This is a genomic window from Bradyrhizobium sp. NBAIM08, assembly GCF_020193935.1.
Classification (GTDB): Bacteria; Pseudomonadota; Alphaproteobacteria; order Rhizobiales; family Xanthobacteraceae; genus Bradyrhizobium; species Bradyrhizobium yuanmingense.
This window is the reverse complement of record NZ_JADYVR010000003.1, coordinates 336,704-394,374: the sequence shown is the minus strand read 5'-3', so window position 1 is coordinate 394,374 and position 57,671 is coordinate 336,704. Positions and strand designations below refer to the sequence as shown.

46 protein-coding genes (2 of these 46 running past the window's edge) are annotated in these 57,671 nt (G+C 64.8%); 29 read left to right on the top strand and 17 right to left on the bottom strand.

The features are described from left to right. The 3 genes in view from I6F37_RS12720 to I6F37_RS12710 are tightly spaced (each overlapping or abutting the next) and all read left to right on the top strand, a layout consistent with a single transcriptional unit that may run on beyond the window. On the top strand, positions 1 to 258 hold the end of the coding sequence (locus I6F37_RS12720; protein ID WP_225151348.1) for an FAD-dependent oxidoreductase. The gene continues 1,542 nt to the left of window position 1, outside the view; only the last 258 of its 1,800 coding nucleotides appear in the window; its start codon lies beyond the left edge, outside the window; it ends in the stop codon at positions 256 to 258. After that, entirely contained in the window at positions 228 to 2,075 is a 1,848-nt protein-coding gene (locus I6F37_RS12715; protein WP_225151346.1) for a 2-oxoacid:acceptor oxidoreductase subunit alpha, read from the top strand. The genes I6F37_RS12720 and I6F37_RS12715 overlap by 31 nt, the downstream gene beginning before the upstream one ends. Further along, complete coding sequence (locus tag I6F37_RS12710) at positions 2,072 to 3,127, top strand: 2-oxoacid:ferredoxin oxidoreductase subunit beta (RefSeq protein WP_225112120.1); 1,056 nt, start codon at positions 2,072 to 2,074, stop codon at positions 3,125 to 3,127. The genes I6F37_RS12715 and I6F37_RS12710 overlap by 4 nt, the downstream gene beginning before the upstream one ends. Here I6F37_RS12710 and I6F37_RS12705 read toward each other — a convergent pair whose 3' ends face one another. Together I6F37_RS12705 and I6F37_RS12700 are read right to left on the bottom strand one after the other, a co-directional pair. Then, positions 3,128 to 3,574, bottom strand: coding sequence for a DUF4399 domain-containing protein (locus I6F37_RS12705; RefSeq protein ID WP_036007306.1), 447 nt, complete (start codon positions 3,572 to 3,574; stop codon positions 3,128 to 3,130). It lies immediately after the preceding gene. Between the two features lie 17 nt (positions 3,575 to 3,591). After that, positions 3,592 to 5,124, bottom strand: a complete 1,533-nt coding sequence (locus I6F37_RS12700; RefSeq protein WP_036007304.1) for an SUMF1/EgtB/PvdO family nonheme iron enzyme — start codon at positions 5,122 to 5,124, stop codon at positions 3,592 to 3,594. Between the two features lie 321 nt (positions 5,125 to 5,445). Here I6F37_RS12700 and I6F37_RS12695 point away from each other — a divergent pair, with 321 nt between their 5' ends. The 6 genes from I6F37_RS12695 to I6F37_RS12670 all read left to right on the top strand — a co-directional run bounded on the left by I6F37_RS12695 (position 5,446) and on the right by I6F37_RS12670 (position 8,220). Then, positions 5,446 to 6,066: a hypothetical protein gene (locus I6F37_RS12695; protein ID WP_036007302.1), complete on the top strand. Its 621-nt coding sequence runs from the start codon at positions 5,446 to 5,448 to the stop codon at positions 6,064 to 6,066. Positions 6,067 to 6,105: 39 nt separating this feature from the next. Further along, positions 6,106 to 6,555 (top strand): DsrE family protein, encoded by a 450-nt coding sequence (locus I6F37_RS12690; RefSeq protein WP_036007299.1) that lies wholly within the window; start codon positions 6,106 to 6,108, stop codon positions 6,553 to 6,555. Positions 6,556 to 6,776: 221 nt separating this feature from the next. After that, on the top strand, positions 6,777 to 7,100 hold the full coding sequence (locus I6F37_RS12685; RefSeq protein WP_036007297.1) for a helix-turn-helix transcriptional regulator: 324 nt from the start codon (positions 6,777 to 6,779) through the stop codon (positions 7,098 to 7,100). Further along, positions 7,097 to 7,525, top strand: coding sequence for an SRPBCC domain-containing protein (locus tag I6F37_RS12680; protein ID WP_036007293.1), 429 nt, complete (start codon positions 7,097 to 7,099; stop codon positions 7,523 to 7,525). The genes I6F37_RS12685 and I6F37_RS12680 overlap by 4 nt, the downstream gene beginning before the upstream one ends. 39 nt (positions 7,526 to 7,564) lie before the next feature. Beyond that, complete coding sequence (locus I6F37_RS12675; protein ID WP_036007290.1) at positions 7,565 to 7,768, top strand: hypothetical protein; 204 nt, start codon at positions 7,565 to 7,567, stop codon at positions 7,766 to 7,768. Between the two features lie 11 nt (positions 7,769 to 7,779). Beyond that, the gene (locus I6F37_RS12670; protein WP_036007329.1) at positions 7,780 to 8,220 is read left to right on the top strand and encodes a DUF1801 domain-containing protein; all 441 of its coding nucleotides are present in this window, start codon (positions 7,780 to 7,782) and stop codon (positions 8,218 to 8,220) included. Between the two features lie 212 nt (positions 8,221 to 8,432). On the opposite strand, the gene I6F37_RS12665 is transcribed toward I6F37_RS12670, so the two are convergent. Genes I6F37_RS12665 through I6F37_RS12655 form a run of 3 tightly spaced genes read right to left on the bottom strand, consistent with a single transcriptional unit; the run spans position 8,433 to position 13,219 of the window. After that, complete coding sequence (locus tag I6F37_RS12665; protein WP_036007288.1) at positions 8,433 to 9,971, bottom strand: SpoVR family protein; 1,539 nt, start codon at positions 9,969 to 9,971, stop codon at positions 8,433 to 8,435. Next, positions 9,968 to 11,245, bottom strand: a complete 1,278-nt coding sequence (locus tag I6F37_RS12660; RefSeq protein WP_193374965.1) for a YeaH/YhbH family protein — start codon at positions 11,243 to 11,245, stop codon at positions 9,968 to 9,970. The genes I6F37_RS12665 and I6F37_RS12660 overlap by 4 nt, the downstream gene beginning before the upstream one ends. A 30-nt stretch (positions 11,246 to 11,275) precedes the next feature. After that, the gene (locus I6F37_RS12655) at positions 11,276 to 13,219 is read right to left on the bottom strand and encodes a PrkA family serine protein kinase (RefSeq protein WP_036007284.1); all 1,944 of its coding nucleotides are present in this window, start codon (positions 13,217 to 13,219) and stop codon (positions 11,276 to 11,278) included. 854 nt (positions 13,220 to 14,073) lie between these two features. Between I6F37_RS12655 and I6F37_RS12650 the strand changes: the two genes are divergently transcribed. Genes I6F37_RS12650 through I6F37_RS12620 form a run of 7 tightly spaced genes read left to right on the top strand, consistent with a single transcriptional unit; the run spans position 14,074 to position 22,266 of the window. Then, positions 14,074 to 16,923, top strand: a complete 2,850-nt coding sequence (locus I6F37_RS12650; RefSeq protein WP_036007282.1) for a bifunctional transaldolase/phosoglucose isomerase — start codon at positions 14,074 to 14,076, stop codon at positions 16,921 to 16,923. 14 nt (positions 16,924 to 16,937) lie between these two features. Beyond that, entirely contained in the window at positions 16,938 to 17,936 is a 999-nt protein-coding gene (gene gnd, locus I6F37_RS12645) for a phosphogluconate dehydrogenase (NAD(+)-dependent, decarboxylating) (protein WP_036007326.1), read from the top strand. Positions 17,937 to 17,965: 29 nt separating this feature from the next. Continuing rightward, entirely contained in the window at positions 17,966 to 19,477 is a 1,512-nt protein-coding gene (gene zwf / locus I6F37_RS12640) for a glucose-6-phosphate dehydrogenase (RefSeq protein ID WP_036007281.1), read from the top strand. Further along, positions 19,477 to 20,226 carry a 6-phosphogluconolactonase gene (gene pgl, locus I6F37_RS12635; RefSeq protein WP_036007279.1) on the top strand — a complete coding sequence of 250 codons (750 nt, stop codon included), beginning with the start codon at positions 19,477 to 19,479 and terminating at the stop codon, positions 20,224 to 20,226. The genes zwf and pgl overlap by 1 nt, the downstream gene beginning before the upstream one ends. Continuing rightward, entirely contained in the window at positions 20,213 to 20,755 is a 543-nt protein-coding gene (locus I6F37_RS12630; RefSeq protein WP_036007277.1) for a gluconokinase, read from the top strand. The genes pgl and I6F37_RS12630 overlap by 14 nt, the downstream gene beginning before the upstream one ends. Then, a complete protein-coding gene (locus I6F37_RS12625; protein WP_036007275.1) occupies positions 20,752 to 21,564 on the top strand; it encodes a Cof-type HAD-IIB family hydrolase in 813 nt (270 codons plus the stop codon). Before I6F37_RS12630 ends, I6F37_RS12625 begins: the two co-directional genes overlap by 4 nt. Positions 21,565 to 21,588: 24 nt before the next feature. After that, positions 21,589 to 22,266: a phytanoyl-CoA dioxygenase family protein gene (locus I6F37_RS12620; protein WP_036007272.1), complete on the top strand. Its 678-nt coding sequence runs from the start codon at positions 21,589 to 21,591 to the stop codon at positions 22,264 to 22,266. A gap of 202 nt (positions 22,267 to 22,468) precedes the next feature. On the opposite strand, the gene I6F37_RS12615 is transcribed toward I6F37_RS12620, so the two are convergent. Continuing rightward, positions 22,469 to 24,271: a glycoside hydrolase family 15 protein gene (locus I6F37_RS12615; RefSeq protein WP_225139150.1), complete on the bottom strand. Its 1,803-nt coding sequence runs from the start codon at positions 24,269 to 24,271 to the stop codon at positions 22,469 to 22,471. A gap of 30 nt (positions 24,272 to 24,301) precedes the next feature. Continuing rightward, the gene (gene malQ, locus I6F37_RS12610) at positions 24,302 to 26,263 is read right to left on the bottom strand and encodes a 4-alpha-glucanotransferase (RefSeq protein WP_225151344.1); all 1,962 of its coding nucleotides are present in this window, start codon (positions 26,261 to 26,263) and stop codon (positions 24,302 to 24,304) included. Between the two features lie 204 nt (positions 26,264 to 26,467). On the opposite strand from malQ, the gene I6F37_RS12605 reads away from it, so the two are divergent. The 6 genes from I6F37_RS12605 to treY are packed head-to-tail and all read left to right on the top strand — an operon-like array spanning position 26,468 to position 40,468. Beyond that, the gene (locus tag I6F37_RS12605; protein WP_036027301.1) at positions 26,468 to 28,414 is read left to right on the top strand and encodes a maltotransferase domain-containing protein; all 1,947 of its coding nucleotides are present in this window, start codon (positions 26,468 to 26,470) and stop codon (positions 28,412 to 28,414) included. Between the two features lie 11 nt (positions 28,415 to 28,425). Beyond that, complete coding sequence (gene treS, locus I6F37_RS12600) at positions 28,426 to 31,719, top strand: maltose alpha-D-glucosyltransferase (RefSeq protein WP_036027304.1); 3,294 nt, start codon at positions 28,426 to 28,428, stop codon at positions 31,717 to 31,719. Beyond that, on the top strand, positions 31,712 to 33,850 hold the full coding sequence (gene glgB, locus I6F37_RS12595; RefSeq protein WP_036007258.1) for a 1,4-alpha-glucan branching protein GlgB: 2,139 nt from the start codon (positions 31,712 to 31,714) through the stop codon (positions 33,848 to 33,850). Before treS ends, glgB begins: the two co-directional genes overlap by 8 nt. A gap of 3 nt (positions 33,851 to 33,853) precedes the next feature. Next, the gene (glgX, locus tag I6F37_RS12590) at positions 33,854 to 35,932 is read left to right on the top strand and encodes a glycogen debranching protein GlgX (RefSeq protein ID WP_225151343.1); all 2,079 of its coding nucleotides are present in this window, start codon (positions 33,854 to 33,856) and stop codon (positions 35,930 to 35,932) included. Beyond that, a complete protein-coding gene (gene treZ / locus I6F37_RS12585; RefSeq protein ID WP_036027309.1) occupies positions 35,929 to 37,680 on the top strand; it encodes a malto-oligosyltrehalose trehalohydrolase in 1,752 nt (583 codons plus the stop codon). Before glgX ends, treZ begins: the two co-directional genes overlap by 4 nt. A 1-nt stretch (position 37,681) precedes the next feature. After that, positions 37,682 to 40,468, top strand: a complete 2,787-nt coding sequence (treY, locus tag I6F37_RS12580; RefSeq protein ID WP_225151341.1) for a malto-oligosyltrehalose synthase — start codon at positions 37,682 to 37,684, stop codon at positions 40,466 to 40,468. A gap of 2 nt (positions 40,469 to 40,470) precedes the next feature. Here the strand turns inward: treY and I6F37_RS12575 are convergent, their stop codons facing one another. Further along, entirely contained in the window at positions 40,471 to 40,788 is a 318-nt protein-coding gene (locus I6F37_RS12575) for a polyhydroxyalkanoic acid system family protein (protein WP_036007246.1), read from the bottom strand. Positions 40,789 to 40,968: 180 nt separating this feature from the next. Here I6F37_RS12575 and I6F37_RS12570 point away from each other — a divergent pair, with 180 nt between their 5' ends. Continuing rightward, positions 40,969 to 41,133, top strand: coding sequence for a DUF3309 family protein (locus I6F37_RS12570; protein WP_009798696.1), 165 nt, complete (start codon positions 40,969 to 40,971; stop codon positions 41,131 to 41,133). 131 nt (positions 41,134 to 41,264) lie between these two features. Here the strand turns inward: I6F37_RS12570 and ligD are convergent, their stop codons facing one another. After that, entirely contained in the window at positions 41,265 to 43,940 is a 2,676-nt protein-coding gene (ligD, locus tag I6F37_RS12565; RefSeq protein WP_225151339.1) for a DNA ligase D, read from the bottom strand. 118 nt (positions 43,941 to 44,058) lie between these two features. Between ligD and I6F37_RS12560 the strand changes: the two genes are divergently transcribed. After that, complete coding sequence (locus I6F37_RS12560) at positions 44,059 to 44,943, top strand: Ku protein (protein ID WP_036027319.1); 885 nt, start codon at positions 44,059 to 44,061, stop codon at positions 44,941 to 44,943. Between the two features lie 120 nt (positions 44,944 to 45,063). Here the strand turns inward: I6F37_RS12560 and I6F37_RS12555 are convergent, their stop codons facing one another. The 7 genes from I6F37_RS12555 to I6F37_RS12525 all read right to left on the bottom strand — a co-directional run bounded on the left by I6F37_RS12555 (position 45,064) and on the right by I6F37_RS12525 (position 53,454). Further along, a complete protein-coding gene (locus I6F37_RS12555) occupies positions 45,064 to 45,753 on the bottom strand; it encodes a response regulator transcription factor (protein WP_109144771.1) in 690 nt (229 codons plus the stop codon). Continuing rightward, complete coding sequence (locus tag I6F37_RS12550; RefSeq protein WP_225112101.1) at positions 45,750 to 48,473, bottom strand: sensor histidine kinase KdpD; 2,724 nt, start codon at positions 48,471 to 48,473, stop codon at positions 45,750 to 45,752. Before I6F37_RS12550 ends, I6F37_RS12555 begins: the two co-directional genes overlap by 4 nt. Positions 48,474 to 48,513: 40 nt before the next feature. Beyond that, positions 48,514 to 49,119, bottom strand: a complete 606-nt coding sequence (locus I6F37_RS12545; protein WP_225112100.1) for a K(+)-transporting ATPase subunit C — start codon at positions 49,117 to 49,119, stop codon at positions 48,514 to 48,516. A 109-nt stretch (positions 49,120 to 49,228) separates the two neighbouring features. Next, positions 49,229 to 51,346, bottom strand: a complete 2,118-nt coding sequence (gene kdpB / locus I6F37_RS12540; RefSeq protein ID WP_225112099.1) for a potassium-transporting ATPase subunit KdpB — start codon at positions 51,344 to 51,346, stop codon at positions 49,229 to 49,231. 23 nt (positions 51,347 to 51,369) lie between these two features. Continuing rightward, a complete protein-coding gene (kdpA, locus tag I6F37_RS12535) occupies positions 51,370 to 53,073 on the bottom strand; it encodes a potassium-transporting ATPase subunit KdpA (RefSeq protein WP_225112098.1) in 1,704 nt (567 codons plus the stop codon). Positions 53,074 to 53,185: 112 nt separating this feature from the next. Beyond that, the gene (locus I6F37_RS12530) at positions 53,186 to 53,275 is read right to left on the bottom strand and encodes a K(+)-transporting ATPase subunit F (protein WP_035698142.1); all 90 of its coding nucleotides are present in this window, start codon (positions 53,273 to 53,275) and stop codon (positions 53,186 to 53,188) included. Between the two features lie 11 nt (positions 53,276 to 53,286). Further along, positions 53,287 to 53,454, bottom strand: coding sequence for a hypothetical protein (locus tag I6F37_RS12525; protein ID WP_225112097.1), 168 nt, complete (start codon positions 53,452 to 53,454; stop codon positions 53,287 to 53,289). Positions 53,455 to 53,809: 355 nt separating this feature from the next. Here I6F37_RS12525 and I6F37_RS12520 point away from each other — a divergent pair, with 355 nt between their 5' ends. Further along, entirely contained in the window at positions 53,810 to 54,274 is a 465-nt protein-coding gene (locus I6F37_RS12520) for a hypothetical protein (RefSeq protein ID WP_225112096.1), read from the top strand. Between the two features lie 23 nt (positions 54,275 to 54,297). Further along, a complete protein-coding gene (locus I6F37_RS12515) occupies positions 54,298 to 54,489 on the top strand; it encodes a hypothetical protein (RefSeq protein WP_036007210.1) in 192 nt (63 codons plus the stop codon). 40 nt (positions 54,490 to 54,529) lie between these two features. Here I6F37_RS12515 and I6F37_RS12510 read toward each other — a convergent pair whose 3' ends face one another. Beyond that, positions 54,530 to 55,111: a TetR/AcrR family transcriptional regulator gene (locus I6F37_RS12510; protein WP_036007209.1), complete on the bottom strand. Its 582-nt coding sequence runs from the start codon at positions 55,109 to 55,111 to the stop codon at positions 54,530 to 54,532. Between the two features lie 85 nt (positions 55,112 to 55,196). On the opposite strand from I6F37_RS12510, the gene I6F37_RS12505 reads away from it, so the two are divergent. The 3 genes from I6F37_RS12505 to I6F37_RS12495 all read left to right on the top strand — a co-directional run. Beyond that, complete coding sequence (locus I6F37_RS12505) at positions 55,197 to 55,937, top strand: crotonase/enoyl-CoA hydratase family protein (RefSeq protein WP_225112095.1); 741 nt, start codon at positions 55,197 to 55,199, stop codon at positions 55,935 to 55,937. Positions 55,938 to 56,021: 84 nt separating this feature from the next. Further along, complete coding sequence (upp, locus tag I6F37_RS12500) at positions 56,022 to 56,657, top strand: uracil phosphoribosyltransferase (RefSeq protein ID WP_036007202.1); 636 nt, start codon at positions 56,022 to 56,024, stop codon at positions 56,655 to 56,657. Positions 56,658 to 56,690: 33 nt separating this feature from the next. Further along, positions 56,691 to 57,671, top strand: the 5' portion of a protein-coding gene (locus tag I6F37_RS12495) for an AMP-binding protein (protein WP_225151721.1). The gene runs 594 nt beyond the window's last position; the window shows 981 of its 1,575 coding nt (coding positions 1-981); it begins with the start codon at positions 56,691 to 56,693; the stop codon falls past the right edge of the window.

Genomic DNA, 57,671 nt, shown 5'->3' with positions numbered 1-57,671 from the left:
ATCACCTTCACCGCCAACGGCGAGGAAAGCGATCTGCGCCAGCGCCTGAAGGCGCCCTCCGCGCATCCGGACCAGGACCTCTACGTCTCCTCGGACCTGAAGACCGGGCGGGTGATGGTGAAGGACGAGGATGTCTGCCTGCATTGCGGGCTGTGCGCCGAGCGCTGTCCCACCGGCGCCTGGGACATGCAGAAATATTTCATCGAGATGACCCACGCAGGTTCGACATGTCCGACAAGAAGCCGATCAGCAGCGTAAACGACTTCGTCGTCCGCTTCGCCAACGTCAACGGCTCGGGCTCGGCCAGCGCCAACGAGATGTTCGCGCGCGCGATCCTGCGCCACGGCGTGCCTGTCAGCCCACGCAACATCTTCCCCTCCAACATCCAGGGCCTGCCGACCTGGTACGAGGTGCGCGTGACGGAAGCCGGCCATCTCGGCGCACGCGGCGGCGTCGACATGATGGTGGCGATGAATCCGCAGACCTGGGACAAGGACGTCGCCGGCATCGAGCCCGGCGGCTACCTGTTCTACGATTCCACCAAGCCGATGCCGTCGACCAAATTCCGCGACGACATCACAGTGATCGGCGTGCCGCTGACTGCGATCACCAACTCGACCTATACCGATCCGCGTCAGCGACAGCTGTTCAAGAACATCATCTATTTGGGCGCGCTCAGCGCGTTGCTCGACATGGACCCCAAGCTGATCGAGCAGCTGATCGGCGAGCAGTACAAAGGCAAGGAGAAGCTGCTCTCCTCCAACGTCCATGCGCTGCATCTCGGCCGCGACTGGGCGCTGCAGAACCTGAAATGTCCGATTGGGCTGCGCGTGAAGAAGTCCGACAAGGTCGGCGACCGCATCTTCATCGAGGGCAACAGCGCCGCCGCGCTCGGCGCGGTCTATGGTGGCGCCACCGTGTGTGCCTGGTATCCGATCACGCCGTCCTCGTCGGTGGCCGAGGCTTTCACCGCCCATTGCAAGAAGTACCGGCACGATCCTGAAACGGGCAAGGCGAAATACGCGATCGTGCAGGGCGAGGACGAGCTCGCGTCGATCGGCATCGTGATCGGCGCGTCCTGGAACGGCGCCCGCGCCTTCACGGCGACCTCCGGCCCCGGCATCTCACTGATGACGGAGTTCATCGGCCTCTCGTACTTTGCCGAGATTCCGGCCGTGATCATGAACATCCAGCGCGCCGGCCCCTCCACGGGCATGCCGACCCGCACCCAGCAATGCGACATCATCGCCTGCGCCTATGCCTCGCATGGCGACACCAAGCATGTGCTGCTGTTCCCCGAGGACCCGGCCGAGGCCTTCGAGTTCGCGGCCGCCGCCTTCGATCTCGCCGAGCGGCTGCAGACGACGATCTTCCTGATGCTCGATCTCGACATCGGCATGAACCACCGGCTCTGCCGCCCGCTGAAGTGGGACGATGCCAGGCAATATGACCGCGGCAAGGTGATGACGGAGGCGATGCTGGAGGAAGGCCGCGACTTCGGCCGCTATCTCGACGTCGACGGCGACGGCATTCCCTACCGCACCTATCCCGGCACGCATCCGACCAAGGGCTCCTACTTCACCCGCGGCACGTCGCGGGACCGCTATGCGCGCTACTCCGAGGAAGGCACGGTCTACGCCGACAACATGCAGCGCCTGATGCGCAAGTTCGAGACCGCGCAGGACCTGGTGCCGCGTCCGCTGCAGGCCAATGCGGAACGGCCGACCAAATATGGCGTGATATATTTCGGCTCGACCTCGCCGGCGATGGACGAGGCGATCGGCCTGCTGGAAGCGCGCGGGCATCAGCTCGACCGTCTGCGCATCCGCGCCTTCCCGTTCCATTCCAGCGTGGCCAGCTTCCTCGCCGAGCACGATTTCGTATACGTCGTCGAGCAGAACCGCGACAGCCAGCTGCGCCAGCTCATCGTCAACGAGAACGGCATCGATCCCGTCCGGCTGGTGCCGATCGTGCATTACGACGGCACGCCGATCACTGCTCGCTTCATCGCCAAGGCCATTGGCGACCACCAGGACCACCTCAAGGTGACCCCGCTCCGCAAGGCCGTTTCATGACTTACATCGCAAAACCGAAATTCCATCATCCAGGCCTGAAGAAGAACGCGCTCGGCTACACGCATCGGGACTACGAGGGCAAGATCTCGACGCTGTGCGCGGGCTGCGGCCACGATTCGATCACGGCCTCGATCATCGAAGCCTGCTACGAGCTCTCGATCGAGCCGCATCGGGTGGCGAAGATCTCCGGCATCGGCTGCTCGTCGAAGACGCCGGACTATTTCCTCGGCAATTCGCACGGCTTCAATTCCGTGCACGGCCGCATGCCATCCGTGCTGACAGGCGCCAACCTCGCCAACCGCGAGCTGATCTATCTCGGCGTCTCCGGCGATGGCGATTCCGCCTCGATCGGTTTCGGGCAGTTCGCGCATTCGATCCGGCGCGGCGTCAACATGACCTATATCGTCGAGAACAACGGCGTTTACGGCCTGACCAAGGGTCAGTTCTCGGCCACCGCCGACCGCGGCTCGAAGAGCAAGAAGGGCGTCACCAACACCGACAACGCCATCGACCTCGTCGCCATCGCGCTGCAGTTAGGGGCCACCTTCGTGGCGCGCTCGTTCTCCGGCGACAAGAGCCAGCTGGTGCCGCTGATCGCCGCCGCGATCGGCCACAAGGGCGCGTCCTTCATCGACGTGATCAGCCCCTGCATCGCCTTCAACAACCATGCCGGCTCGACCAAGAGCTTCGACTATGTCCGCGAGCACAATGACGCCGTGAACCGGCTCGACGTGCTGGTCGGCCGCGACCCGATTGCGGTGGACTACGCGCCCGGCACGGTGCAGGTGGTCGAGCAGCACGACGGCAGCAAGATCGCGCTGCGCAAGATCGATGCGGATTACGATCCGCACGACCGCCTGGGCGCCCAGACCTTCCTCGCAAGGCACGCCGCCAAGGGCCAGATCGTCACCGGTCTTCTGTACGTCGACCCTGAGGCCGAAGACCTGCACGAGCATCTCAACACGGTCGAGACGCCGCTCAACGCGCTGGAGGCGGACACGCTCTGCCCGGGCTCGGCGGTGCTGGACAAGATCAACGCCAGCCTGCGGTGATCATCTTCGCGCTGATGCCGCCGGCCTGACGCGTATCGTGATCTTCTCCGACACGACGGGTGGTTCGAACGGATAGTGCTTGGCGTCGCCAAGCACCAGTTGCAGCGTGTGCGTGCCCGGCGGAAGCTCGAGAAACGTTTCGGTTTGTCCCGCTCCGAAATGCAGATGGGACTTGTCCTGCGGAATCGGCTCCTTGGCATCGATGGGGTCTTTCACGTCGATCAACAGATGATGGTGGCCGGCATTGTGGTAGTCGTCGCCGGCATGCGTCACGCCCATGTTGCGCAGGCCGAAACGGACCCAAAACCCACCACGGATCTTCTGGCCGTCATACGGCGAGATGAAATAAAGCTTGGCGTCCTTTGGCGCAGTTTTGCCTTGCGGATAGGCCGCGCCGGGGAGCAATGCGATGGCGGCCGCGAGCGCGATACAGGAAACGATCTTCATCAAATTGACTCCAGTACCTACGGACTGAGCGCGATCCGGAATCCATGCGTGGGGTAACGGACGCCGGTGTCGTATCCACCGCGGTTTGACGGCCGCACATATCTCGAATCGTTCTTCCAGGAGCCTGAGCGCAGGACATGAGAGCCGCAGTCAGGGCTAGTCCACGCCGAGCCGTCGCTGGGCGCGCCCTGATACGTCCGGTGCCAGCAGTCTGCGACCCACTGATCGATGCCGCCGCCCATGTCGTAAAGCCCGAATGGATTGGGCTTGAAACTGCCGACCTTGGCCGGCTGCTCGGCCGCAAGTTCACCGCAATCCTTGCAGCCCGCCATGCCCGGCTGGAGCTTGTCGCCCCACCAATATTTGGTCTGTGTCCCGCCGCGTGCCGCATATTCCCATTCGGCTTCGCTGGGAAGCCGGTAGGGCTTCTTCGTCGCTTGCGCGAGCCAGGCGACATATTGCTGCGCATCGGTCCAGCTCACATTGCTGACCGGGGCATCGTCCTTGCCAGTGGCCGTGAATCCGCACGCCTTGGCGGCAGCGCATTCGTTCCACTCCTGCACCGTTACCGGATATTTTCCGATCGAGAACGGCTTGATCGTGACCTGGTGGACGGGACGCTCGGTCGGATCGTCGTTGCTTCCCATGGCGAAGCTGCCGCCGCGAATGGCGATCATTTCGGGCTCGCGCACCGGCGTTACCGACGGGCTGGGAGCCGGAGCCGGAGCCGGGGCGGAAGGCGACGAAGCCAATGACGGAGAGGGTTGCGGCGTCTGCTTCGCCGCCTCGCTCGGCAACGGCTGAGGAACCGGTGAGACGACCGGAGCGGTGGGCGGCGCGGCAGCCTGCTCGCCCATCCTGCCGGGCTGCGCCAGCAAATACCAGAGCACGCCAGTGGCCATCATCAGCACTGCGATGGCCAGCAAAAAGATCAGCGCGTTCTCACGCCGGCTTCTTGTCTTGCCGACCGCATCAGCGTCCGGCAGCACACGATACACGCGCACCGGATCGGTGATGTTCTTGACCTTGCGGTCGCCGAGCGACTCATAGCCGCATACGATCTTGTGTTTGATCTGCTCGTAGATCGCGCCGGATATGAAGACCTGCCCCGGCTCCGCGATGCCCTCGATACGCGTGGCGATGTTGACGCCGTCACCATAGATGTCGTCCGGCTCCACGATGACGTCACCGAGATTGACTCCGATCCGATATTCGAGCCGGGAATGCTTGGGAATGGAGGCGTTGCGGCCGACGAGATTCTGCTGGATGACGATGCTGCATCGAACGGCTTCCACGGGACTGTCGAATATGGCGATGAAGCCGTCGCCGGTCGTCTTCACCAGACTTCCATGGTGCTCGATGATGCTGGGCTGGATGATGTCGCGCTCGATCCGCTTGACGCGGGCATGCGTGCCTTCCTCGTCGGCCTGCATCAACCGGCTGTAGGAGACGATATCGCCGACGATGATCGCGGCGAGACGGCGAGGCATTCCGCTGTGCGGCGGCGGCTCGTCGGGATTTCCGGGTCTGAAGTTGCGAATTTCGCCCATGCAGGGGACTCCACAAACTTACAAGGCAGCCCCAGCCTACGACCGCCAAAGGCGATCGTCTGTGAAGGCTATCACATTGACGAACCGAGACAATGTCGCAGCGATTGCAGGCTTCAAGTTCCGAAGAGCCGCCCGCTTCACCGCTTGAACCTTCTCGAGCCCATCAGTGACTAAGGCGGAGCGTGAAGCGAGTTGCGCGAATCCGCACCGCGACCATCGCTCGAGCGGCTTGCGACGGTTGAACGCGGGTCACCAATTCTGCGTCTAACAGACAGCAGCTCTGTCCTGCTGCGACGAAATTGTCGTGTGCACGAGGCCTTTATGAAGCTCGTCATCCTTGCTGCCCTCACTTTTGCTGCGCTGACCAGCGTCGGCCGCGCCGAGGAAGTCGACGATATCCGCGAGGCCAGTAAGGCCGAGGCCGAGACCTTCAATACGCGGATGTATGTGAAGCCTCCCGGCGACAAGGCCTATGCCTGCTTCGTCCGCCGCTACGATGCCGACCATTTGGCGCGGCATCCGAAGCAGAAGGTCGCTTCGATGAAGCTGCTGGTCTCCGCGGAGTACGACAAGGAGGACAAGGAGCTGCACCATTCCTTCCGCCTTGGCTTCAGGTACCGTCACCGCAGCGGCGATTTCGACTCCAGCGGCTCGTGCAACCACGCCGTATTCACCAAGAGCGGCGACGAGGTGCGCCTCGGCTGCGGCGTCGACTGCGATGGCGGCGGCATCGGCGTTGCGCTCTCCAAGGACGACAAGTCCGCGATCGTCCGGCTCGAACGTGTCAGGGTCTGGCAGAACAACAAGCCGGACGATGACGCCGAGCATTCGCTGACCGCCGGCGCCGACGACAAGATTTTCCGGCTCGACCGGGCCGACAATCGCGAGTGCGCCTCGCTGGTGACCGACCGCAAGGAACTCGCGGCGCTGCGCCACAAATGATATGCCTGCGAAAATTCGGACTTCGTCGAGGAGATCGCCATGAACCGTCGGAACATCCTGTGGAGCGCCGTCTCGGCACTCGGTGCGGCGCTTGGCGTCTCCAGCGCGAAAGCCACCACCGCCACCGCGCCGTCGAACAAGCTCAAGGTGGCCTATCACCTCAGCGACGCCGAGAAGGTCCATTTCGTGCTCGGCAATATCCAGAACCACATCGACGGCGTCGGCGGCCCCGAGCACGTGACGATCGCGCTGGTGATCCACGGCCCGGCGCTGAAGGCGTTTCACTCGGCGCAGGCCAACCCCGACGTCAGCAAGCGCGTCGGTGACTTCTCAAAGGGCGGCGTCGAGCTCGCCGCCTGCGGCAACACGATGAAGGCGCAGAACGTGACGCTGAGCGAGCTGCTGCCGGGTTTCATCAACGCCGAGAAGGGCGGCGTGGTCCGGCTGGCCGAGCTGCAGTCGCAGGGGTATCTGTATTTGCGGCCGTAGCGTTTCGCGGGGCGCCTCCACATTCTCCGTCATTGCGAGGAGCCCTTGCGACGGAGCAATCCAGACTGTCTCCGAGGAGGGATTCTGGATTGCTTCGCTGCGCTCGCAATGACGGCGGAGGACGTTGCGCGAGCGACAGCCATTTCCCTCCAAGTCCACTTGACTCACCCATAACTCTACAGTTATGAGTTAATCCATAACTTCCTAGTTATGGATTCCTCATGTCCCCCACCCCCGACCTTCTGTTCAGAACGCTCGCCGATCCCACCCGGCGCGCGATCTTCGAGCGGCTGTGCCGTGAGGGGGAGCAGACGGTCGGGGCGCTGACGGCACGATCCGGCGTGTCGCAGCCGGCGGTGTCGAAACATCTTGGCGCCCTGAAACAGGCGGGCCTGGTTCGCGACCGGCACGAAGGACGGCAGACCCATTACAGCGCGCAGCCCGGTGCGCTCAATCCGCTGATCGACTGGACCGGCCAGATGGCCGGGTTCTGGCAGAAAAGGTTAGATGCCCTCGACGATCTCCTGAAGAGGATGGACCAATGAACGCCCCCGCCGAGACGCGCTCCGTCGTGATCGAGCGCGAATTTGCCTATCCCGCCGAGCGGCTCTGGCGCGCGCTGACGCAGCCGCATCTGATCGAGGAATGGCTGATGAAGAACGACTTCAAGCCGGTCGTCGGCCATCGCTTCAATCTGCGCGGCGAATGGGGCGGCGTGCTGGACTGCGAGGTGCTCACCATCGAGCCGCAGAGGACGCTGGCCTACACCTGGAATTTCTCGCATGAGGACGCCGCCTTCGACCTCAAGAGCATCGTCACCTTCACGCTGACGCCGACGAGCGCGGGCACGCATCTGCGCGTCGAGCAGGCGGGCTTCCGCCCGACGCAGAAACAGGCGTTCGGCGGCGCGCATGCCGGCTGGAAGCAGTTTTTGGCGAAGCTGGACGATTTGCTGGCGCGGGCGAGCTAGCTCCACCACCCATTCCGATCATTCTCAAAGGAGGTCCCAATGAGCACGCCTATGTGGATTCGGCAGATTCATCGCTGGCTGTCGATGGCTTTCACGCTTGCCGTCATCGCCAACATCGTGGCGATGACGATGCAAGTCGAGGCCGTGTGGATCGGCTTCCTGGCGCTGGTGCCGCTGATTCCGCTGCTCGCGACCGGGCTCTATCTGTTCGCGCTGCCTTATCGCGGCCGCAGCAACGCGTGAACGAGGCCATGATGAAGAAGCCCGTGGCGGCGAAGACGAGCAGCGCGAGGCAAGCAGGTACCGCCTCGCCATCCAAGCTGATCGACGGCCGGATCAAGGAGCTCGGCGACTGGCGCGGCGAGATGCTGGGGCGGGTTCGCGCGCTGATCAAGGAGGCCGACCCTGATGTCGTCGAAGAGTGGAAATGGCGCGGTGTTCCCGTCTGGGAGCACGACGGCATCATCTGCACCGGCGAGACCTACAAGGAGGTCGTGAAGCTGACCTTCGCCAAGGGCGCCGCGCTGGCGGATCCCGCAGGTCTCTTCAATTCCAGCCTCGACGGCAATGTGCGCCGCGCGATCGATATTCGCGAGGGCGAAACGATCAACGAGAAGGCGTTGAAGGCGCTGATCCGCGCGGCGGTCGAGCTGAATGCGAGCAAGAAGAAGCCGGGGAAGCGATCAGCCTCGTAGACGCGATGGGCCGCCACAAGTGCCTTCCTTCTCCCCTTGCGGGAGAAGGTGGCGCGAAGCGCCGGATGAGGGGTCTCCATCGGCACGGGAGAGTGCGGAGAGATACCCCTCACCCCAGTGAGCTTATGTCTGCCGGCGTCGCTGCCCTCTCCCGCAAGGGGCGAGGGCACATCAATGCGCATCTCGCGTGGTGCCCCATGTAGGCAGCCCCGTCACGCCACCGCCGCCGCGATCGGGCGTGGGCTGACGACGTATTCGCGCAGCACCTTGTCGTTGGCATCGACCTCGATCAGTGCGACGTCGTAGGTCCAGAGATCGGCCAGGTGCTGGAGCACGCGCTTGGCGTCGGTCTCGTTGAGCTGCGAGCCCTTGATGACGTGGTGATGCAGGATCAGGCGGCGGTCGCCGGAGAGATCGACGTCGACCACCTCGATATTGGCGTCGATGAAGCCGACATCGTGCTGCCGCGCCAGCTCGCGGCGGACGCGGCGGAAGCCGCGCTCGTCGTGGATGGCGTCGACCCGGATGCCGGCGCGCTCTTCGGGATCGTCGTGCAGGTGGAACATGCGGAAGTGCCGCATCAACTTCGGGCTCAGGAACTGCCCGATGAAGCTTTCATCGCGGTAATTGGCCCAGACGTCGCGCAGCACGCCCATGACGTCGCCCTTGCCGGCGATGTCGGGGAACCACTCGCGGTCCTCGTCTTCCGGATTGCTGACGATGCGCTCGATGTCCTGCATCACGGCAAAACCGAGTGCGTAAGGATTGAAGCCCGAGAAGCGCGGGTCGTCGAATTCGGGCTGGAACACCACATTGGTGTGCGACCCCAGAAATTCGAGGAAGTTGCCGTCGCTGATGCGACCCTGCTCGTGCAGCTTGGTCATGATGCGATAATGGACGTAGGTCGCCGTTCCCTCGTTCATGACCTTGGTCTGGCTCTGCGGATAGAAATATTGCGCGATGTGGCGGACGATGCGGAGCAGCTCGCGCTGCCAGGGCGCCAGCCGCGGCGCGCTCTTCTCCAGGAAATAGAGCAAATTCTCCTGCGGCAGGCCGAGCAGCTTGCGGCGGCGCTCGATGCTGAGCGTGGAGCGGCTCTTGGCGGCGCCCTTCGGCACGGTGCGCCAGAGATCGTTGAAGACCTCCTCCTCGTGCTGGCGGCGACGCCCTGCCCGCTTCTCCTCGGCGCGCAGATCGAGCTTCTTCTTGCCGGGATAACGGTCGATGCCGTGCGACATCAGCGCGTGCGCGGCGTCGAGCGTGCGCTCGACCTCGATGCGGCCGTAGCGATCCTCGCACTGCATGACGTAGTTCTTGGCGAAGTCGAGATAGTCCAGGATGCCGTCGGCATCGGTCCATTGCTTGAACAGATAATTGTTCTTGAAGAAATGGTTGTGGCCGAAGGCGGCGTGCGCGATCACCAGCGTCTGCATCGTCGCCGTGTTCTCCTCCATCAGATAGGAGATGCAGGGCGAGGAGTTGATGACGATCTCGTAGGCCAGCCCCATCAGGCCCTTGCGGTAGGACGCCTCATGGAACGCGAAGTGCTTGCCGAACGACCAGTGCTTGTAGAACAGGGGCATGCCGACCGACGAATAGGCGTCCAGCATCTGCTCGGCGGTGATGACCTCGATCTGGTTCGGATAGACGTCGAGGCCGAGATCCTTCAGCGCCACCTCCTCGCAGGCATCGGTGATGCGCTGCAAGGTGTGGAAATCCCAATCGGCGCCTTCGAACAAACGTTCCTTCATGGAGCGGCCTTCTCCTGGGCAGTGTCGCGGCGCTGGAATAGATCGTGGAACACCGGGAAGATCTCGCTGCGCTCCGAGACCTTGCGCATCGAGAGCGGGGCGCCGCTGTTGCGCAGGCGTTCGTAGAGGCTCCAGAGCGAGGAGTCGGAGAGATCGAAGGCGCTGCCGCCGGCCTCGCCGACCTCGAGATAGGCGAAGAACTGGCAGACCGGCAGGATCTTCTCGGTCAAGAGGAGCCCGGTGAGCTCGCCGTCGGAATAGGAATTGTCGCCGTCGGAAGCCTGCGCGGCGTAGATGTTCCAATCCGACGGGTTGAAGCGCTCGCGCACGATCTCGTGCATCGCCTGCAGCGCACTGGAGACCAGCGTGCCGCCCGAGGCCGGACCGTAGAAGAAGGTCTGCTCGTCGACCTCCTCGGCGCGGTCGGTGTGGCGGATGAAGACGATCTCGACGTGCTTGTAGCGCCGCTTCAGGAACACGTAGAGCAGCATGTAGAAGCGTTTCGCCAGGTCCTTCATGTGCTCGGACATCGAGCCGGAGACGTCCATCAGGCAGAACATCACGGCCTGCGCGACGGGCTTGGGCACCGTCTCGAAGCGCCGGTAGCGGATGTCGAGCGGATCGATGAAGGGGATGCGCTTGGACTTCGCCTTCAAGGTTTCGAGCCGGGCCACGAGAGCCGCACGCTCGTCCTCGTCGGTGCAGGCTTCGATCGCGGCTTCCAGCTCCTCGATCTCGTCCTTGCGCGGACGCTTGAGCGCGATGCGGCGGGCCAGCGCGAGCTTCACCGTCCGGCTCACCGAGATGTTGGCGGGCGAGCCGGTCATGGTGTAGCCGGCGCGCTGGATGCCTTCGCTCTCGGTCTGCGCGATCTTGCGCTTGGCGAGATCCGGAAGCTCGAGGTCGTCGAGGAACAGATCGACGAACTCGTCACGGCTCAACACGAAACGGAAGGCATCCTCGCTGTCGCCTTCGCCGGGACCGGAATCCTTGGCGCTGCCCTGCCCGGAGCGCTGGAGATAGTCGCCTTCGATGAACTTCTTGTTGCCGGGCAGGACCATGTCGCGCGTCCCGCCTTCACGGCGGAAACGCGGCTCGTGCATGCCGTCGAGTGGAATCGTGACCTCACCACCCTCCAGGACGTCCTTGATGTCGCGTTCCTGCGAGGTCTTCTTGACGGCGCCCTGCACCAGGGATTTGGCCCGACGCAAGAACCGCTGGCGGTTCTCAAGACTCTTGCCGCCTGGATTCAGGCGCCTGTCAATAATGTGAATGGGCACTTTACCATTCGCCTCCCATCCGCCTCAACCGGCCTGCTTCACGCGCATGTACCATTCGACGAGGCGGCGAACCTGACGTTCGGTATAGCCGCGCTCCACCATGCGTGCGACGAACTCGCCGTGCTTCTTCTCCGTCTCGCCGTCCTTCTTCGACCCGAAGGAGATGACCGGAAGCAGGTCCTCGACTTGGGAGAATATCCGCTTTTCGATCACATCGCGAATCTTCTCGTAGGAGGTCCAGGTCGGGTTTTTGCCGCCGTTCTGGGCCCGGGAGCGTAACGAGAATTTGACGACCTCGTTGCGGAAATCCTTGGGGTTGGCGATGCCCGCCGGCTTCTCGATTTTCGTCAGCTCCTGGTTCAAAAGCTCGCGATCGAGCAACTGGCCGGTATCGGGATCCTTGAAGTCCTGGTCCTCGATCCAGGCGTCGGCATAGTCGACGTAGCGATCGAACAGGTTCTGCCCATAATCCGAGTAGGATTCGAGATAAGCCTTCTGGATCTCGTTGCCGATGAACTCGGCGTAGCGCGGTGCGAGCTCGGCCTTGATGAACTCGAGATAGCGTTTCTCGGTCTCCTCAGGCAGCTGCTCGCGGCGGATCGCCTGCTCCAGCGCGTACATCAGATGCACGGCGTCGGCGGCCACCTCCTGCGGATCGTGGTTGAACGTCGCAGCCAGGATCTTGAAGGCGAAGCGGGTCGAGGCGCCATCCATGCCTTCGTCGACGCCGGCGGCGTCGCGATATTCCTGGACGCTGCGCGCCTTCGGATCGGATTCCTTCAGGCTCTCGCCGTCGTAGACCCGCATCTTGGCGAACAGGGTGGAGTTCTCGTGCTTGCGCAGGCGCGACATCACCGAGAACCGCGCCAGCGTCTCCAGCGTCGACGGCGCGCAAGGAGCCGAGGCGAGCTCGGAGCCCTGGATCAGCTTCTCGTAGATCTTCTGCTCCTCGGTGACCCTGAGGCAGTAGGGCACCTTGATGACGCAGATGCGGTCGATGAAGGCTTCGTTGTTCTTGTTGGCCTTGAAGCTCGCCCACTCGGCCTCGTTCGAGTGCGCCAGGATGATGCCGGTGAACGGGATCGCGCCGATGTTCTCGGTGCCGATATAGTTGCCTTCCTGGGTTGCGGTCAGCAACGGGTGCAGCATCTTGATCGGCGCCTTGAACATCTCGACGAACTCGAGCACGCCCTGGTTGGCGCGGTTGAGACCGCCGGAATAGCTGTAGGCGTCGGGATCGTTCTGGGCGTAGGTCTCGAGCTTGCGGATGTCGACCTTGCCGACCAGCGAGGAGATGTCCTGGTTGTTCTCGTCACCGGGCTCGGTCTTGGCGATCGCGATCTGGCGCAGCCGCGACGGCTGGATCTTGGCGACCCGGAATTGCGAGATGTCGCCGCCGAAGGCTTCGAGCCGCTTGTAGCACCAGGGGCTCATCAGGCCGGTGAGGCGACGGCGCGGAATGCCGTACTTCTCCTCCAGCATCGGACCGAGCTGATCGGGATCGAACAGGCTGAGCGGGCTCTCGAACACCGGCGAGAGCTCGTCGCCGGCCTTGAGCACGTAGATCGGCTGCACTTCCATCAGCGACTTGAGCCGCTCGGCGAGCGAGGACTTGCCGCCGCCGACCGGGCCGAGCAGGTAGAGGATCTGCTTGCGCTCTTCGAGACCTTGCGCCGCATGGCGGAAGAAACCGACGATGCGCTCGATGGTTTCTTCCATGCCGTAGAAGCCGGCGAAGGCTGGATAGGTGCGGATGGTGCGGTTCAAAAAAATACGGCCAAGGCGTGGGTCCTTGGCCGTGTCAATCGTCTGAGGCTCACCGATCGCCGCTAGCAGTCGTTCAGCCGCGTTCGCGTATTTCATGGGATCGCTTCGACACGATTCCAGATATTCCGCCATCGACATGTCGTGCTGGCTTCTCGCCTCGAACGACCGAGCGAAAGCGTTGAATAGAGAATCGTTGTACATGATCCCTCTCCGCGTGAGTTCCGCTACAAGCTGAAACGAAAGCAGTTACCGGACCGTTCCTCAGGCCGTTTCGAATCAGCGTGAGCACATGACAGTCATTGGACACCCGGGTGCCGACTCGACGCAACGCACAACGTAGGCACTCCATGAGTTACGAACAGGCACCTGCCTGTAATTTGTGCGAATCTCTGTCTATTCTGGCTCATTTCCAGAAAATGTCACTCGGTCGCCACATCCGGGCGTTCCCGGGGATGGCCCCATCCGGCGGTGCAGCATAGCGATCGGGGAGCGGCGATCTTATGACGCTTGTACGGCGAAGCCTTGCGGTCCCCGTTCATCTTCCTGCTGCAATGCGGTGTGCTGGCAGCCTGTACGTCGCGGCAACGCGCAGCACCGTGTCACAGTCGCTGCCAGGCCAGGCCCACCCCGACGGATGACAACGCGATCGTTCTGCGCGTAGCGCCGGCTCGGGATGCTGCGGAGCTCTTCGCATGTCCGGTGTCGGCCTCAGCACGATCATTTCGTGACCGCGGCAATCTTCGAGCAAGATCTCCGCCATCGAACCCCGTGGCAGAAATTCAATGTCGATGCGGAGATCGCGGATGCGTAGGAGTGGATGACGACGACATGCCCGTTGGGGCAGCGAAGCGCTCAGATCGGCCGGATGGCGAACGACCTTTACGCAACAGTGAGCGTGACCGCCGGGATCGCCATGATCGCGACGGAGTTACACTGGAGGGTATGACTCCCGCACCCTTGATTGGTTCCCTCCCGGGTGCATGTAGGCTAGAGGATAGCGCGTCAGGACCTTCGCGAAAACCCCTCGTCCGCAGGCTTGGAGATAAATAGGCATCATGAATCCCGTCAAAGAACTGGAAAAGCACGGACAGGCGGTCTGGCTCGACTTCCTGGCCCGCGGTTTCATCGCCAAGGGCGACCTGAAGCGGCTGATCGACACCGACGGCGTCAAGGGCGTCACCTCCAACCCGTCGATCTTCGAGAAGGCGATCGGCAGCTCGGACGAATATGACGCTCCGATCGGCAAGGCGCTGAAGCGCGGCGACCGCAATGTGGCCGACCTGTTCGAGGCCGTCGCGATCGAGGACATCCAGAACGCCGCCGACGTGCTGCGCCCGGTCTATGACCGCCTCAAGGGCGGCGACGGCTATGTCAGCCTGGAGGTCTCCCCCTATCTCGCAATGGACACATCAGGCACGGTCGCGGAGGCGCGGCGGCTCTGGAAGGACGTCGGTCGCAAGAACCTGATGGTGAAGGTGCCGGCGACGCCGGAGGGCCTGCCGGCGATCGAGCAGCTGATCAGCGAGGGCATCAGCATCAATATCACGCTGCTGTTCTCCAAGGCCGTCTATCTCGAGGTGGCCGAGGCCTACATCGCCGGTCTGGAGACCTACGTCGCCGGCGGCGGCGATCCGTCGCATGTGGCCAGCGTCGCCAGCTTCTTCGTCAGCCGGATCGATTCGGTGGTCGACAAGCAGCTGGACGAGAAGATCGCCCGCGCCAACGATCCGTCCGAGAAGGAACGTCTCGCCGCGCTCAAGGGCAAGGTGGCGATCGCCAACGCCAAGCTCGCCTACCAGGACTACAAGCGCCTGTTCGCAGGCCCCCGCTGGGAGAGGCTCGCCGCCAAGGGCGCCAAGCCGCAGCGCATGCTGTGGGCCTCCACCGGCACCAAGAACAAGGATTACAGCGACGTCCTCTATGTCGAGGAGCTGATCGGCCCGGACACCATCAACACCGTGCCGCCGGCAACGCTGGATGCGTTCCGCGACCACGGCAAGCCGCGCGACAGCCTGGAAGAGAACGTCGAGGACGCGAAGCGCGTGCTGGACGAGCTGGAGCGCTCCGGCATCTCGCTCGATGCGATCGCCGAGGAGCTGGTCAAGGACGGCGTCAAGCTGTTTGCGGATGCCGCCGACAAGCTCTACGGCGCCGTCGCCCACAAGCGCGCCGTCGTGCTCGGGCCCGCACTCGACCGCCAGCAGCTTTCGCTGGGCGAGGCGCTCGGCAAGGCGCTGGCCAAGACCACGGAGGAATGGCGGGCGTCGGCCAAGATCCGCAGGGTGTGGCAGCGCGACAAGGCGGTCTGGACCGGCGCGGACGAGGACAAATGGCTGGGCTGGCTCGACAGCCCGGCGAAGGCCGACATTGCCGATTACGAGGACTATGCGGGCCGCGTGAAGGGCCAGAAATTCTCCGACGCCGTCGTGCTCGGCATGGGCGGTTCCAGCCTCGGCCCCGAGGTGCTGGCGGAGACCTTCGGCAAGAAGCCCGGCTTCCCCAAGCTGCACGTGCTCGACTCCACCGATCCGGCACAGGTGCGGGCGATGGAGGCGAAGATCGACATCGCCAACACCGTCTTCATCGTCTCCAGCAAGTCCGGCGGCACCACCGAGCCGAACGCGATGAAGGACTATTTCCACGAGCAGGTTGCCAAGGCGGTGGGTGCAAAGGTGAAGACCGGGCATCGCTTCATCGCGGTGACCGACCCCGGCTCGTCGCTGGAGAAGGCGGCGAAGCAGCTGAACTACGCCCGCATCTTCCATGGCGAGCCCTCGATCGGCGGACGCTATTCGGTGCTCTCGCCCTTCGGCTTGGTGCCGGCGGCAACCGCGGGCATCGACGTCAAGAGCTTCGTCAAGCATGCGCTGGCGATGGCCCGCTCCTGCGGCCCCGATGTGCCGCCGTCCGAAAACCCGGGCGTGCAGCTCGGCCTTGCCATAGGTCTCGCGGGACTCGAAGGCCGCGACAAGGTGACGATCCTGGCGTCGAAGAAGATCGCCGATTTCGGCGCCTGGGCCGAGCAGCTGATCGCGGAATCGACCGGCAAGGAGGGCAAGGGCCTGATCCCGATCGAGGGCGAGCCGCTGGGCGATCCCTCCGTCTACGGCAACGACCGTTTCTTCATCGACATCCGCGTCGAAGGCGAAGCGGATGCAGCACACGATTCCCAGCTTGCAGCGATCGAGGCGGCGGGTCACCCCGTGGTGCGCATCGTCATGAAGTCGATCGAGCATCTCGGCCAGGAATTCTTCCGCTTCGAGATGGCAACCGCCGTGGCCGGCAGCATTCTCGGCATTAACCCGTTCGACCAGCCGGACGTCGAAGCGGCCAAGATCAAGACCCGCGAGCTCACCGCCGCGTTCGAGAAGACCGGCAAGCTGCCGGCGGAAGAGCCGGTGGTCAGCACCAAGGAAGCCGATCTCTACACCGACGAAGCCAATGCCACGGCGCTGCGCGCCGCCGGCGCCAATGGCGATCTCGGCTCCTGGCTGAAGGCGCATCTGTCGCGATCCAGCGACGGAGACTACTTCGCCCTGCTCGGCTACATCGCGCGCGACAAGGCCACGATCGATGCGCTCCAGGCCATGCGCCTAGAGGTGCGCGAGAAGCGGCATGTCGCGACCTGCGCCGAGTTCGGCCCGCGCTTCTTGCATTCGACGGGACAGGCCTACAAGGGCGGGCCCGACAGCGGCGTGTTCCTCCAGATCACCGCCGACGACGCCAAGGACCTGCCTGTGCCGGGCCAGAAGGCGAGCTTCGGCGTGATCAAGGCGGCGCAGGCGCGCGGCGATTTCGACGTGCTGACGGAACGCGGCCGGCGTGCGCTGCGGGTGCACCTGAAGGGCGGGCTCAAGAAAGGCCTCGCCGCGCTAAATGCAGCGCTCAACGACGCGCTGAACTAAAGGGAATAATGCAGATGCAACTCGGCATGATCGGCCTCGGCCGAATGGGCGGCAACATCGTTCGCCGCCTGATGCGGCACGGGCATTCGACGGTGGTCTACGACAAGGACGCCAAGGCCGTCGCCGGCCTTGCCGCCGATGGCGCGGCCGGCTCGGCGACGCTGGAAGAGTTCGTCGCAAAGCTGGAGCGGCCGCGCACGGCCTGGGTGATGCTGCCGGCAGGACGCATCACCGAGACCACGATCGAGACGATCGCCGGTGTGATGCAGGAAGGCGACGTCATCATCGACGGCGGCAACACCTTCTGGCAGGACGACGTCCGCCGCGGCAAGGCGCTGAAGGCGCGCGGCATCCATTATGTCGATGTCGGCACCTCAGGCGGCGTTTGGGGGCTCGACCGCGGTTACTGCATGATGATCGGCGGCGAGAAGCAGGTGGTCGACCGGCTCGATCCGATCTTCGCGGCGCTCGCGCCGGGCGCCGGCGACATTCCGCGCACGCCGGGGCGCCAGGGCCGCGATCCCCGCGTCGAACAAGGCTACATCCACGCCGGGCCCGTCGGCGCAGGCCATTTCGTCAAGATGATCCACAACGGCATCGAGTACGGCCTGATGCAGGCCTATGCCGAAGGTTTCGACATCCTCAGGAATGCCAATATCGAGGCTTTGCCGGCGGATCATCGCTACGATTTCGATCTCGCCGACATCGCTGAAGTGTGGCGGCGTGGCAGCGTGATTCCGTCCTGGCTGCTCGACCTCACCTCGACTGCCCTCGCCGACAGTCCGCAACTGTCGGAATATTCCGGCTTCGTGGAGGATTCCGGCGAAGGCCGCTGGACCGTGAATGCGGCGGTCGACGAGGCCGTGCCGGCCGAGGTTTTGACCGCGGCGCTCTACACACGTTTCCGTTCCCGCCGGGAACACACCTTCGCTGAAAAAATTCTCTCGGCGATGCGCGCAGGGTTCGGCGGACACAAGGAGCCGAAGCAGCCGGGCGCGGCGAAGCCGAAGTAACGAGTAAACCAAGCGAAGGCTGACCATTCGTGACAAAAGACCCGCAGCCAAAGCGCAAGCCGGAAAATTGCGCCTTCGTCATCTTCGGCGTCACCGGCGATCTCACCCATCGCCTGGTGATGCCCTCGCTCTACAACCTGGCCGCCGAGCATCTTCTGCCGGAGAAATTCTGCGTCGTCGGCGTCGCCCGCAGGGGCCAGTCGGATGAGGAGCTGCGCGACAGCCTGCTGAAGGGCTTGCGGCAATTCGCGACGCGCCCGGTGGACGACGACATCGCGACGAGGCTTTTGGAATGCGTGACCTTCGTCGAGGCCGACGCAAAGGATCCGCCCTCCTTCGACCGCCTGCGCCAGCATCTGGATTCGCTGGAATGCGCGCAGGACACCGGCGGCAACCGGCTGTTCTATCTGGCAACGCCGCCGGCCGCGTTCGCGCCGACCGCGCGGGAGCTCGGCCGCACCGGCATGATGAGGGAGAACGGCGCCTGGCGGCGGCTCGTGATCGAAAAGCCGTTCGGCACCGATCTGGCCTCGGCCCGCGCGCTGAATGCCGAACTCTTGAAGATCATGGACGAGCACCAGATCTACCGGATTGATCATTATCTCGGCAAGGAAACGGTGCAGAACATCCTGGTGCTGCGCTTTGCCAACGGCATGTTCGAGCCCATCTGGAATCGCAACCACATCGACCACATCCAGATCACCGTGGAAGAGAAGCTCGGGGTCGGCCACCGCGGCGGCTTCTATGATGCCACCGGCGCGCTGCGCGACATGGTGCCGAACCACCTGTTCCAGCTGATGTCGCTGGTCGCGATGGAGCCTCCCGCCCGCTTCGACGCACATTCCGTACGCTCCGAGAAGGCGGACGTGCTGACATCGATCCAGCTGCCCAGCCGGGAGGACGCACTGAAGAATTCGGTGCGCGCGCAATATCTCGCGGGCCGCAGCGGCGACGACGAGATCACGGACTATCGCAAGACCGCGGACGTCAAGCCCGACAGCACCACCGAGACCTTTGTCGCGCTCAAGCTGATGATCGACAATTGGCGCTGGGCCGGCGTCCCGTTCTACTTGCGCACCGGCAAGGCGCTCGGCCACAAGCGCACCGAAGTCGCGATCAAGTTCAAGCAGGCACCGCTGTCGATGTTCTCAGGGACGGACGTCGACCGGCTGTCGCAGAACTTCCTCACCATCGGCATCGCGCCGACTGAGACCATCGAGCTGCAGTTCAACGCCAAGATCCCGGGGCCGAGCATCACCATCGACGGCGTCGAGATGAAGTTCCGCTATGGCGACTATTTCCGCGCCGATCCCTCGACCGGCTATGAGACGCTGATCTACGACTGCATGATCGGCGACAACATCCTGTTCCAGCGCGCCGACGGCATCGAGGCCGGCTGGCAGGCCGTGCAGCCGTTCCTGGATGCCTGGAAGGGCGCGGGCAGCAACGGCATCGAAACCTATGAAGCCGGCAGCGACGGCCCTGCCTGCGCCGACGAGCTGCTCCGGCGCGACGGGCGAAGCTGGCGGAAGTTCTCGTGATGGCTCAGGCCGAGCAGCCGAAGCTGATCGTCGAGGCCGATGCCGAAGCTCTCGCCCGCGCCGCGGCCGAACGCGTGCTGGCGCGGATCGCGGCCAATGCCGGCCGGATTGCAATCTGCCTCACCGGCGGCTCCAGCCCGAGGACGCTGTATCAGTTGCTCGGCAGCGAGGCCTGGCGCGGCAGGATTCCGTGGGAGCGCGTGCACTGGTTCATCGGCGACGAGCGTTTCGTGCCCGACAGCGATCCCCTCAACAACATGGCGGTCGCCCGCGCGACCTTTCTCGATCGCCACGCGCCCGCCGGCCATATTCACCCGATCCCGACCACAGCCGACAATCCCGATGCCGCTGCGGAAGCCTACGCGCGTGAGCTGCAGGCCTTCTATGGCGGAGACCAGCTCGATCCCGCACGTCCGCTGTTCGATCTCGTCCTGATGGGCGCCGGACCGGACGGCCACACCGCCTCGCTGTTTCCCGGTTACCCCGAGATCGAGGAGACCCGACGCTGGGTCGTCGGCGTTCCCAAGGCGAACGTTGCGCCGTTCGTGCCGCGGGTCTCGCTCACCCTGCCCGCTTTGGCCTCCTGCCGCGAGATGCTGTTCGAGATTGCCGGGCACGACAAGCGGCCGATCTTGACGCGCCTCTGCAATGGCGAGAATCTGCCGGCCTTACGCGCGCGCTCGGACGGCGAAACCGTCTGGCTGGTCGACAGGGCCGCGCTTCCGGAGGACATTCGTGGGCCGCGCTGAAGCACCCTGTGCATTGATCGTGATGGGCGTGTCGGGCTCGGGCAAGAGCACGGTCGCGAAGGCGCTCGGCGAGCGCCTCGGCTGGCGCTTCGAGGACGGCGACAGCTTCCATCCCGCCAGCAATGTCGAGAAGATGCGAGCCGGACATCCCCTCACCGACGAAGATCGCTGGCCCTGGCTGAATGCCATCGCCGACGAGATCGCGCGGGTCTGCGGCCGCGGCGAGCACGTCATCATCGCCTGCTCGGCGCTGAAGCACGCCTATCGCGACGTGCTGCTGCGCGGACGCGATGACGTCCGCTTCGTGTTCCTGAAGGGCACGAAGGAGCTGATCGCCGAGCGGCTCGCGCAGCGCAAGGGGCACTTCATGCCGCCCGGACTGCTCGCCAGCCAGTTCGAGACGCTGGAGCCTCCGGAGCCGGGCGAGCACGTCATCACCGTCTCGATCGACGAGACCGTCGAGGCGATCGTAGACGGCATCGTGCGGCAGCTCAAACTGGGCGGCGCAACACCCAAGGTTCTGCCATGACCCAAATCTCACTCGTGGTCTCCGACGTCGACGGCACGCTGCTGACCAAGGACAAAACGCTAACGGAGCGCGCGAAGAACGCCGTGCAGCGGCTGCACCAGGCTGGCATCGGTTTCACCATCACCTCCAGCCGTCCGGCGATCGGCATGCGCTTCTTGATCGAGCCGCTGGCGCTGTGGCTGCCGGTTGGGCCGTTCAACGGCTCCTCGATCGTCGATCCCGAGATGCGGCCGGTCGAGCAGCACCTGATTCCCGCGCGCGCGGCCGAGCGCACCTTGCAGATCCTCCGCGATTACGGCGCCGATATCTGGCTGTTCACCACCGACAAATGGCTGATCGACAATCCCAGCGGCAGCTACGTCGCGCACGAGCGGCACACGATCCGCTCCGATCCGACGATCGTGACTGACTTCTCGCCCTATCTTGCCAGCGCCTGTAAGATCGTCGGCGCCAGCGCCGACGCCGCCCGGCTCGAGGCGTGCGAGAAGGTGATGCAGGAAGCCCTCGGCAGCGCGGCGACCGCGGTGCGCTCGCAGACCTATTATCTCGACATCACCCCGCCGGGCTTCAACAAGGGCACGTTCGTGCAAGCGATGGCCAAGCGCCTCGGCATCTCGACCGACGCGGTCGCCACCATCGGCGACATGCAGAACGACCTCGCGATGTTCCGCGTCAGCGGCACCTCGATCGCCATGGGCAACGCCGCCGACAACGTCAAGGACGAGGCGACGCACGTCACTGCGACCAACGAGCAGGACGGTTTTGCCGAGGCGATGGAGATGATCTTGACGCGGAATGGGATGGGCTGAGCGATCGGCCAATGGTGCGTAATTTTGGAAATTGAGCGGCTCACCTTCCAGCACGACGGCGCGCAGCTGTTCCGCCGGGCGCTGACATCCGATCGAGTACACGAACTCGGGGCAGCCCTGTCCCATTTGCCGCCCGATCACGCCGGACTGAGGTTGAGAGGCATCGACGCTCTCGCCCCCTTCCTTGTCGCCAGCGGAGATGTCGGAAGCTGTGCTGCGTCGGTGCTTGGGGAGGCATGCCGCCCGGTCAGGGCCATCCTGTTCGACAAGACGGCCGCGACGAACTGGGCCCTCGGCTGGCATCAGGACCGCACCATCGCGGTGAAGGAGCGTATTCCGGTCGATGACTTCGACATCTGGAGCATCAAGAGCGGCATGCAGCATGTCGAGCCACCCTTTGCGTTGCTGTCAGGCATGGTGACCCTGCGGGTTCATATCGATCCGGTCCCGGCCAGCAATGCGCCGCTGCTGATCGCGCCCGGCTCGCACAAGCTCGGGCGGATTCCGGAAGATGAGGTGCGGGACGTCGTTCGACGTTGCGACACGGTTGCGTGTCTGGCTGATGCCGGCGACCTCTGGCTGTACGCAACGCCGATTCTCCACGCGTCTGACGCCGCCACCTCCCCAATGCATCGCCGCGTCCTGCAAGTCGACTTTGCCGTCAGCGAGCTTCCGGGCGGTCTGGAGTGGCTTGGGGTCTAAAGCGGAGTGGCTTTAGGTCGAATCGATTGCCGCGGCTCGTTCACCTCTCCCCCTTGCGGGAGAGGTCGGCGCGTAGCGGCGGGTGAGGGTTCTCTCCTCTTGGGGGTTCGCCCAGCGGAGACACCCTCTCCCCAACCCTCTCCCGCAAGCGGGAGAGGGAGTGCACCGTGCTCGTGGAGGCAAAAGCGCCTGACGGCGCTTCCTACTTCGACCGCTGCACTGCCGGCTTCTCGCTGCCCTGCCTTGCCGCCGATAAATTGTGCGCCGTGTTGATCAGCGCGATGTGGGTCAGCGCCTGCGGGAAATTGCCGGTCTGGCGGCGGGCCACGGAATCGTATTCTTCGGCCAGCAGCCCGACGTCGTTGGCGATGCCGACCACGCGGTCAAGCAGAACTTGCGCCTTGTCGAGATCGCCCGACAGCACATAGGCATCGGCGAGCCATAGGGTACAGGCCAGGAAGGCGCCTTCGAGCGGCGGCTGGTCCGGGGGCAGCTCGCGCGGGTCGTGCCGCAGCACGAAACCGTCGCGCATCAGGCATTTTTCGGCCGCGGCGATGGTGCCGCGGATGCGCGGGTCGTCCGCCGGCAGGAAGCCGACGGCGGGCAGCAGCAGCACGCTGGCGTCGAGCATCTTCGAGCCGTAGGATTCGACGAACGCATTCTCCTCCGCATCGAATCCCCTGTTGCAGACATCTCGATGAATGGCTTCGCGTAGCGCACGCCAGTGCAGCAGCGGCGCCTTGAAGCCGAAGGTCTCGGCGCTCTTGATGCCGCGGTCGAAGGCGACCCAGGTCATCACCTTGGAGAAGACATAGTGCTTGGGCTGGCCGCGCCGCTCCCAGATGCCGTGGTCGGGCCGGTCCCAGACTTCGGCCAGATGATTGAGCACGGCGCATTCCAGCGCCCAGGTCGTCTCGTCGTCGAGCTTGAGCCTCGCCATGCGCGACTGGTGGAAGGCGTCGATCAATTCGCCGTAAACATCGAGCTGGAGCTGCGCGTGGGCGGCATTGCCGACGCGCACCGGCTGCGCCCCCTCGTAGCCGCCGAGCCAGCCCGCCTCCCATTCCAGGAGGCGCCGCTGGCCCCAGATGCCGTACATGATCTGCATGTTCGCGGGCGAGCCGGCCGCGGCGCGCAGCAGCCAATTGTGCCAGGCCAGGGCTTCCTCGGTGTAGCCCGAGTTCATCAGCGCCAGCAGCGTGAAGGTGGCATCGCGCAGCCAGCAGAAGCGATAGTCCCAGTTCCTGCTGCCTCCGAGCTTCTCCGGCAAGGAGGTGGTGGGTGCCGCGACGATGCCGCCGGTCGGCGCGAAGGTCAGCGCCTTCAGCGTGATCAGCGAACGCAGGACCAGCTCCTGATAGTCGCCGTCACGGGTGCAATGGCCGCACCAGTCCTCCCAGAATTTTTCGGTCTCCTGAAGCGCCAGCTCCGCATCGATCGGCGCAGGCGGGGCGAGATGCGAGGGACCGTAAGTCAGCACGAATGGCACGGTCTCGCCTTCCTTCACCTCGAAATCCGAGACGGTGGTCAGATCCTCGCCGCGGGTCTCGACCGGAGTGCGCAGCACCGTCATGTCCTGGCCGGCGATGGCCATCAAGGAATGGTCGATCCGCCGCACCCAGGGAATATCCGCGCCGAAGCCGAAGCGGATGACGAGCTCCATCCGCATCTTCACGGTGCCACGGATGCCGCGGACCAGCCGCACGATGTCGGACGCCTTGCCGCGTAGCGGCATGAAATCGATCAGCGCGACGGTGCCTTTCTTCGTCTCGAACCGCGTTTCGAGGATGAGGGTGTTGCCGAGATAGCGCCGCGAGATGGAGGTTGCGGCCTCGCTCGGCGCGACCAGCCAGCGGCCGTTTTTGTGGGTACCGAGGATGGCGGCGAAGCAGGCGTCGGAATCGAAGGCCGGCCAGCACAGCCAGTCGATCGAGCCGTTGCGCCCGACCAGCGCCGCGGTCTCGCAATCGCCGATCAGCGCATAGTCCTCGATCCTCTGAGCCAATGTCGTGCGAGCCTGGCAAGTCCCGGCGGCTCAATTCCCGCCGGGCAATGAACGTTCCCGTGTCGCAGCCTTCAAAGCTGCGAGATCGATCTTGGACGCGATCTTGTCGAGCGCGACCGGCAGGCGCTGGCGCCAGTTCGGATGCTCGTCGATCGTGCCGGGAATGTTGGGCTGGTCGATCACGCCGAGCAGATCCTCCATCGACACCGCGAGCAGCCGCGACGGCGTGCGCGACAGGAAGGCCAGCACAGAGTAGAGATCGTTGGCGCTGATGCCGTTCTGGCGCAGGATCTCGTCGAGCCCGCCGAGCGCATCCCATCGCGCCTGGTCGTTCTCGCCGGGATCGAGCCCGAGCGAGCGCTTCATCTTGAGATCGCCGAAGGAGCGCCAGCCGGCATAGGTCGACAGATCATGGGTGTTCAGCGTCACCAGCGCATTGGGCCGGTAATGGTCGACATTGCGGAAATGGCCGGCATCGTCGCGCTCGAACATCATGACGAGATAGGACCAGATGCCGAAATCCTGCATCATCTCCCGGAAACCCTCCGGCACGGTGCCGAGGTCCTCGCCGATCACGATGCATTTATGGGCCGCGCTCTCGCGCGCCACGGCGGCCAGCAGCGCCTCGAACGGCATCTGCACATAGGCGCCGTTGTCGGGCTTGAAGCCGCGCGGCACGAGATAAAGCCGTTTCAGGCCGAGCACGTGATCGAGCCTGATGGCGCCGGCATGGCGCATCGACGCCGCGAGCATGTCGGCGAACGGGACGAAGGATTGCGCTTCCAGCCCACCGGCATTGAAGCCGGCAAGGCCCCAATCCTGGCCGATCGTGTTGAGCACGTCGGGCGGCGCGCCGACCGCGAGATGACGCGAGATCGCCGTCTGCTCGTTCCAGGCATCGAAGCCGTTGGACTGCACGCCGACGGCGACGTCGAGATAGAGCCCGACCCGCATGCCGAGCTGGCCGGCGAGCGTCTTGGCGGCATGCAGCTGGCTATCGGCCGTCCATTGCACGAATTCGACGAACTCGACCTCGCGCCTCTCCGCGCCATTACGCAGCTCGGCGCATTTCGCCTCGTCCGGCTGCTGCCATTCCGCCGGCCATTCCCACCAGGGTGCGGTGAAACGATGCCGCAGCACCTCGAAACAGGCAAAGCGGGACAACAGCGGCGCGCGCTCCGCACGGAAGGCGTCAAACGCCTTGCGACGCGCCTCGCTCGCGCTTGTCACGAAGCTGTTAAAGGCGGCGCGCAGGCCCAGCCATTTCAGCGCCGCCATGTCGGTATAAGGGACGCGGTCGCCCTCGCGCAGACGGGCGGCCGTTGCGGCCGCGTCGGGCACGAGGTCGGCCGAAAATTCAGGGATCGCCTCGACGTCGATATAGAGCGGGTTGAGGAAAAGCCGGCTGTTCGGCGAATAGGGGCTGCAATCGGCCGGGTGATCGTCGAACAGGACATGCAGCGGATTGAGCCCGACGCCGTCGGCCCCGAGCTGCTTGGCGAGCCGGACCAGGCCCGCGAGATCGGTGAAATCGCCGATGCCCCAATTGCGGTCGGAGCGGACGCTGTAGAGCTGCACGGCGAGCAGCCAGCCGCGGTCGAAATCGCCGCCGAAACAGCGCTCGGGCGCCACGATCATCGGCACGTCTTCGCTCGCACCTTCGGCATCGGTCAGCGTCAGGCGGTGATACCCGAGCGCCAGGCCCGCCGGCCAGGCGATCACCGGCTCCCGCGTCTCGCCTGCCGCGATCACATTGCCGTTGCCGGCGATTTTCCATTGCAGCGGCGGCGCGCCAACCGACGCCAATTCCGTGCGCGGGCGTCCGAGCGCACGGACCACGACCGGCCCGCTGACGAAGCGATAGACCCGCTTCTCCGGCAGGGCGTCGAGGATGGATTTGAGGGCCTCGGGCGCGGTGACCCGCAGCTTGCCGAGGGCATCGATGAATTCGGATTGAACGCCCTTGATCCGGGCTTGAGCTAAAAGATCCATTCGGCACGCAGCTTGCAGGCCATGGTTTGGCCAGGGGCATCGATTTTAACGAGATCACGGAAGAGGTTAGTCAGGGGTAACTCGCAAACTGCGCTTGCCGTTCCCAAGGGAACCAATGACACACAAGCGGCTTTCTATCATGGTACCAAGCGTGGGTTCCCGACAAGGGAAACGGGCTCCTGCTTTCTTGTCAATGGCATCACCGTGAACAAGACAATTCAAACTGTCGAGAGTGCCGCGGCCGGCAGCGCTTTCCTGATCGAGGACGTCTATCCCGCGATCGACGGCGGCCGTTTCGCCGTGAAGCGGATCGCGGGCGAGCCGGTCGAGGTCTGGGCCGACATCTACCGCGATGGCGAGGCAGTGATCTCAGCCGCGCTGATCTGGCGAGGAGAGCAGGAGCGCGAATGGCGGAGCGAGCCGATGACCCATCACGGCAATGACCGCTGGTCCGGCGCGTTCACGCCCCCCGAGCCCGGCCAATATGTCTACGCGATCGAAGCCTGGACCGACGAGTTCGCCACGTGGTCGCACGCCGCCGCGCGAAAGCGGCGCACCGGGGCCGATGTCAGCCTCGATGCGATCGAGGGCGCCGGGCTTTTGACCAAGGCGCATGGCGCGCGGCAGGACGCCGCAGCTATCATCATCAGGCAGTGCGAAGATTACCTGAGGAACGGCGACATCACCTCGCTGCTCGCGACCGAGCTCGGCGAAGCCATGGCCGAGAGCCAGTCGCGGCCGGACCTGACGCGTTCGCCATTCTTCCCGCTGACTGCCGACCGCGACAAGGCCCGCTTCAGCACCTGGTATCAGATGATGCCGCGCAGCCAGAGCGCATTGCCGGGCCGGCATGGCACGCTGCGCGACTGCATCGCGCGCGTGCCTGACATCGCCGCGATGGGCTTCGACGTGCTCTACTTCACGCCGATCCACCCGATCGGCAAGACCAGCCGCAAGGGCCGCAACAATGCGCCGGTGGCCCGTGAAGGTGATCCCGGCTCGCCCTATGCGATCGGCTCGGCCGAGGGCGGCCACGATGCGCTGCATCCGGAGCTCGGCACGATCGAGGACTTCCGCGCGTTGGTCGCCACATGTCTTGAATATGGGCTCGAGCTTGCGCTGGACTTCGCGGTGCAGTGCTCGCCGGATCATCCCTGGCTGACGCAGCATCCGGAATGGTTCAAATGGCGGCCCGACCGCTCGGTGAAGACGGCGGACGGCCCCTATTCCGACATCGTTATCCCCGACTTCAATTCGGTCGATCGCGTCGGGCTGTGGAATGCGTTTCGCGACGCCATGCTGTTCTGGATCGACAAGGGTGTAACCATCTTCGCCATCGACAATCACGACACCGCGCCGCTCGCGTTCTGGGAGTGGCTGATCCGCGACATAAGCCGCCGTCATCCCGACGTGATCCTGTTCTCCAAGACCTATGCACGGCCAAAGCTGATGAAGGGCCTCGCCAAGCTCGGCTTTTCGCAGTCCTTCACATACTTTCCTTGGCGCACGGAAAAGTGGGAGCTGGAGCAATATCTCGGCGAGCTGACGCGCTATCCCGAACCCGATTTCTACCGTCCGAACATGTTCGTCAACACGCCTGACCTGTTGCCCTTTCACCTGCAGAGCGGAGAGGCCTGGGCCTTCAAGTCGCGGATCGCACTGGCTGCAACGCTCTCGGGCAATTACGGCATCTACAGCGGATTCGAGCTGCTGGAGCATGAGGCCATTCCCGGCCGCGAAGAATATCTGGATTCCGAGAAGTACCAGATCAGGCAGCGGGACTGGGATCGTCCCGGCAACATCAAATCGTACATCGCCGCGCTCAACCGCATCCGCAACGAGAACGCGGCGCTCCAGCAGACCGCGAATTTGCGCTTTCTCGCCATCGAAGACGGCCAGACGATCGCCTTCGCCAAGGAGGCGGCCGATCCGGCCAACATTGTCGTCGTCGTGATCGCGCTGTCGCGCCGTGAGCGAGAATGCTGGCTGCCGCTCGGCGATCTCACCGTTGACGCCGGCGGGCTGCGTCACCATGTGACGGCACTCGAAAACCTCCTCACCGGCGAACAGTCCCGCATCGAATGGGGCGGCATCAAGTTGCGTATCGATCCCGACCGCGATCCGGCACTTCTGTTCCGCTGCCTGGCGTAAGGGGTCACGCCATGAATGTTCTGTCTTCCGTCGATACCAAGAAGGCTGAGGCTGCCGAGGTCGTAGATGAGCTCTGGTATAAGGACGCCATCATCTACCAGCTCCACGTCAAAGCCTTCGCCGACAGCAACAATGACGGCGTCGGCGACTTCGCCGGGCTGACCGAGCGACTGCCCTATCTGCAGGAGCTCGGCGTCACCGCGCTGTGGCTGCTGCCGTTCTACCCTTCGCCCGGCCGCGACGACGGCTACGACATCGCCGATTACGGCGCGGTCAATCCCGATTTCGGGACGATGAAGGACTTCAAGCGGTTCATCCAGGAAGCGCAGAAGCGGGGCTTGCGCGTCATCACCGAGCTCGTGGTCAACCACACCTCGGACCAGCACAAATGGTTCAAGCGCGCGCGCCGCAGCCATCCGGGCTCGAGCGCGCGCAACTGGTACGTCTGGAGCGACACGGACCAGAAGTACCAGGGCACGCGCATCATCTTCACCGACACGGAGAAGTCGAACTGGACCTGGGATCCGGAGGCCGGCGCGTTCTACTGGCACCGCTTCTTCTCGCACCAGCCGGACCTCAATTTCGACAATCCGCGCGTGGTTAGTGCCATCATCCAGGTGATGAAGCGCTGGCTCGATGCCGGTGTCGACGGCTTCCGCCTCGATGCCATTCCCTATCTGTGCGAGCGCGAGGGCACCTCGAACGAGAACTTGCCCGAGACGCATGCGATCATCAAGCGCCTGCGCCAGGAGCTGGACGCGTATTCCAAGGGCAAGCTGCTGCTGGCCGAGGCCAATCAATGGCCGGAGGACGTGCAGGAATATTTCGGCCGTGGCGACGAGTGCCACATGGCCTATCACTTCCCGCTGATGCCGCGCATCTACATGGCGATCGCCCAGGAAGACCGCTTCCCGATCACCGACATCCTGCGCCAGACGCCGGATATCCCGGCGAGCTGCCAATGGGCGCTGTTCCTGCGCAATCACGACGAGCTCACGCTGGAGATGGTCACCGACGTCGAGCGCGACTATCTCTGGACCACCTACGCCAACGATCCCCGCGCGCGCATCAATGTTGGCATCCGCCGGCGCCTTGCGCCGCTGATGGACAACGACCGGCGCAAGATCGAGCTGATGAACTCGCTCCTGCTGTCCTTCCCGGGCACGCCGATCATCTATTACGGCGACGAGATCGGGATGGGCGACAACATCTATCTCGGCGACCGCAACGGCGTCCGCACGCCGATGCAATGGAGCCCGGACCGCAACGGCGGCTTCTCGCGCTGCGACCCCGCCCGCCTCTACGCGCCGCTGATCATGGATCCCGTTTACGGCTATGAATCCGTCAACGTGGAGGCGCAGTCGCGCAGCCTGTCCTCGCTGCTCAGCGCCACCAAGCGGCTGATCTCGGTGCGGAAGTCGACGCTCGCCTTCGGCCGCGGCACCATGACCTTCATCCGCCCGGCCAACCGCGCCGTGCTCGCCTATGTCCGCCAATACCGCGACGAGGTGATCCTCTGCGTCGCCAATCTGTCGCGCGCCGCGCAGGCCACCGAGCTCGACCTGTCGCCGTGGAAGGACCGCATCCCGCAGGAGATGCTCGGCCGCACGCGCTTTCCCGCCATCGGCGAATTGCCCTACATGATCACGCTGGGGCCGTACGGCTTCTACTGGTTCCAGCTGCAGGAGCGCGACAAGTCCGAGCCGGTGGTGCCGCGCGCGGTGCCGGAATTCGAGACGCTGGTCGTGCCGGTGAACTCGAACTGGGTCTCGCTCGCCCGCGAGCGCGGCGTGTTCGAGCGCGACGTGCTGCCGGGCTTCCTGTCACGGACGCGCTGGTATCCCGAGAACAATCCCAAGCACATCCGGACCACGCTGACCTCCGCGGTACCGTTCAGCGACATCGGCGACAACAGACCCTGGATCGCGTTCTTCGAGACGACGCGGGACGAGGTGACGACGCGGTACGTGATGCCCATGCAGATCGAATGGGTGCGTTTCGACCGCGAGCGCTTCAACCCGAAGGCGCTCGCCGCCGTCCGCCAGGGCGCACGCGAAGGCACGCTCCTCGACGTCGCGACCGAGCAGATCTTCATCGGTCTGTTCTTACGAGGGCTGTCGCAAAACCTGGTGGTGGACGAGAACAATCTGCGGCTCGAGTTCAAGGCGACCAGCCGTTTCGCCGACTACACCATCAAGGAGCCCGAACGCATCCGCGCCATCGAACAGTCGAACAGTACCGCGCTGGTCGACAACAAGTACGTTGCCAAGATTTATCGGCGGCTGGAGAGCGGCATCAGCCCCGAGATCGAGATCGGCTACTATCTCACCGAGGTCGCCCGCTTTGCCAATACGCCGGCGCTGCTCGGCAGCGTCGAGCTGGTCGACGGCAACCAGCGAAGCGCGCTCGGCGTGCTGCATGCCTATGTCGAGAACCAGGGCGACGGCTGGACCGTGACGACCGGATATCTCGACCGCTATATCGACGAGCAGCGCGTGGCGCCCGCCGATGAGATGCCGCGCGAAACCCAGGAGCAGGCGCCCTATCTGCATTTCATCGCGCAGATCGGCCGGCGGCTCGCCGAGCTGCATGTCGCTCTCACCGCGGCAGAGCCCGCCGATCTCGCCCCGGAGCCGATCGACTCCGCCCAGATCAAGGCTGCGCTCTCCGACCTCAAGGCGCGTGCCGAGCGGATTCTCGAGCTGCTTGCCGACAGCCGCGACGGGCTGCGGGAGATGGACCGGCCCCTGATCGACCGGCTCATCGCTGCACGCGCGGACCTGTTCGACCGCCTCAATGCGCTCTTGCCATCCGAGATCGGCGGGTTGAACATCCGTCATCATGGCGACTTCCGGCTCGGGCAAACTCTGATCGTGAAGGACGATATCTTCATCATCGACTTCGACGGCGATCCGCGTGTGCCGCTGGCCAACAAGCGCCGCAAGGCGCCGGCCGCGCGCGACGTCGCCGGCCTGATCCATTCCATCGACCTTTCTGTAAACGTGGCGCTGAGCCGCGCGCTCACGGGTGCTTCCGACGAGCAGGACCGGCTCGCGGCCGCCCTCGACGAATGGCGCGAGCGCGCCACCGCGACCTTCCTGTCCGCCTACCGCGAAGCCATGACCGATCGGAGGCTGTGGCCGGACGATCGGTCCTGCGCGGAAGGCCTGTTGAGATTTTTCCTCCTGGATCGAGCGTTCCACGACGTAGAGTACGAGCTGTCCCGCCGGCCTGAGGGGCTGCATGCGCCGCTGACCGGACTGCTTCGCATTCTGTCAAGTGCCGAGAGCGAAGCCCATGCCTAAACTGCCTGCAGAAGCCTACGCGATCATCGAAGGTCGCCACTCCGACCCCTTCCACTATCTCGGGCTGCATCCCGAGGGCGGAAAGAGCGTTGTCCGCGCGTTTCTGCCCGAGGCCACCAATGTCGAGGCAGTCGGCGACCATGGCGAGGTCGCGCCGCTCGATCGCGTCCACGATTCCGGCCTGTTCATCGGCGCCCTGCCCAACGGCTCGAAGCACTACCAGCTGCGCGCGAAGTTCGGCAACGACGTGGTCGAGTTCGAGGATGCCTACCGTTTTCCGCCGATCCTGACCGATTTCGACCTCTATTTGCTCGGCGAAGGCACCCATCAGCGCCTCTACGACAAGCTCGGCGCGCATCCGATGCGGCTCGAGGGCGTCGACGGCATCGGCTTCGTGGTGCTCGCGCCGAACGCGCGGCGCGTCTCCGTGGTCGGCGACTTCAACTACTGGGACGGGCGGCGCCATCCGATGCGGGTGCGCGGCAACGGCTATTGGGAATTGTTCATCCCGCATGCGAAGGCCGGCGATCACTACAAGTTTGAAATCGTCGGACCGCATGGTCATCTGCTGCCGCTGAAATCCGATCCGATGGCATTTGCCAGCGAGCTGCGGCCGAAGACGGCCTCGATCGTGTTCGACGAAGCGCGCCTGCCGCGACCGCGCCCGGCGCCTGAAGGCATCAACGCATTGTCGGCGCCGATGTCGATCTACGAGGTGCATCTCGGCTCGTGGCGGCGCAAGGACAACAATGAATGGCTGACCTATCGCGAGCTGGCCGAGCAGCTGCCGGCCTATGCCCGCGACATGGGCTTCACCCATCTCGAATTCCTGCCCGTGAACGAGCATCCGTTCGATGGCTCCTGGGGCTATCAGCCGACCGGCCTCTATGCGCCGACCAGCCGTTTCGGCGGCCCCGAGGATTTTGCCGCCCTGATCGATGCCTGCCACCGCGAAGGCATCGGCGTGCTGCTCGACTGGGTGCCGGGTCACTTCCCCGACGATCCGCACGGGCTCGGCCATTTCGACGGCACCGCGCTCTACGAGCACGCCAACCCGCTGCAGGGCCGCCACCTCGACTGGGGCACGCTGATCTACAATTACGGCCGCACTGAAGTGACGAACTTCCTGGTGTCGAATGCGCTGTTCTGGATGGAGCGTTACGCCATCGATGGCCTGCGCGTCGATGCGGTCGCCTCCATGCTCTATCTCGACTACAGCCGGCCGCCCGACGCCTGGATCCCGAACCAATATGGCGGGCGGGAGAACATCGAGGCGATCAACTTCCTGCGCCGCTTCAACACGGAAGTGTTCGCCCGCTTCCCGCAGGCGACCACCGCCGCCGAGGAGTCCACCGCCTGGCCCCAAGTCTCGCGCCCGGTCGAGTTCGGCGGGCTCGGCTTCGGCTACAAGTGGAACATGGGCTGGATGCACGACACGCTGAACTACATCAGCAAGGATCCGATCCACCGCAAGCATCACCACGGCGAGATCCTGTTCGGCCTGCACTATGCGTTCTCGGAGAACTTCATCCTGCCGCTGTCGCATGATGAGGTCGTGCACGGCAAGCGCTCGATCCTCGGCCGCATGCCCGGCGACGAGTGGCAGCGCTTTGCCAATTTGCGCGCCTATTACAGCTTCATGTTCGGCCATCCCGGCAAGAAGCTCTTGTTCATGGGCGCCGAGATCGCGCAGAGCCGCGAATGGAATCACGACCAGTCGCTCGACTGGCACCTGCTCGAATACAAGGTCCATTCCGGCGTCCAGGCCTTGATCCGCGACCTCAATCGGCTCTATCGCGCGGTTCCGGCGCTGCACCAGATGGATTGCGAGCAGGCCGGCTTCGAATGGCTGATCACCGATGATGCCAACCGCAACGTCTTCGCCTGGCTGCGCAAGGGATTCGACGAGCACGCGCGGTGTCTCGTCATCGTCAACTTCTCGCCTAACGTCTACCAGAACTATCGCGTTCGCGTGCCCTTCGGCGGCAAGTGGAAGGAAGTTCTCAACTCCGATTCCGCCCATTACGGCGGCAGCAATGTCGGCAATGTCGGCGAGGTCCATGCCGAGGGCGGCGAGCTGCGCCTCACCATTCCGCCGCTGGCTGCGATCTTTCTCGTTCCGGAAAGCTGATCGATGCGCCTGACTGCCGGATCGCCCGCACGGCTCGGCGCAAGCTGGGACGGACGCGGCACCAATTTCGCGCTGTTCTCCGCCAACGCGCAGAAGGTCGAGCTCTGCCTGTTCGACACCCAAGGCCGCCGCGAGCTCGAGCGCATCGAGCTGCCCGAAAAGACCGAGGACGTCTGGCATGGCTATCTCAACGACGTCGCGCCGGGCCAGCTCTACGGCTTTCGCGTGCACGGCCCCTACGAGCCCGAGCACGGCCATCGCTTCAACGCCAACAAGCTGCTGCTCGACCCCTACGCCAAGCGGCTTGCCGGGCGCCTGGTCTGGAGCGATGCGCATTTCGCCTACCGCACCGGAAGCCCGCGCGAGGACCTGTCGTTCGACCGGCGCGACAATGCGCGCGGCATGCCCAAGGCCGTCGTGGTCGACGAGACCTTCAACTGGGGCCGCCGCGAGATCCGGCCGAATATTCCCTGGGAAGACACGATCATCTACGAGGCCCACGTCAAGGGCCTGACCCAGAAGCGCGAGGACGTGCCGCCGAATCTGCGCGGCACCTATGGCGGCTTGTCTTCACCGGCAATGATCGATCACCTCAAGAAGCTCGGCGTCACCACGGTCGAGCTGCTGCCGGTGCACAGCTTCGTCGACGACCGCATCCTGGTGGAAAAGAAGCTCGCCAATTACTGGGGCTACAACACGCTGTCGTTCTTTGCGCCCGAGCCACGCTACGCCCAGGACAACGCGCTCGATTCCTTCCGCACTACGGTGGCGCGGCTGCACGATGCCGGCATCGAAGTGATGCTCGACGTCGTCTACAACCACACCGCCGAGGGAAATCATCTCGGTCCGACGCTGTGCTATCGCGGCATCGACAACGCCTCCTATTATTGGCTGAACCGCGAGAACCCGCGCTATTACGACGACTTCACCGGCTGCGGCTCGTCGGTGAACCTCACCCATCCGCGCGTGCTGCAAATGGTGATGGATTCCTTGCGCTACTGGGTCGAGGTCTGCCATGTCGACGGCTTCCGCTTCGACCTCGCCACCACGCTGGCGCGCGGGCCGAACGGTTTCGATCGCGGCAGCTCGTTCCTGACCGCGGTACGGCAGGACCCGGTGCTGGCGACGGTCAAGCTCGTCGCCGAGCCGTGGGACCTCGGCCTCGGCGGCTACCAGGTCGGAGCCTTTCCCTCGCAATGGTCGGAATGGAACGACCGCTATCGCAGCGCCATGCGCCGCTACTGGAGCGGTGAAGGCAGCCTGATCGGCGACATCTCGAGCCGCATGACCGCATCGTCCGATCTGTTCAACCACGACGGAAGGCGGCCGCGCGCCAGCATCAATCACATCACCGTCCACGACGGCTTCACGCTCGCCGACCTCTTCAGCTACAACGAGAAGCACAACGAGGCCAACGGCGAGGACAATCGCGACGGCTCCAACGACAATCACAGCAACAATTGCGGCGTCGAGGGCCCGACCGACGATCCTGGCATCATCAGCCTGCGCCGCCAGCTGCGCAAGAACGTGCTGGCCTGCCTGATGCTGGCCCAGGGCGTTCCGCTGATCCTCGCCGGCGACGAGGTCGGCAACTCGCAATCCGGCAACAACAACGCCTATTGCCAGGACAACGAGGTCGGCTGGGTCGGCTGGGACAATCTCGGCAAGGACGGCGACGACATGATCGACTTCGTCGCCCAGCTCGCCGACATCCGCCGCCGTTTCTCACAGTTGCGCAGCCATCGCTGGCTCGACGGCCGCCCCAAGGACGGCGTCTCCTACGGCGCATTGTGGCTGACGCCCGCCGGCAACGAGATGACGGAGAGTGACTGGACATTCCCGGATGGGCGGTTTCTCTCCTATGTGATGGGCCCGATGGAACCGGGCGGCGCTGCGATCTTTATCGTACTGAACGCCGCTCCCGAAGAGATCGCATTCAAATTGCCCAAAATGACCGAATACAAGAGCTGGCAGCAGCTGCTGAACACGACCGATGCCAAGCTGAATACGATCGACTTCCTGCCCGGGAGCGACAGCAAGGCGCCGCCGCGCTCCGTGCTCGCCTTCGCAGGCGCACTATGAGGCCATCCTTCGGGGCGAGGCCGACCAAGGACGGCGTGTCGTTCCGGCTGTGGGCGCCGGCCGCGCGCCGCGTCGATCTCCTGCTCGACCGCAGGCACGCGATGCAGCGCCGGCAGGATGGCTGGTTCGTCGCCGAGATCGCCGGCTTGTCATCTGGCAGCAAGTACAAGTTCAGGATCGACGACGACATCGACGTGCCGGATCCCGCTTCGGCCTTCCAGCCTGACGACGTGTTCGGCCCGAGCGAGGTGATCGATCACGATGCCTTCGTCTGGCGCGCACGCGATTGGCGCGGCCGTCCCTGGGAAGAGACGGTGCTGATCGAAACCCATGTCGGCACCTTCACACAGGACGGCACCTACCGCGCCATGATCGACAAGCTCGATCACCTCGCCGCGACCGGCATCAATGCGCTGGAATTGATGCCGCTCGCCGATTTCGCAGGCCGCCGCGGCTGGGGCTATGACGGCGTGCTGTGGTACGCGCCGGACAGCGCCTATGGCCGGCCCGAAGACCTGAAGACGCTGATCGACGAGGCGCATCTGCGCGGGCTGATGGTGTTCCTCGACGTCGTCTACAATCATTTCGGTCCGGAAGGAAACTACCTCGGCCGCTATGCGCCGACCTTCTTCACCGATGCGCACACGCCGTGGGGCAGCGCGATCGATTATCGCGTGCCGCAGGTGCGAGCCTTCGCCGTGGAGAACGCGCTGTCCTGGCTCGGCGACTACCGCTTCGACGGCCTCAGGCTCGACGCCGCCAACCACATCATGGCTGTCCCGGGCGAGCAGTCCATGCTGCAAGACCTCAGCGTTGCCACCGGCGAGCTCGCCAAGGCCACGGGACGTCACATCCATCTCGTGCTGGAGAACGGCGACAACCGCGCCAGCCTGCTCGATGCCGCGCAGGATCCGCCGAACGGCAAATATCGCGGGCAGTGGAACGACGACTATCATCACGTCTGGCACGTGATGCTGACCGGCGAGCATGCCGGCTACTATGGCGATTACCAGACGCCGCGCATGGATCTGGCGCGCGCGCTCGCCTCCGGCTTCGTCTATCAGGGCGAGATCTCGGAATTCTGGGGCAAGAAGCCGCGCGGCGAGCCGAGCGGCCAGCTGCCGCCGGCGACCTTCGTCAATTTCCTGCAGAACCACGACCAGATCGGCAATCGCCCGCTGGGCGAGCGGCTGGAAAGCCTGGCATCGCCACAGCAGATCGAGGCCGCGCTCGCGGTCACCCTGCTCGCGCCGATGGTGCCGATGCTGTTTCAGGGCGAGGAATGGGCCTCGACGGCCCCCTTCCCGTTCTTTTGCGATTTCCAGGGCGAACTCGCCGATGCCGTGCGCAAGGGACGCAAGCGCGAATATGCCTGGGCTTACGAGAAATACGGCGAGGAGGTGCCCGATCCGCTCGATCCGGCAACGCTGCAATCGGCCGTGCTCGACTGGACCGGCCGCACGCCGCAACAGGATGCGCGGCTCGCGCTGGTGCGTGAGTTGCTCGGCGTCCGTCGCAAGCAGATCGTGCCGCGGCTGAAGGGCGCAAGCTTCGGTGATGCCGAGGCGGCCGACAACGGCATCGTCACCGCACATTGGCGCATGGGCGACGGCACCACGTTGCGTCTTGTCGCCAATCTGTCGGATCACGAGATCACCTCCAGCGTCAGCGCGGGCACGCCGATCTGGGGCGGCGGCGCCGGCGAGCGGCTCACGCCCTGGTCGGTGGTCTGGCGCCTCGGAGGTTAGAATGCCTCCCGCCATTCCGCTCGCGACCTACCGGCTCCAGCTCACCGCGGATTTCGATTTCGACGAGGCCGCCGCGGTCGTTCCGTATCTCAAGGCGCTGGGCATCACGCATCTTTACGCCTCGCCGGTGATGAAGGCCCGCAAAGGCTCGACCCATGGCTACGACACGGTCGATCACGGCCAGTTCAATCCCGAGCTCGGCGGCGAGGCCGGCTTTACGCGGCTGAGCCAGGCGCTTCAGCACCACGATCTCGGGCTGATCATCGATTTCGTTCCCAACCATGTCGGCGTGCATTTTGCCGACAATCCGTGGTGGCTCGACGTGCTGGAATGGGGCCAGGCCTCGCCGCACGCGGCGTCCTTCGACATCGACTGGGACCAGCTGGCCTACCGCGCTCGCGGCGGCGTGCTGCTGCCGATCCTCGGCTCGTCCTACGGCGAGGCGCTGGAGCGCGGCGATATCGAGCTGCGCTACGACCCGGACGAAGGGACTTTTTCCGCCTGGTATTTCGAGCACCGCTTACCGATCGCGCCGGAGCGCTATGGCGAGATGCTGCGGATCGTCGTCAAGGAGGCGGACACGGCGGAAACGGAGCCCGGCAAGCACCTGCTGTCGCTCGCGACCCGCTACTCGGGGCTGCGGCGCCCCAATCGCAAGGAAGCTCCCGGCTTCAAGTCCGAGCTCAAGGAGATCGCAGGCGCCGCCGACATCATCAAGCGCGGCCTTGCCGCCTATCGCGCCGGCAAGGACCGCCCGGCACAGACGCTGACGCTGCATCATCTCCTGGAGCGCCAGCACTACAAGCTCGGGCATTGGCGGCTTGCGTCCAGCGACATCAATTATCGCCGCTTCTTCGACGTCAACGGCCTCGCCGGCCTGCGCGTCGAGGACGCGAGCACGTTTGCCGCTACGCACCGGCTGGTGAAGCAGCTCATCGCCGACGGCAAATTGCAGGGAATCCGGCTCGATCACATCGACGGCCTGCGTGACCCGGCCCAGTATTGCCAGCGATTGCGCCGCCTGGTGCGCGACGCGCAGGGCAACGCAAAGCCCTTCTACACCGTGATCGAAAAGATCCTATGCGAGCACGAGCGCCTGCCGCATTTCGCCGGCGTCCAGGGCACCACGGGCTATGAATGGATGAATGTCATCACCCACGTGCTGGTCGATCCCAGGGGACTGGAGGCGCTGGACGAGACCTGGCGGCAGATCAGCAACCGGCCGCCGCGGCTTGTGCCTTACGTCAAGGACGCCAAGCGGCGGGTGCTGGAGACGCTGCTCACCAGCGAGTTCACCGTGCTGACGCGCCTGCTCGCGCGCATCGCCAACGGCCATTATTCGACGCGTGACTTCTCGGCCGACAGCCTGCGGCAGGCGCTCGAGCTCTATGTGCTGCATTTCCCGGTCTATCGTACCTACCTGACGCATAGTGGCCCGACCGCAGCGGACCGCAAGCTGATCGACGACACCATCGCGCGCGCCCGCCGCGACTGGTTCGCCGCCGACGAAGGCATCTTCGACTTCCTGCGCGATGCCTTGACCATGGACCTGCTCAAGCCGGGCCGCCCGCCGCACAGCGCCCCGCGCGTGCGCCGCTTCGCGCTGAAGGTGCAGCAATTCACCGGCCCGATGATGGCAAAGTCGCTGGAGGACACCGCGTTCTATCAATTCCACCGGCTGCTGGCGCTGAACGAGGTCGGCGGCGACCCCGCCAGCACCGGCCTCAGCATTCCCGCCTTCCACCAGGCCATGCAGGCCCGCGCCAGGGAATGGCCGCAAGGCATGACGGCAACCGCCACCCACGACACCAAGCGTGGTGAGGATGCGCGCACGCGCATCGCATCGCTCAGCGAGATTCCCGGTGAATGGACCAGCGCAGTGGCGCGCTGGAAGGTGCTGAACGCGCCGCACCTCACGCTGCACGGCAATTTCCGCGCGCCGTCGGCAACGTTTGAATACATGCTCTACCAGACCCTGCTCGGCGCCTGGCCGCTTCAAGCGCCGGCCGATGCCGCCTTCATCGAGCGCATCCAGGCCTATGCCCTCAAGGCCGCGCGCGAGGGCAAGGAGGAGACGAGCTGGCTCAACCCTCATGAAGCGTATGAGAACGGGATCCGCGATTTCATCGCGAAGATCCTCGACCCCGACCAGTCCGCGGAATTCCTTCAGGCCTTGCAGACGCTGGCGCGCCGCGTCGCGCTGCTCGGCACGTTGAACTCGCTGAGCCAGCTCACGCTCAAGGCGACGCTTCCGGGCGTGCCGGACTTCTATCAAGGCACCGAATTCTGGGACCTGTCGCTGGTCGATCCCGACAACCGCCGCCCGGTCGACTTCGCCGCACGCCACGCGGCGCTGACATCACTGGAAGCGCCGGACTGGAGCGGCCTGATCAAGAGCTGGCCGGACGGCAAGCTCAAGCTGGCCTGGACGCGGCATCTGCTCAAGCTGCGCAACGAGCTGGCCGACGTCTTCGCGCAGGGCGACTACCAGCCGCTTGAGGTACGGGGCGCCCATGCCGACCATGTCATCGCCTTCGCGCGTCGTCATGGCCGCGCCGCCGCGATCGTCGTCGTCGGCCGTCATTTCACGCCGTTCACCCAAGCCGGCCGGGAATGGCCCGCACCCGAAGCTATCGACGCCACCATCGACATCACGGGCTATGCCGTGCCCGGCCTTGCCGGCAACGACTTGCCGCTCGCGCAGGCCTTCCGTGACTGTCCTGCCTTGATCATCGCGGCCCGAACGGCGAACGCCGTCAGGGCGCCGCGGCAACGCGTGCGCGCCTGAAGTTACTTCTCCCCGTCCTTGGTCAGCAGCAATTGGCCGCGCTTCCTGATCGTGGCCTGCGCCATCTCGGCGAAGCGCTGCAGCAGCCAGGGCAGCACCACCTCGACCCGGACCTGATCGTCGCCGACATCGACCTGCCCCGTCGCGACCTGGCCGAGCGCGCGGATGCGGAAGGCCATAGTGTCGCCGCTCCAGCGTTCCTCCTCGACCTGCATCACCGGAATGCTCGCCGCGGCGCGGCCGAGCCCCGTCTTGAGCCGGCGCACCGCCTCCTCACGGCCGAGACGATGCGGAATCGAGACGACGAGCGGTGCTGACATGGTCCTGCCTCTTCTGACTGACGTCACATAATCATGCCGGGTCGACCAACAAAGGTTCCATGCAAGTTGATCCCCCGGCCGTGTTTCAAGGTCGGAACTTTACAACCTACGGCAAGTTGCTCCCGCACAACGGGACAGGTTTGCAAAGACCCTTCTTACGAAGGGCTGGAGGAGATTCGTATGTCAATCGGCACGATCATTCTGATCATCTTGATCATCGCCCTGCTCGGCGGCTTCAGCGGCATCGGCGGCGGGCCGTTCTACGGCACCGGTTATTACGGCGGCGGCGGCCTCGGGCTCGTCATCGTCATTCTGCTGATCCTGATCCTGATGGGAAGGATCTAGATGCAGACTTCGTAGGATGGGCAAAGGCGCAATGCGCCGTGCCCACCTCTTCGTTCGAACGAAAGAAGGTGGTGGGCACGCTTCGCTTTGCCCACCCTACGAGACCTGCCTTCGGCGCAACAGCGACAGACCTACTTCACCTTCCCCGCCAGCTTTTTGATCGCGGCCTTGATTGACACGGCTGCATCCTCATACCCCTCCCACGCCTTCGATCGCGCCAGCAGGGCCGGCACGGTGCGCAGCGTATAGCGCTTCGGATCGAGATCGCTCTTCACCTGCGCCCAGGTGACCGGCATCGACACGGTCGCGCCGGCGCGCGCGCGCGGCGACAACGGGGCCACCGCCGTCGACATGCGGTCGTTGCGCAGATAATCCAGGAAGATCTTTCCCCTGCGCAGCTTCTTCGACATGTTGAGCAGATAGCGTTCGGGATCGTCGTCCGCCATCCACTGGCAGACGCCTTGCGCAAAGGCCTTGGCTTCCTTCCAGCTCACCTTGTCGCGCGCGCCATGGAGCAGCGGCACCACGACGTGAAGGCCCTTGCCGCCGGTGGTCTTGCAGAAGCTCTCCATGCCGATATCAGCGAGCCGCTGCCGCATCTCCTTGGCGGCCTCGACAACGTCGGGAAAGTCCACGTCAGGGGCGGGATCGAGATCGAACACCAGGCGGCCCGGGGTATCATAGGCATAGGGCGCGCAGTTCCAGGGATGCAGCTCGACGCCGCCGATCTGCGCCACCGCGGCGAGCCCTTCGATCCGGTCGATCTGAAGATACGGCTTGCGGTCACCGGAGACCCGCGCGAGCTCAAGAAGGTTCGACGTTCCCTGCATCGCATGGCGCTGGAAGAAGCATTCGCCCTTGATTCCGTCGGGCGCGCGGATCAGCGAACAGGGCCGGCCCTTGAGATGCACGATCATCCATTCGCCGACGGCTTCGAGGTAGCGGGCAAGATCCAGCTTGGTGACGGCACCACCATCGCCGTCATCCGGCCAGAGCTCCTTGTCCGGCTTGGAGATGACGACACCCATGACCTCGGCATTTTGAGCGGCCTGCTTCGAGCGCCCGCCCGCCTTGGTGCGCGCCGTCTTCCTGGCCCGGGGCTCGGCGAGCTCGGTGTCGACGGGCGTCTCGGCCTCGACCTCCTCGGCCGCCTTGTCCTGCCGCAAGCCCTTGAAGGCCGCCTGGCGAATATTGCCGTCGGCCGTGAAGCCCGCGAACTCGATTTCGGCGACGAGCTCCGGCTTCAGCCAATGCACGTCCCGCGTCTTCTTCGGCGCGTTCTTGCCGCCGAACGGGCTTTCCTTGCTCTCAATCGCCTTCAGCGCCGGCATGATGCGCTTGACTTTATCAGCGCCAAAGCCGGTGCCGACCATGCCGACGAAGGCGAGATGATCGCCGCGCTGCACGCCTGCCATCAGCGAACGGAATTTGCCGTTGGTGGTCTTGTAGCCGCCGATCACCACCTCGTGTCCGGCGCGGCATTTCGACTTGACCCAGCTCTCGGTGCGCCCCGAACGATACGGCGCGTTCAGCTTCTTCGACACCACCCCTTCGAGCTCGAGCTTGCAGGCCGATTGCAGCACCGCATCGCCGCCGCTCTCGAAATGCTCGACATAGCGGATCTGAGTCGATTTCCGCTTGCGCGATTCCAGCAGCTTCTTGAGCTGCGCCTTGCGCTCCCCAAGCGGCAGCCGACGGTAGTCCTGCCCTTCCGCGAAAAGCAGATCGAAGGCGAAGAAGATCAGGTCATCGGTCTTGCCGTCGGACAGCGCAGCTTGCAGCGAGGAGAAGTTCGGCGCACCGTTATGGTCGAGCGCGACGATCTCGCCGTCGATCATCACCTCCGGCAGCGCGGCGGCTTCCTCGGCGATGGAGGCGAACTTGCTGGTCCAGTCGAGTCCCTTGCGCGTCTTCAGCGTCGCCTCGCCGTCCTCGACCCGGAGCTGGACGCGATAGCCGTCGAATTTGATCTCGTGGCACCAGCCCTCGTCTCCGGGCGGCCGCTCGACCAGCGTGCAGAGCTGCGGCGCAACGAAATCCGGCATCTCAGACACCGTCTTAGCCCTCGTCGCGGTCGCGGCAGTTTTCTTCGCCGCTTTGCCGCCCTTCAACGCGGTGCGCGGCGACGGCTTCACCGTCCGCCCTTTCGTCTCTTCCGCGCGGTTGGACTGCCAGACCGCGTCGGCCTTGCCCTTGGTCCCCTTCGCCAGCATGAACGGCTTCGGCGCGCGGCCCTTTCCCTCCGCGATCTGTTCCATCGCCCGGCCCGAGGCGACGGACTTGTCCTGCTCGAGAATATCGTTGTCCGCGCCTTCGCGGACATACTCGTCACGATGCTTGATCAAGAGCCAGTTGGTCCGCTTCTCGCCACCGCGGTTGCGCATCCGCACCAAGACCCAGCTTCCCTGCAGCTTGTCGCCATGGAGCGTGAACTTCAGGTCGCCTTTCTTGAAGCCGGCTTCCGGATCGTCCGATTCCCAGGTGCCGCGGTCCCACAACATCACGGTGCCGCCGCCGTACTGGCCTTCCGGAATCGTGCCTTCGAAATCGCCGTAATCGAGCGGATGGTCCTCGACTTCGACGGCCAGCCGCTTGTCGTGGGGATCAAGCGAAGGCCCCTTCGTCACCGCCCAGGACTTGAACACGCCGTCGAATTCGAGCCGGAGGTCGTAGTGCAGCCGGGTCGCATCATGCTTCTGGATGACGAAGCGCCGCTGTTTCGATGGCGCCACGGCGGTCTTGCCCGAAGGCTCCGGCGTCTTCTCGAAGTCCCGCTTCTGTCGGTAGGTGGAGAGTTTCTGCAGCACGTCCAGTCCCGCTTCTCGTTCGGCACTTGAAGCCTATCACGGCGAAAGTCCCGCCCGGAACCAAAACCCGATGGGACGGTTGGGGTTCCAAAACGCCTTGAAAACGCTGGAGAATGGAATGGCCCCGCGCGCCTACTGGAAGGGAACGTTGAAGCTGTCGCTGGTCAGTTGCCCGGTCGTGCTCTATCCGGCGACCACCGCGGCCGAGAAGACGCGGTTTCACCTGATCAACCGCGAGACCGGGAACCGGCTCAAGCAGCAGATGATCGATTCCGAGACCGGCGACGTCGTCGAGAGCGACCAGAAGGGCCGCGGCTACGAAGTGCGCAAGGGCAAATACGTCGAGATCGAACCGGAGGAGCTCGAGGCAGTCCAGATCGAGAGCAATCACACCATCGACATCGAGAGCTTCGTGCCGCGCGAGGAGATCGACCAGCGCTTCCTCAACCACCCCTACTACATCGCCCCCGACGGCAAGGCCGCGGTCGACGCCTTCGCGGTGATCCGCGACGCCATGAAGGACCAGGAGCGCGTGGCGCTCGCTAAGATCGTTCTGACCAATCGCGAGCACGTCATGGCGATCGAGCCGCGCGGCAAGGGCCTGCTCGGCACCACGCTGCGCTTCCCTTACGAGCTGCGCGAGGAGGACCAGTTCTTCGACGACATCAAGAGCCCGAAGATCACCAAGGACATGGTCGAGCTCGCCGGCCACATCCTGCAGACCAAGGCGGCGCATTTCGATCCCAGCAAGTTCAAGGACGAATACGAGGACGCGTTGAAGGCCCTGGTGAAGCGCAAGGCCAGCGGCAAGAAGATCGAGCTGCCCGAGCCCGAGGAACGGCCGAGCAACGTCGTCAGCCTGATGGACGCACTGAAGCAGAGCCTGAAGGGACGCGGCGGGAAGAAGTCGGCGGCGAAGTCGCACGCGCGGCGCGCGACCGGACGGCACCGCAGCGCGAAGAAGGCGCACCGGTCGACGGCAAGGCACAGGAAGGCGGGTTAGCTCGTCATTCCGGGGGCGATGCGAAGCATCGAGCCCGGAATCCATCGTGCCAAGCGCGACGGGCAGAGAAATGGATTCCGGCCCGCGCCAACGGGCGCGTCCCGGAATGACAGCCGGGGTCTATTCCCCCGCCTTCAGCCGATACCCGATCCCCGTCTCCGTCAGCACGTATTGCGGCCGCTCCGGATCGGCTTCGATCTTCTGGCGAAGCTGACGGACATAGACGCGTAGATATTGCGCGTCGGTCAATTCGTCCCACAGCTCCTTCAGCAGGAAGCGGTGGGTAAGCACCTTGCCGGCGTGCTGCACCAGCACCCGCAACAGGTCATATTCCTTCGGCGAGAGCTTCACCTCGCGCTCCCCGACCTTGACGATGCGGCGGACGAGATCGACCGAGAGATCGCCGGTGCGGAACACCGGGCGTTCGCCCTTGACCTGAAGCTGGTGACGCAGCGCGGCGCGCAGGCGCGCCAGCAGCTCCTCCATGCCGAACGGCTTGGTGAGATAATCGTCGGCGCCGAGATCGAGCGCCTGGACCTTGCCGGCTTCGTCGCCGCGGCTCGACAGCACCACGATCGGCACGCCGTCGTTGCGGGCGCGGATGGTGCGGAGCAGCTCATGGCCCTGAACGTCGGGCAGGCCGAGATCCAGGATGATCAGCGCCGGCTCCTCGCCAAGTTTCTCCAGCGCCGTCTTGCCGTTCGGCGCTTCCAGGATTTCGTAGCCCTGGGTCGTCAGCCCCATTCGCAGCAATTTGCGGATCGGCGGCTCGTCGTCGATGACCAGGACCTTGATCGGAGCAGCGCTCATGCGGCGGTATCCAATGCGTGGCTCTCTGCCGGAACCGGCAGGCGAATGGTGAGGACCGCGCCGCTCCGCTCGCTGCGATTGGCGGCGGAGATCGTGCCGCGCATCGCCTCGACGAAGCCGCGCGAGATGGCAAGCCCGAGCCCGGTGCCGGGACGGACGTGATCGCCCTTCTGCACGCGATAGAACTTGTCGAACACGCTCTCGAGCTCGTCCGGTGGAATGCCGGCGCCCTCGTCGACGACCTCGAGCACGACATGAGCGCTGTCGCGCCGGCCGCGGATCGAGATCGTGGTTTCGGGGGGCGCGTATTTCGCGGCATTGTCAAGCAGGTTGAACAGCACCTGCTCGAACAGCACGGCGTCGAGCTGGAGCATCGGCAGATCGGCGGCCAGCACCAGCTCGACCTTGTGGCGGCTGAGGATCTTGCTGGCGCGCCGGAGCGCGCTGCCGACGATCTCGCTGAGATCGTGCAGCGCTGTGTTGGGCACGATGGCGCCGGATTCGAGCTTGGTCATGTCGAGCAGATTGGCGATGAAGCGGTTGAGCCGCTCGGATTCGTCGATCACGGTGGCGAGCAAATCGCGCTTCTCGGTGTCCGAGAGCGCGCCGGCGAGATCGCGCATGGTGGAGGCCGCCCCTAACACCGAGGCGAGCGGCGTCTTCAGATCGTGCGAGATCGAGGTCAACAGCGCCGAGCGCAGCCGCTCGGATTCGACGGTGCGCTTGACGCGGTCCATGTCCTCGACCAGCAGCACACGCTCGATCGCGAGCGCGCCCTGGTCGACCAGCGCATCGAGTAGCCGCCGCTGGTCCGGCGTCAGCAGCGGGCCGGTGCGATCGTTGTCGATGCCGATCACACCGATTGGGCCCCGCCCGGTGCGCATCGGCAGAAACAGCCGCTTGGCGCCCGGCAAGGTATCCGAGCCGCGACCGGCGGGACGATCGTTGCTCCAGGCCCAGTTGGCGGCGGCAAGATCGGCCTGGTCAAGCTCGTCCTCGGGCGGATAGCCTGATTTCACCGTCAGCAGGCCTTCATCCGGCAACAGCAGCACCACGCGGACCTTCAGCATCAATGCGGTCTGGTAGGCACTGGCCCACAAGACGTCGTCCAGCGTGGCAGTACCGGCGAGCTTGCGGCTGAAGGCATAGAGCTGCTCGGTCATCCTGATCCGGCCGATCGCGGTGTCGGCCTGGATGCGCACGCGTGCCGCGACATTGGAGACGATCATCGCCACCACCATGAACAGCACGAAAGCGGCGACATTGGTCGGGTCGGTGATCGTGAAGGTGTAGATCGGCGGGATGAAGAAGAAATTGTAGCAGAGCGAAGCCGCCACCGTGGCCAACAGCGAGGGCCACAGGCCGTAGCGCACGGCAACTGCGACGACCGAGGTCAGCAGCACGAGATCGACGTTCTCGATACCGAAATAGGGCTGGATCAGCTTGGCAGCGCCGAGACCCACTAGCACGATCCCAAGCGCCTTGAGAAAAGGCAAGGAATCGAACGGCTCGGATCGTGCGGCGGTCTGCACCGCCATCTTGGGCGCGGCCTCTCCGGAAAGCTCGCTGCCGGGGATGACGTGAACGCTGATATTGCCCGCACGGCGCACCAGATCGTGCACGACCGAGCCGCGCGTCATCTCGAACCAGCGCGAGCGCGTCGACTTGCCGATCACGATCTGGGTGACGTTGTTGCCGTGCGCGAAACCGATGAGATCGTCAGCGATGCGGCGGCCGACGGCGGGAATGGTCAAGGCTTCGCCGCCGAGCGATTCCGCGAGCCGCAGCGTATCGGCCAGTCGATCCCGCTCCTCGTCGGACAATTGCAGCGATCGCCGCGTCTCGATCGAAATCGCGGTGAACGGCGCATGCAGCCGGTCGGCCAATCGCTTGGTGTAGCGCACGAGGCCGGCCGCGCGCGGGTCCTCGCTGACGCAGACCAGGATGCGCTCACCCGCGGCCCAGGGCCCCGGAATCGCATTCGCCTGCATGTGGTTGAGCAGCTGCTCGTCGACCCGCTCGGCGGTGCGCCGCAGTGCGAGCTCGCGCAGCGCCGTGAGATTGCCTGGCGAGAAATAATGCTCCAGCGCCCGCTCGGCCTGCTTGGGCACATAGACCTTGCCCTCCTTCAGGCGCTGGATCAGGTCGTCGGGCGTGAGGTCGATCAGCTCGATCGCGTCGGCGCGGTCGAACACCGAATCCGGCACGGTCTCGCGCACCCGGACATGGGTGATCTGGGCAACGACGTCGTTCAGGCTCTCGATGTGCTGGATGTTGACGGCGGTATAGACGTCGATGCCGTGCGAGAGCAGCTCCTCGACGTCGAGATAGCGCTTGGGATGGCGGCTTCCGGATGCATTGGTGTGGGCGAGCTCGTCGACCAGCGCAATCTGCGGCCGCCGCGCGATCACCGCGTCGAGGTCCATCTCCTCGACGATCTGGCCGCGGTAGTCCAGCCTCTTGCGCGGGACCACTTCGAGGCCGCGCAGCAGCGCCTCGGTCTCGGCACGGCCATGGGTCTCGACGAAACCGACCACGACATCGATGCCGGCCTTGCGCTTGGCCTGGGCGCTTTGCAGCATCTCATAGGTCTTGCCGACGCCGGGAGCGGCGCCGACGAAGATCTTCAGCCTGCCGCTCGCACCCTCCTCCCGGCGCGCCGCTTCCAGCAGGGCCTCCGGTGACGGACGTTGTTCGGGATCGCGGCGCTCTCGGACCATCTTGCCAGTATAATCATCCGTACATTGCCAGCCTAGACGGCTACTTCGCGGCGATCCGATCGAGCGCGAGGTTCAGCGCCAGAACGTTGACCCTGGGCTCGCCGAGGAAGCCGAGCAGACGGCCTTCGGTGTTGGCGGCCACGAGCTGCCTGACCTGACCGTCCGGCAGATTGCGCGCCTTCGCCACGCGCGGCACCTGGAATTGCGCGGCTTCCGGCGAAATGTCGGGGTCGAGGCCGCTGGCCGACGTCGTCACCAGGTCGACCGGCACCGAGGCGTTCGGATTCTCGCGCCTGAGCTTGTCCACATCTTCCTTCAGCCGGTCGGCCAGCGCCCTGCTGGTCGGCCCGAGATTGGAGCCGCCCGAATTGGCGGCGTTGTAGGGCGCGGGCACCGTCTTGGTCGAATCGTTCGGGTCCGGCGCGAGCGTCGCCGAGGGGCGGCCGTGGAAGTACTTGTCGTCCTTGAACTCCTGCCCGATCAGGGCGGAGCCAATCACCTTGCCGTCTTTCTCGATCAGGCTGCCTTGCGCCTGCACGGGAAACAGCGCGCCGGCAATGCCGGTCATGGCGAGCGGATAGGCAAGGCCCGTGATGGCGGTGAGCGCCAGCAAGAGGACGATGGCGGGGCGGATTTCTCTGAGCATGTTGGGTCTCCTATGTCTTCCGTCATTGCGAGCGAAGCGAAGCAATCCAGGGTCTTTCCACGGAGGCAGTTTGGATTGCTTCGTCGGAAGAGCTCCTCGCAATGACCGGTTATGCCAAATGCAAGGCGGTCACCGCGAGATCGATCGCTTTGATGCCGATGAAGGGAATGACGATGCCGCCGAGCCCGTAGATCAGGAGGTTGCGGCGGAGCAGCGCGCCGGCACCGACGGCGCGATAGGCGACGCCCTTCAGCGCGAGCGGGATCAGCGCGATGATGACGAGCGCGTTGAAGATGATCGCCGACAGGATGGCGCTCTGCGGGCTCGACAGGTTCATGACGTTGAGCACGTTGAGCTGAGGGTAGAACGCCAGGAACATCGCCGGGATGATCGCAAAATACTTGGCGACGTCGTTGGCGATCGAGAACGTCGTCAGCGCACCGCGCGTCATCAGGAGCTGCTTGCCGATCTCGACCACCTCGATCAGCTTGGTCGGGTTGGAGTCGAGATCGACCATGTTGCCGGCCTCGCGGGCGGCTTGCGTGCCGGTGTTCATGGCGACGCCGACGTCGGCCTGGGCGAGCGCCGGCGCGTCGTTGGTGCCGTCGCCGCACATCGCCACCAGCTTGCCCTTGGCCTGCTCGTCACGGATCAGCTTGAGCTTGTCCTCGGGCGTTGCCTGCGCCAGGAAATCGTCGACGCCGGCTTCCGCGGCGATGGCGGCCGCCGTCATCGGGTTGTCGCCGGTGATCATGATGGTGCGGATGCCCATGCGGCGCAGCTCGGCGAAGCGTTCGCGGATGCCGCCCTTGACGATGTCCTTGAGCTGGACGATGCCGAGCAGCTTGCCGTCCTTCGCGACCGCCAGCGGCGTGCCGCCCGATTTGGAGACCTCGTCGGCAATGGCGCTGATCTCGCGGCCCGCCTCGGATAGGGCCGCGGGCTGCATCGCCCGTGCCGCAGTACCGGAGGAGATCGCGGTCGGCGCCCTGCCGGCGATATAATTGAGGATGGCATCGACCGCGCCCTTTCGAACCGACGAGCCGCCGGCGTCGACGCCGCTCATGCGGGTCTGCGCCGTGAACGGAACGAAGGTCGCGCCAAGCTCGGCCATATCGCGGCCGCGGATGCCGTACTTCTCCTTGGCCAGCACGACAATGGAGCGGCCTTCCGGCGTCTCGTCCGCCAGCGAGGCGAGCTGGGCGGCATCCGCCAGGTCCTGCTCGGCGACGCCGCGCACGGGACGGAAGGCGGTCGCCTGCCGGTTGCCGAGCGTGATGGTGCCGGTCTTGTCGAGCAGCAGCGTGTCGACGTCGCCGGCGGCCTCGACCGCGCGGCCCGACATCGCCAGCACATTGAAGCGCACCAGGCGGTCCATGCCGGCGATGCCGATCGCCGACAACAGCGCACCGATCGTGGTCGGGATCAGCGTCACGAACAGGGCCACCAGCACGACCACCGAGATCGAGCCGCCGGCATAGGCGGCGTAGCTCGGGATCGTCACGGTGGCGAACACGAAGATGATGGTGAGGCCGGCGAGCAGGATGTTGAGCGCGATCTCGTTCGGCGTCTTCTGCCGCTCGGCGCCCTCGACCAGCTTGATCATGCGGTCGATGAAGGTCGATCCCTGCGCGGCGGTGATGCGCACCCGGATCCAGTCCGACAGCACCTGCGTGCCGCCCGTCACCGCCGAACGGTCGCCGCCGGATTCGCGGATCACGGGCGCGGACTCGCCGGTGATGGCGGCCTCGTTGACGGAGGCGACGCCCTCGACCACCTCGCCGTCCGAGGGAATGGTGTCGCCGGCCTCGACCAACACGAGATCGCCGACCTTCAGGCTCGTGCCTGACACGAGCTTGTAGTCCCGGCCCGCGCCGCTCAGGAGCTTGGCCTGGCTCTCGGTGCGGGTCTTGCGCAGTGTCTCGGCCTGCGCCTTGCCACGGCCCTCGGCCACGGCTTCGGCGAGATTGGCGAACAGCACGGTGAACCACAGCCAGAGGATGATCTGGAAGGTGAAGCCGAGATTCTCCCCGCCGGTGACGAGGTCGCGCAGGAAGATCACGGTCGTGAGCGCGGCCACGATCTCGACCACGAACATCACAGGGTTCTTGATCATGGCGCGCGGATCGAGCTTGGTGAAGGCAGCGCCGATCGCTGGCATCACGATCTTCGGATCCAGCATCGCCGAGACCGGCATGCGCTTGTTGGATTTGTGGACAGGTTCCATGGAGGTCACTCCGAAAAGCGAGATCAGAAGACGTTGCCGGCGTTCATTGCGAGATGCTCGACGATGGGGCCGAGTGCGAGCGCCGGGAAGAAGGTCAGGCCGCCCATGATCAGGATGACGCCGACGACGAGGCCGACGAACAGGCCTCCGGTGGTCGGGAAAGTGCCCATCGACGGCGGGATCGACTTCTTGGCCGCGAGCGAGCCTGCGATCGCCATCGCCGGCACGATCATGAAGAAGCGGCCGACGAACATCGCGGATGCGCCCGTCAGGTTGTAGAACGGGGTGTTGCCGGTCAGGCCGGCGAAGGCGGAGCCGTTGTTGGCGGTCTGCGACGTATAGGCGTAGAGCACTTCCGAGAAGCCGTGCGGGCCCGCATTCGCCATCGAGGCAACGCCGGTGGGAAGCACGACCGCGACGGCCGACCAGCCCAGGATCATCAGCGGCAGGATCAGGATCGCGAGCATCGCCATCTTGACCTCGCGGGCCTCGATCTTCTTGCCGACATATTCCGGCGTACGGCCGACCATCAGGCCTGCGACGAAGATCGCGAGAACGACGAACAGCAGCATGCCGTATAGGCCGGCGCCGACGCCGCCGACGATGATCTCCCCTAGCTCCATGTTGATCAGCGGGATCATGCCGCCGAGCGCGGTGAAGCTGTCGTGCATGGCGTTCACGGCACCGCAGGACGCGGCGGTGGTGATCACCGCAAACAGCGAGGACGCAACGATGCCGAAGCGGACTTCCTTGCCCTCCATGTTGCCGCCGGTCAGGCCGAGCGCATGCAGGGTCGTGGTGCCGCTGGCTTCAGCCCAATAGCAAACGGCGACGCCTGCGACGAACAGCACGCCCATCACCGCGAGGATCGCCCAGCCCTGGCGCTGGTTGCCGACCATGCGGCCGAACACGTTGGTGAGCGCCGCGCCGAGCACGAAGATCGACAGCATCTGCACGAAATTCGACAGCGCGGTCGGGTTCTCGAAGGGGTGAGCGGCATTGGCATTGAAGAAGCCGCCGCCATTGGTCCCGAGCATCTTGATCGCGACCTGCGAGGCGACCGGGCCGACCGCGATGGTCTGCTTGGCGCCCTCGAGCGTGGTCGCTTCGACGTAGTCGCCAAGCGTTTGCGGGATGCCCTGCCAGACCAGGAACAGAGTGAACACGACGCAGATCGGCAGCAGGATATAAAGCGTGCAGCGGGTCACATCGACCCAGAAGTTGCCGATTGTGCGCATGGACGCGCGGGCAAAGCCGCGGATCAGGGCAACGGCGAGCACGATGCCGGTGGCCGCCGACAGGAAATTCTGGTGCGTCAGGCCGACCATCTGGGTCAGATAGGACAGCGTGCTCTCGCCGCCGTAGTTCTGCCAGTTGGTATTGGTGATGAAGGAGATCGCGGTGTTGAAGGACAGATCCTCGGCGACCGCGGATTGGCCGGCTGGATTGAACGGCAGCACGGCCTGCAGCCGCATCAGGCCGTAGATGATGAGGAAGCCACCGACATGAAACAGCAGCATCGCGACCGTGTAGGTCAGCCAGTGCTGCTCGCGCTTCTCGTCGATGCCGGAGATCCAATAGATGCCGGCCTCGATCGGCCGCAGGACGGGCGACAGGAAGGTGCGCTCGCCGTTGAACACGCGCGTCATGTACCAGCCGAGCGGCTTGGTCAGCGCGACCACGATCGCGCAATAAAGAATGATCTGGAACCAACCGATCACAGTCATGGCATTAACCCTTCAGGCTTTTGGTCCGGCGCAAAAGCGGCAGGAGCAGCGCGAGCAGGCCCGCGACGAGCGCAGCGTCGGCCAGCAGCAATTTTGCGAGCAGCAACACGGCTCAGAACCGCTCGGGCCGCAGCAGTGCATAGGTGAGATAGATCAGGAGGCCGAACGAGACGGCGCCGGCGAGCGCATAATCGAAGATCATGGCCCGCTCCCTCACAGCCGTTCGCAGGCATAGGTGTAGCCGATCGCGAGGGCAAAGAAGAAGAAGCCCAGCGCCAGCATCAAAAGGTCCATCATGGCGATACTCCTTAGGAGAGACGATGTCCGGCATAGCCCGTCTCTGGATCCCGGCGGGCCGCTTGCTGCGATCGAGCGCGGCACGGGCGGGAACTTCACCGCGCTGAAGTGCCACCGCGCCCATAGGTTTTCGAGATGAGACCTATGGCGACGTTATAGGAATCTCATAAAGGCCGGCCCGTCCCGGCGCAGGGCTCGCGCCTGAGAGCTTTCCCCGCAGCCATCCTTCGAGACGCCCGCTTGGGCGGGCTCCTCAGGATGAGGGCGGAGTGCGCGGCCATAGTTTCAGCGGGCACTGACGCCGATGAGCCTCATCCTGAGGAGGCCGCTTATGGAATCCTTATATCTCTCACCCGAACCCTCTCTCGTTTTCAAATGCCCTCCAGGCCATCTTGGCGAGGCCGGCCGACTGACCGACGCCAATTCCAGGAGGCCTGATATGACCGCTCTCCACCCGCTCGATCTCCCCTCGCTCGCCGAGCAGCTGCGCAAGGCCCATTCAATGACGCGGCCGCTGATGCTCGACATCATCGGTCGCGCCTGCCGACGCTTGCCGTCGCTGGGCCGGAGCGAACGCTCAGCCCGCGTCGTGCGCCTGATCGATGCGGAAGCCTGGGCCGATGCGGCGCTGGCGCTGCTGGAGCTCGAGCTGCCGATGTGGCAGGTCCGCCGCATCGCCTACGATGACGGCGAGTGGCATTGCGCGCTGTCGCGCGAGCGCGAGCTGCCGGACTGGCTGGATTCCGCGGTCGATGCGCGCCATGCCGACCTCGCGCTCTCTCTGTTGTCGGCCTTCGTCGAAGTCCGAACGCTGGCCATCGAAGTGTCGCGGCCGAGCGTTCCGTCGGTGCGCCCTATGCTGGATCCGCTTTACGAACCGGTCGCCTGCCACAATTCCCGCTAGACGCATCTGAAAGGACACGAGAAATGCCGACGCCGATTCTCGGCTTTGAGCGACCCCGTCTGAGGGCTGAACAGCAGTTGCCCATATCGAAGCTGCGCAAAGCTCGACTCGAGCGTATCGCCCTGCATGGGTTGGCCATGCTGTCGATGGGCAGCGTGCTCACCGCGCTGATCGCGCTGAGGACCGCAATCCATATCTGGCATCTCCAGGCCTGACCGGCATTGCGGACGTGATGATCTTTCGCGGCCTCAGCGGCTAGCTCCTCACCTCCGCCTCGATCAGTCGCGCCAGCTCCGACGCGGTGACCTCGATCGGCCGGCCGCTGCGCTCGACGCGGGCCTGGATCAGCGCGCCCTGGAGCGCCGACGTGCAGAGCACCGCCAGCGCCTCCGCCCGCGGCCTGGCAAACCCGTCGGCGACGAGCTTGTCACGCAGGATCGATAGCCGTGCCGCATAGGCCTTGCGACCGGCCTCCGACACGGCGCGCTCGCGCGGCGCCAGCTCGAGCAGCACGGTCGTGATCGGGCAGCCATTGCGGAAGCCGGAGCCCTGCATCCAGCCTGCCAGCAGTCTGGCGTGGGCGCGCAAGAGCTCGCCGGTCGAGCCGCACTCTGCCGCGAGCTCGGCGACCGTCGCCGCGACGCGGCGGCCCGCCTCCTCCACCGCCGCCACCGCGATCGAGGATTTTCCGTCCGGAAAGTAATGATAGAGCGACCCCTTCGGCGCGCCGCTGACGTCGACGATGTCGTTGAGGCCGGTGCGGGCAAATCCCTGGCGGCGGAATAGCGTCACCGCGGCATTGATGATGGGCTGACGGTGCTTCGGCACGGCCGGCATGGCACTCTCCTCCGCTCGGAAATTATATTGATTGGTCTACATCAGCCTCCGACAGTCAAGGCATGACAATGACGGAGAGAGGCAGATGCCTGAGAGAGTGACCTATGAACTGAACGACGGCGTGGCGCGGATCGGGCTCGACGACGGCAAGGTCAACGTGATGTCGGCCGCGATGCTGGGCGAGATCGGCGCCGCCTTCGACCGCGCCGAGACGGAGGCGGAGATCGTGGTGCTGCGCTCGGGCCGGCCAGGCATCTTTTCCGCGGGCTTCGATCTGAAAGTGTTCGCCTCGGGCGATGCTGCCAAGAGCCTGGAGATGGTCCGGGCCGGCGCCGAGCTTGCGCTGCGGCTGATGTCGTTTCCACATCCGACCATCGGCGTGATGGAGGGCCATGCTTACCCGATGGGAACGTTCCTGCTGCTCGCCTGCGACGTCAGGCTGGGCGCGCGCGGACCGCACCGCATGGGGCTGAACGAGGTGGCGATCGGCATCGCGCCTCCCAGCTTTGCCATCGAGCTCGCGCGCAGCCGGCTGCATCCGGCCTGGCTCAGCCGTACCGTCACGCTTGGCGAGATGTACGAACCCGGGGAGGCGCAGACGGCCGGCTTTCTCGATCGCGTGGTTACACCTGAGATGGTCGACGCCACGATCGAGACGATCATCACCGGCCTGCGCGCCATCCACAAGCCGTCGCATGCCACGGCAAAGCGGCGCCTGCGCCGGGGAGCCATGGACGCCATGCGCGCGGCGATCGATCGCGAGCTGACCATGGCTGCCTATGAGGCAAGCAACCGCGCGCGCAGCGCAGTCGCGCTGCCCGGTTGAGGTCGGCTATCCCGCGGAAAAGGCGTTGCCTAAAACTACCTGGCCGATCTGGCGCAGTTTCACGGAACCGTGTAGAGCGGTTTCATGAGCACAGGCAATGTCAACGTCGTCGCCCACCCCCTGGTCCAGCACAAGCTCTCCCTGATGCGGGAGAAGGACCGCTCGACCAAGAGCTTTCGCGAGATCCTGAACGAGATCGGGATGCTGCTGGCCTACGAGGTGACGCGCGACCTGCCGCTGGAGCTGGTGGACATCGAGACGCCGATCGCGCCGATGCAGGCACCCAAGATCGCCGGCAAGAAGCTCACGCTGGCGCCGATCCTGCGCGCCGGCGTCGGCTTTCTCGACGGCATGCTGGCGCTGATGCCTTCGGCGCGCATCGCCCATATCGGGCTCTACCGCGACCCCGAGACGTTGCAGGCCGTGGAATATTACTTCAAGGCGCCGCAGGACCTGTCCGACCGCACCGTGATCCTGATGGACCCGATGCTGGCGACCGGCAACTCGGCCTGCGCCGGCGCGTCCCTGCTCAAGGCGCGCGGCGCCCGCGACATCCGCTTCGTCTGCCTCCTGGCCGCGCCCGAGGGCATCGCCAAGTTCCAGAGCGAGCATCCCGACGTGCCGATCTGGACCGCCGCGATCGACGAGCGGCTCAACGACCACGGCTATATCGTGCCAGGCCTGGGCGACGCCGGCGACCGGATGTTCGGCACCAAGTAGACAGGTTTGCACGACCGGGTTAGTCCGATGGCCATGAGTGCCAACGATTTTTCGCTGCAATCGCTGCTCCGGATCAAGACCGCCGCCGACCCTGCCCTGGTATTCGACGGCAAGGCCGTCGCTCGCGCGGAATTCTCGGCGAAGATCGAGCAGACCGCCGCCTGGCTAGCCGCGCAAGGCATCGGCAAGGGCGACGTCGTTGCGGTCTGGCTGGTCAACCGGGTCGAATGGCTGACACTGCTGTTCGCCGCCGCACGGCTCGGTGCGGTCGCCGCCGCCGTCAACACGCGCTACCGCAGCGCGGAAGTCGCGCACCTGCTCAAGCTGTCAGGCGCGAAGCTCATGGTGGTCGAGGCGGCATTCCGCGCGATCGACTTTGCCGCCATCCTCGCCGATGTCGCCGAGGCCGAGGTGCCCGCGCTGGAACGGCTGGCGGTGGTCGGCGCGGATGCGATCCCCGCACGCTGGCCCTGCGTGCGGTTCGATGCGTTCGAGACGACTTACCCTTCCCCTCCGCCGCGCCAGGATGATGTCGACCTGCCCGTGCTGCTCTACACCACGTCGGGCACGACCAAGGGGCCGAAGCTGGTCGCGCATTCGCAGCGGACGCTGGCGACGCACGCCGCCTCCGTCGCCCACGCGCTCCAGCTCGATCCCCACCGTCATTCGTTGCTGGCGATGCTGCCGTTCTGCGGCACCTTCGGCATGACGAGCCTGCTCGGTTTCCTCGCGAGCGGTGCGACCATTCATGTGCTCGATGCCTTCGACGCAGCGCCGGCGCTGCAGATCCTCAGCACGGAGCGCATTACGCATTCCTTCGGTTCGGACGAGATGTTCCGGCGCATCCTCGCCCTCACCGATGCGCCACACCCGTTTCCGCATCTCGAAGTCTGCGGCTTCGCCGCGTTCCAACCCGGCTGGCGCGAGCTGGCTGTGGAAGCCGAAGCGCGCGGCATGAAGCTGTTCGGCCTCTACGGTTCGAGCGAGGTGCAGGCGCTGTTCTCGATCGGCCGC

What these genes read in the sequence shown, in the direction of transcription:
- I6F37_RS12715 (WP_225151346.1), top strand. Translation starts at nt 228, where the DNA reads ATGTCCGACAAGAAGCCGATCAGCAGCGTAAACGACTTCGTCGTCCGC.
- I6F37_RS12710 (WP_225112120.1), top strand. Translation starts at nt 2,072, where the DNA reads ATGACTTACATCGCAAAACCGAAATTCCATCATCCAGGCCTGAAGAAG.
- I6F37_RS12705 (WP_036007306.1), bottom strand. Translation starts at nt 3,574, where the DNA reads ATGAAGATCGTTTCCTGTATCGCGCTCGCGGCCGCCATCGCATTGCTC.
- I6F37_RS12700 (WP_036007304.1), bottom strand. Translation starts at nt 5,124, where the DNA reads ATGGGCGAAATTCGCAACTTCAGACCCGGAAATCCCGACGAGCCGCCG.
- I6F37_RS12695 (WP_036007302.1), top strand. Translation starts at nt 5,446, where the DNA reads ATGAAGCTCGTCATCCTTGCTGCCCTCACTTTTGCTGCGCTGACCAGC.
- I6F37_RS12690 (WP_036007299.1), top strand. Translation starts at nt 6,106, where the DNA reads ATGAACCGTCGGAACATCCTGTGGAGCGCCGTCTCGGCACTCGGTGCG.
- I6F37_RS12685 (WP_036007297.1), top strand. Translation starts at nt 6,777, where the DNA reads ATGTCCCCCACCCCCGACCTTCTGTTCAGAACGCTCGCCGATCCCACC.
- I6F37_RS12680 (WP_036007293.1), top strand. Translation starts at nt 7,097, where the DNA reads ATGAACGCCCCCGCCGAGACGCGCTCCGTCGTGATCGAGCGCGAATTT.
- I6F37_RS12675 (WP_036007290.1), top strand. Translation starts at nt 7,565, where the DNA reads ATGAGCACGCCTATGTGGATTCGGCAGATTCATCGCTGGCTGTCGATG.
- I6F37_RS12670 (WP_036007329.1), top strand. Translation starts at nt 7,780, where the DNA reads ATGAAGAAGCCCGTGGCGGCGAAGACGAGCAGCGCGAGGCAAGCAGGT.
- I6F37_RS12665 (WP_036007288.1), bottom strand. Translation starts at nt 9,971, where the DNA reads ATGAAGGAACGTTTGTTCGAAGGCGCCGATTGGGATTTCCACACCTTG.
- I6F37_RS12655 (WP_036007284.1), bottom strand. Translation starts at nt 13,219, where the DNA reads ATGTACAACGATTCTCTATTCAACGCTTTCGCTCGGTCGTTCGAGGCG.
- I6F37_RS12650 (WP_036007282.1), top strand. Translation starts at nt 14,074, where the DNA reads ATGAATCCCGTCAAAGAACTGGAAAAGCACGGACAGGCGGTCTGGCTC.
- gnd (WP_036007326.1), top strand. Translation starts at nt 16,938, where the DNA reads ATGCAACTCGGCATGATCGGCCTCGGCCGAATGGGCGGCAACATCGTT.
- pgl (WP_036007279.1), top strand. Translation starts at nt 19,477, where the DNA reads ATGGCTCAGGCCGAGCAGCCGAAGCTGATCGTCGAGGCCGATGCCGAA.
- I6F37_RS12625 (WP_036007275.1), top strand. Translation starts at nt 20,752, where the DNA reads ATGACCCAAATCTCACTCGTGGTCTCCGACGTCGACGGCACGCTGCTG.
- malQ (WP_225151344.1), bottom strand. Translation starts at nt 26,263, where the DNA reads ATGGATCTTTTAGCTCAAGCCCGGATCAAGGGCGTTCAATCCGAATTC.
- treS (WP_036027304.1), top strand. Translation starts at nt 28,426, where the DNA reads ATGAATGTTCTGTCTTCCGTCGATACCAAGAAGGCTGAGGCTGCCGAG.
- glgB (WP_036007258.1), top strand. Translation starts at nt 31,712, where the DNA reads ATGCCTAAACTGCCTGCAGAAGCCTACGCGATCATCGAAGGTCGCCAC.
- glgX (WP_225151343.1), top strand. Translation starts at nt 33,854, where the DNA reads ATGCGCCTGACTGCCGGATCGCCCGCACGGCTCGGCGCAAGCTGGGAC.
- treZ (WP_036027309.1), top strand. Translation starts at nt 35,929, where the DNA reads ATGAGGCCATCCTTCGGGGCGAGGCCGACCAAGGACGGCGTGTCGTTC.
- treY (WP_225151341.1), top strand. Translation starts at nt 37,682, where the DNA reads ATGCCTCCCGCCATTCCGCTCGCGACCTACCGGCTCCAGCTCACCGCG.
- I6F37_RS12575 (WP_036007246.1), bottom strand. Translation starts at nt 40,788, where the DNA reads ATGTCAGCACCGCTCGTCGTCTCGATTCCGCATCGTCTCGGCCGTGAG.
- I6F37_RS12570 (WP_009798696.1), top strand. Translation starts at nt 40,969, where the DNA reads ATGTCAATCGGCACGATCATTCTGATCATCTTGATCATCGCCCTGCTC.
- I6F37_RS12560 (WP_036027319.1), top strand. Translation starts at nt 44,059, where the DNA reads ATGGCCCCGCGCGCCTACTGGAAGGGAACGTTGAAGCTGTCGCTGGTC.
- I6F37_RS12555 (WP_109144771.1), bottom strand. Translation starts at nt 45,753, where the DNA reads ATGAGCGCTGCTCCGATCAAGGTCCTGGTCATCGACGACGAGCCGCCG.
- I6F37_RS12550 (WP_225112101.1), bottom strand. Translation starts at nt 48,473, where the DNA reads ATGGTCCGAGAGCGCCGCGATCCCGAACAACGTCCGTCACCGGAGGCC.
- I6F37_RS12545 (WP_225112100.1), bottom strand. Translation starts at nt 49,119, where the DNA reads ATGCTCAGAGAAATCCGCCCCGCCATCGTCCTCTTGCTGGCGCTCACC.
- kdpB (WP_225112099.1), bottom strand. Translation starts at nt 51,346, where the DNA reads ATGGAACCTGTCCACAAATCCAACAAGCGCATGCCGGTCTCGGCGATG.
- kdpA (WP_225112098.1), bottom strand. Translation starts at nt 53,073, where the DNA reads ATGACTGTGATCGGTTGGTTCCAGATCATTCTTTATTGCGCGATCGTG.
- I6F37_RS12530 (WP_035698142.1), bottom strand. Translation starts at nt 53,275, where the DNA reads ATGATCTTCGATTATGCGCTCGCCGGCGCCGTCTCGTTCGGCCTCCTG.
- I6F37_RS12520 (WP_225112096.1), top strand. Translation starts at nt 53,810, where the DNA reads ATGACCGCTCTCCACCCGCTCGATCTCCCCTCGCTCGCCGAGCAGCTG.
- I6F37_RS12515 (WP_036007210.1), top strand. Translation starts at nt 54,298, where the DNA reads ATGCCGACGCCGATTCTCGGCTTTGAGCGACCCCGTCTGAGGGCTGAA.
- I6F37_RS12510 (WP_036007209.1), bottom strand. Translation starts at nt 55,111, where the DNA reads ATGCCGGCCGTGCCGAAGCACCGTCAGCCCATCATCAATGCCGCGGTG.
- I6F37_RS12505 (WP_225112095.1), top strand. Translation starts at nt 55,197, where the DNA reads ATGCCTGAGAGAGTGACCTATGAACTGAACGACGGCGTGGCGCGGATC.
- upp (WP_036007202.1), top strand. Translation starts at nt 56,022, where the DNA reads ATGAGCACAGGCAATGTCAACGTCGTCGCCCACCCCCTGGTCCAGCAC.